The sequence below is a fragment of the Trichocoleus sp. ST-U2 genome (genome assembly GCF_039961875.1).
Classification (GTDB): Bacteria; Cyanobacteriota; Cyanobacteriia; order Cyanobacteriales; family FACHB-T130; genus FACHB-T130.
Window position 1 is genome coordinate 57,672 of the sequence record NZ_JAMPJY010000001.1, and the last position, 57,671, is coordinate 115,342.

45 protein-coding genes are annotated in these 57,671 nt (G+C 47.3%); 30 read left to right on the forward strand and 15 right to left on the reverse strand.

Translation table 11 applies throughout. The features are described 5' to 3' along the window. Positions 1-189: 189 nt before the first annotated feature. Entirely contained in the window at positions 190-588 is a 399-nt protein-coding gene (locus NC996_RS00240; RefSeq protein ID WP_190413779.1) for a response regulator, read from the reverse strand. A 575-nt stretch (positions 589-1,163) separates the two neighbouring features. After that, on the reverse strand, positions 1,164-1,559 hold the full coding sequence (locus NC996_RS00245) for a response regulator (protein ID WP_190413592.1): 396 nt from the start codon (positions 1,557-1,559) through the stop codon (positions 1,164-1,166). A gap of 165 nt (positions 1,560-1,724) precedes the next feature. On the opposite strand from NC996_RS00245, the gene gyrA reads away from it, so the two are divergent. The 3 genes from gyrA to NC996_RS00260 all read left to right on the forward strand — a co-directional run bounded on the left by gyrA (position 1,725) and on the right by NC996_RS00260 (position 6,580). Then, entirely contained in the window at positions 1,725-4,256 is a 2,532-nt protein-coding gene (gene gyrA, locus NC996_RS00250) for a DNA topoisomerase (ATP-hydrolyzing) subunit A (protein ID WP_190683115.1), read from the forward strand. A gap of 162 nt (positions 4,257-4,418) precedes the next feature. Then, positions 4,419-5,762: an ATP-binding cassette domain-containing protein gene (locus NC996_RS00255; protein ID WP_190683131.1), complete on the forward strand. Its 1,344-nt coding sequence runs from the start codon at positions 4,419-4,421 to the stop codon at positions 5,760-5,762. A 176-nt stretch (positions 5,763-5,938) separates the two neighbouring features. Then, positions 5,939-6,580 (forward strand): restriction endonuclease subunit R, encoded by a 642-nt coding sequence (locus NC996_RS00260; protein ID WP_190683134.1) that lies wholly within the window; start codon positions 5,939-5,941, stop codon positions 6,578-6,580. A gap of 72 nt (positions 6,581-6,652) precedes the next feature. Here the strand turns inward: NC996_RS00260 and NC996_RS00265 are convergent, their stop codons facing one another. Continuing rightward, positions 6,653-7,303, reverse strand: coding sequence for an HAD-IA family hydrolase (locus tag NC996_RS00265; protein ID WP_190683138.1), 651 nt, complete (start codon positions 7,301-7,303; stop codon positions 6,653-6,655). A 66-nt stretch (positions 7,304-7,369) separates the two neighbouring features. Further along, entirely contained in the window at positions 7,370-8,362 is a 993-nt protein-coding gene (gene queG, locus NC996_RS00270; protein WP_190683142.1) for a tRNA epoxyqueuosine(34) reductase QueG, read from the reverse strand. Positions 8,363-8,550: 188 nt separating this feature from the next. On the opposite strand from queG, the gene NC996_RS00275 reads away from it, so the two are divergent. Beyond that, the gene (locus NC996_RS00275) at positions 8,551-8,985 is read left to right on the forward strand and encodes a ketosteroid isomerase family protein (protein ID WP_190683145.1); all 435 of its coding nucleotides are present in this window, start codon (positions 8,551-8,553) and stop codon (positions 8,983-8,985) included. A 320-nt stretch (positions 8,986-9,305) separates the two neighbouring features. Here NC996_RS00275 and NC996_RS00280 read toward each other — a convergent pair whose 3' ends face one another. The 3 genes from NC996_RS00280 to NC996_RS00290 all read right to left on the reverse strand — a co-directional run bounded on the left by NC996_RS00280 (position 9,306) and on the right by NC996_RS00290 (position 12,558). After that, the gene (locus NC996_RS00280) at positions 9,306-9,734 is read right to left on the reverse strand and encodes an anti-sigma regulatory factor (RefSeq protein ID WP_190413607.1); all 429 of its coding nucleotides are present in this window, start codon (positions 9,732-9,734) and stop codon (positions 9,306-9,308) included. A 4-nt stretch (positions 9,735-9,738) separates the two neighbouring features. Further along, positions 9,739-11,487 (reverse strand): SpoIIE family protein phosphatase, encoded by a 1,749-nt coding sequence (locus NC996_RS00285; RefSeq protein WP_190427441.1) that lies wholly within the window; start codon positions 11,485-11,487, stop codon positions 9,739-9,741. 348 nt (positions 11,488-11,835) lie between these two features. Further along, positions 11,836-12,558: a response regulator transcription factor gene (locus NC996_RS00290; RefSeq protein WP_190524996.1), complete on the reverse strand. Its 723-nt coding sequence runs from the start codon at positions 12,556-12,558 to the stop codon at positions 11,836-11,838. 747 nt (positions 12,559-13,305) lie between these two features. On the opposite strand from NC996_RS00290, the gene NC996_RS00295 reads away from it, so the two are divergent. The 8 genes from NC996_RS00295 (at position 13,306) to NC996_RS00330 (ending at position 29,428) form a co-directional block, all read left to right on the forward strand. Continuing rightward, positions 13,306-15,489, forward strand: a complete 2,184-nt coding sequence (locus NC996_RS00295) for a PAS domain S-box protein (protein ID WP_190683149.1) — start codon at positions 13,306-13,308, stop codon at positions 15,487-15,489. A gap of 630 nt (positions 15,490-16,119) precedes the next feature. Further along, complete coding sequence (locus NC996_RS00300) at positions 16,120-19,011, forward strand: PAS domain-containing protein (protein WP_190683152.1); 2,892 nt, start codon at positions 16,120-16,122, stop codon at positions 19,009-19,011. Positions 19,012-19,071: 60 nt separating this feature from the next. Continuing rightward, entirely contained in the window at positions 19,072-19,500 is a 429-nt protein-coding gene (locus NC996_RS00305) for a response regulator (protein ID WP_190683155.1), read from the forward strand. A 127-nt stretch (positions 19,501-19,627) separates the two neighbouring features. Further along, on the forward strand, positions 19,628-22,324 hold the full coding sequence (locus NC996_RS00310) for an ATP-binding protein (RefSeq protein WP_190683158.1): 2,697 nt from the start codon (positions 19,628-19,630) through the stop codon (positions 22,322-22,324). 270 nt (positions 22,325-22,594) lie between these two features. Beyond that, positions 22,595-24,259, forward strand: coding sequence for a chemotaxis protein CheB (locus NC996_RS00315; RefSeq protein WP_190683159.1), 1,665 nt, complete (start codon positions 22,595-22,597; stop codon positions 24,257-24,259). A gap of 461 nt (positions 24,260-24,720) precedes the next feature. Beyond that, positions 24,721-26,580, forward strand: coding sequence for a CheR family methyltransferase (locus tag NC996_RS00320; RefSeq protein WP_190667448.1), 1,860 nt, complete (start codon positions 24,721-24,723; stop codon positions 26,578-26,580). After that, the gene (locus NC996_RS00325) at positions 26,577-27,491 is read left to right on the forward strand and encodes a PAS domain S-box protein (RefSeq protein ID WP_190683162.1); all 915 of its coding nucleotides are present in this window, start codon (positions 26,577-26,579) and stop codon (positions 27,489-27,491) included. The genes NC996_RS00320 and NC996_RS00325 overlap by 4 nt, the downstream gene beginning before the upstream one ends. 578 nt (positions 27,492-28,069) lie before the next feature. Then, positions 28,070-29,428 (forward strand): ATP-binding protein, encoded by a 1,359-nt coding sequence (locus NC996_RS00330; protein WP_190439979.1) that lies wholly within the window; start codon positions 28,070-28,072, stop codon positions 29,426-29,428. A 157-nt stretch (positions 29,429-29,585) separates the two neighbouring features. Here the strand turns inward: NC996_RS00330 and NC996_RS00335 are convergent, their stop codons facing one another. After that, complete coding sequence (locus NC996_RS00335) at positions 29,586-30,866, reverse strand: sugar ABC transporter substrate-binding protein (protein ID WP_190683165.1); 1,281 nt, start codon at positions 30,864-30,866, stop codon at positions 29,586-29,588. A 229-nt stretch (positions 30,867-31,095) separates the two neighbouring features. Between NC996_RS00335 and NC996_RS00340 the strand changes: the two genes are divergently transcribed. The 7 genes from NC996_RS00340 (at position 31,096) to NC996_RS00370 (ending at position 39,822) form a co-directional block, all read left to right on the forward strand. Next, a complete protein-coding gene (locus tag NC996_RS00340) occupies positions 31,096-32,199 on the forward strand; it encodes a type IV pilus biogenesis protein PilM (protein WP_190413781.1) in 1,104 nt (367 codons plus the stop codon). A 4-nt stretch (positions 32,200-32,203) separates the two neighbouring features. Continuing rightward, complete coding sequence (locus NC996_RS00345; protein WP_190413631.1) at positions 32,204-33,004, forward strand: PilN domain-containing protein; 801 nt, start codon at positions 32,204-32,206, stop codon at positions 33,002-33,004. Further along, the gene (locus NC996_RS00350) at positions 33,001-33,792 is read left to right on the forward strand and encodes a hypothetical protein (protein WP_190683168.1); all 792 of its coding nucleotides are present in this window, start codon (positions 33,001-33,003) and stop codon (positions 33,790-33,792) included. Before NC996_RS00345 ends, NC996_RS00350 begins: the two co-directional genes overlap by 4 nt. Before the next feature lie 78 nt (positions 33,793-33,870). Continuing rightward, positions 33,871-36,468, forward strand: a complete 2,598-nt coding sequence (locus NC996_RS00355; RefSeq protein ID WP_190683172.1) for an AMIN domain-containing protein — start codon at positions 33,871-33,873, stop codon at positions 36,466-36,468. A 372-nt stretch (positions 36,469-36,840) separates the two neighbouring features. Further along, a complete protein-coding gene (locus NC996_RS00360) occupies positions 36,841-37,122 on the forward strand; it encodes an HU family DNA-binding protein (protein WP_190413637.1) in 282 nt (93 codons plus the stop codon). Between the two features lie 26 nt (positions 37,123-37,148). Beyond that, on the forward strand, positions 37,149-38,225 hold the full coding sequence (gene cobD, locus NC996_RS00365; protein WP_190683175.1) for a threonine-phosphate decarboxylase CobD: 1,077 nt from the start codon (positions 37,149-37,151) through the stop codon (positions 38,223-38,225). A gap of 97 nt (positions 38,226-38,322) precedes the next feature. Then, positions 38,323-39,822, forward strand: coding sequence for an NAD(P)/FAD-dependent oxidoreductase (locus NC996_RS00370; RefSeq protein ID WP_190683178.1), 1,500 nt, complete (start codon positions 38,323-38,325; stop codon positions 39,820-39,822). Between the two features lie 24 nt (positions 39,823-39,846). Here NC996_RS00370 and thyX read toward each other — a convergent pair whose 3' ends face one another. From thyX to NC996_RS00385, 3 genes are read right to left on the reverse strand one after another with little or no spacing between them, the layout of a single operon-like run. Beyond that, the gene (thyX, locus tag NC996_RS00375; RefSeq protein WP_190683181.1) at positions 39,847-40,569 is read right to left on the reverse strand and encodes an FAD-dependent thymidylate synthase; all 723 of its coding nucleotides are present in this window, start codon (positions 40,567-40,569) and stop codon (positions 39,847-39,849) included. A gap of 12 nt (positions 40,570-40,581) precedes the next feature. After that, complete coding sequence (gene dcd / locus NC996_RS00380) at positions 40,582-41,163, reverse strand: dCTP deaminase (protein ID WP_190537077.1); 582 nt, start codon at positions 41,161-41,163, stop codon at positions 40,582-40,584. Between the two features lie 56 nt (positions 41,164-41,219). Then, a complete protein-coding gene (locus tag NC996_RS00385; protein WP_190413785.1) occupies positions 41,220-41,756 on the reverse strand; it encodes a P-loop NTPase family protein in 537 nt (178 codons plus the stop codon). A 303-nt stretch (positions 41,757-42,059) separates the two neighbouring features. On the opposite strand from NC996_RS00385, the gene NC996_RS00390 reads away from it, so the two are divergent. Further along, positions 42,060-42,623: an adenylate kinase gene (locus NC996_RS00390; RefSeq protein WP_190683184.1), complete on the forward strand. Its 564-nt coding sequence runs from the start codon at positions 42,060-42,062 to the stop codon at positions 42,621-42,623. A 68-nt stretch (positions 42,624-42,691) separates the two neighbouring features. On the opposite strand, the gene NC996_RS00395 is transcribed toward NC996_RS00390, so the two are convergent. Further along, positions 42,692-43,966: a Mur ligase family protein gene (locus NC996_RS00395; protein ID WP_190683187.1), complete on the reverse strand. Its 1,275-nt coding sequence runs from the start codon at positions 43,964-43,966 to the stop codon at positions 42,692-42,694. Positions 43,967-44,129: 163 nt separating this feature from the next. Here NC996_RS00395 and NC996_RS00400 point away from each other — a divergent pair, with 163 nt between their 5' ends. The 4 genes from NC996_RS00400 (at position 44,130) to NC996_RS00415 (ending at position 48,980) form a co-directional block, all read left to right on the forward strand. Further along, the gene (locus NC996_RS00400) at positions 44,130-44,828 is read left to right on the forward strand and encodes a hypothetical protein (RefSeq protein WP_190683190.1); all 699 of its coding nucleotides are present in this window, start codon (positions 44,130-44,132) and stop codon (positions 44,826-44,828) included. 41 nt (positions 44,829-44,869) lie between these two features. Next, positions 44,870-46,786: a P-loop NTPase fold protein gene (locus NC996_RS00405; RefSeq protein ID WP_190683192.1), complete on the forward strand. Its 1,917-nt coding sequence runs from the start codon at positions 44,870-44,872 to the stop codon at positions 46,784-46,786. Between the two features lie 95 nt (positions 46,787-46,881). Next, a complete protein-coding gene (locus NC996_RS00410) occupies positions 46,882-47,523 on the forward strand; it encodes a Uma2 family endonuclease (protein ID WP_190683195.1) in 642 nt (213 codons plus the stop codon). Positions 47,524-47,531: 8 nt separating this feature from the next. Beyond that, positions 47,532-48,980, forward strand: coding sequence for a DUF1802 family protein (locus tag NC996_RS00415; RefSeq protein ID WP_190683198.1), 1,449 nt, complete (start codon positions 47,532-47,534; stop codon positions 48,978-48,980). Positions 48,981-48,986: 6 nt separating this feature from the next. Here NC996_RS00415 and NC996_RS00420 read toward each other — a convergent pair whose 3' ends face one another. Then, on the reverse strand, positions 48,987-49,631 hold the full coding sequence (locus NC996_RS00420) for a hypothetical protein (protein ID WP_190537071.1): 645 nt from the start codon (positions 49,629-49,631) through the stop codon (positions 48,987-48,989). A gap of 434 nt (positions 49,632-50,065) precedes the next feature. On the opposite strand from NC996_RS00420, the gene NC996_RS00425 reads away from it, so the two are divergent. The 3 genes from NC996_RS00425 to NC996_RS00435 all read left to right on the forward strand — a co-directional run bounded on the left by NC996_RS00425 (position 50,066) and on the right by NC996_RS00435 (position 54,662). After that, entirely contained in the window at positions 50,066-50,491 is a 426-nt protein-coding gene (locus tag NC996_RS00425) for a DUF4278 domain-containing protein (RefSeq protein ID WP_190683201.1), read from the forward strand. A gap of 448 nt (positions 50,492-50,939) precedes the next feature. After that, entirely contained in the window at positions 50,940-53,549 is a 2,610-nt protein-coding gene (gene acnB, locus NC996_RS00430; RefSeq protein ID WP_190683204.1) for a bifunctional aconitate hydratase 2/2-methylisocitrate dehydratase, read from the forward strand. 264 nt (positions 53,550-53,813) lie between these two features. Continuing rightward, the gene (locus NC996_RS00435; RefSeq protein WP_190439943.1) at positions 53,814-54,662 is read left to right on the forward strand and encodes a pentapeptide repeat-containing protein; all 849 of its coding nucleotides are present in this window, start codon (positions 53,814-53,816) and stop codon (positions 54,660-54,662) included. A 181-nt stretch (positions 54,663-54,843) separates the two neighbouring features. On the opposite strand, the gene NC996_RS00440 is transcribed toward NC996_RS00435, so the two are convergent. Further along, positions 54,844-55,173: a phosphomannose isomerase type II C-terminal cupin domain gene (locus NC996_RS00440; protein WP_190440011.1), complete on the reverse strand. Its 330-nt coding sequence runs from the start codon at positions 55,171-55,173 to the stop codon at positions 54,844-54,846. Between the two features lie 277 nt (positions 55,174-55,450). On the opposite strand from NC996_RS00440, the gene NC996_RS00445 reads away from it, so the two are divergent. Together NC996_RS00445 and NC996_RS00450 are read left to right on the forward strand one after the other, a co-directional pair. Next, positions 55,451-55,882 (forward strand): nuclear transport factor 2 family protein, encoded by a 432-nt coding sequence (locus NC996_RS00445; protein ID WP_190683207.1) that lies wholly within the window; start codon positions 55,451-55,453, stop codon positions 55,880-55,882. A 161-nt stretch (positions 55,883-56,043) separates the two neighbouring features. After that, entirely contained in the window at positions 56,044-56,262 is a 219-nt protein-coding gene (locus NC996_RS00450) for a hypothetical protein (RefSeq protein WP_190430739.1), read from the forward strand. A 451-nt stretch (positions 56,263-56,713) separates the two neighbouring features. Here NC996_RS00450 and NC996_RS00455 read toward each other — a convergent pair whose 3' ends face one another. Continuing rightward, positions 56,714-57,247, reverse strand: coding sequence for a hypothetical protein (locus NC996_RS00455; protein ID WP_190683210.1), 534 nt, complete (start codon positions 57,245-57,247; stop codon positions 56,714-56,716). A 95-nt stretch (positions 57,248-57,342) separates the two neighbouring features. Here NC996_RS00455 and NC996_RS00460 point away from each other — a divergent pair, with 95 nt between their 5' ends. Continuing rightward, positions 57,343-57,576 (forward strand): Nif11-like leader peptide family natural product precursor, encoded by a 234-nt coding sequence (locus tag NC996_RS00460; protein WP_190528204.1) that lies wholly within the window; start codon positions 57,343-57,345, stop codon positions 57,574-57,576. Positions 57,577-57,671: the final 95 nt, after the last annotated feature.

Genomic DNA, 57,671 nt, shown 5'->3' on the forward strand with positions numbered 1-57,671 from the left:
AATTGCTACCCCTCTACTATTTCTGCCTCTACTATTTCTGAAAAAATACAAGTGTACTAAACTAGGTTTTACCTAACTGAATACAAGACCTGCGAGCCGAAGTTTGGGCACAGCCGTCACAAATAGTTTTGAAACAAGAGCTTTGCAACTCGCCTGCATGAAGCTTGCTCCACCTTATCAGCATCAAAACTACTTTTGTGGTATCAGCGCCATGATTTGCTCCACGAACAGTTGATGATCGACAACTGGTTTAGAAATGTATTCGTCGGCACCACTTTGCTGGAGGAAATTTTCGCGATCGCCTTCCATCGCATTAGCTGTCACCAGAATAATCGGTAGAGCGGCAGTTTGCGGGTTAGCTTTTAATAGTTGGGTGATTTTTATGCCATCAACCGATTTACCCTGGTAAAAACTGTTTGTTAAGGAAACATCCATCAAAATAATGTCAACCTCCCTAGCTTGGGCGATTTGGATTACTTCTTCTACATTTTCAGTATGTTTCACTTGCAAACCGGCTCGCTTTGTCAGGATTTTAGAAAAAACCCGAACATTAATCGGATCGTCTTCTACAATCAAAACGGTTTTCATCAAGTTTTTCCCTTCAACAGCGTTTTTTTCTAGGGTCGTAGTCATTGTTTTTTGTTTCAATACGATTATGAAAATTTCTTTGTCACCTTAAAATTTATCGCTTAATTTGCCATCAATCGCAAGATGCAAATTTTTTATTGCTGTCAATAAAGAGTAAATAAAACTTATGATAAAAAAACTGAACCGACCTTCGACCGGACGGTTTGTCCCTACAGGATTACACGCAAAGATGCAACCATCATATTTTGAATACGCCATTAAATATGCCATGAGCGCGGTCGCCGGACGTGCCTTACCCAACGTCCGCAACCGTTTAAATCCCAGTTTGTGGGATTAATGCCACGTCCCTCATGTCACTTTGCCAGAGTTGTCGGGGGCTGCGAGTCACGCGAAGTAAAGAAACCACCCACCAGGATTCCTTAAATAATACAAATGTACTAGACTGGTGGCAACAGAAGAGGGCAAAGGCTGAAAGGTAAAAAGCCACAAGAGCGCCTTCACACTCCAAATGGAAGACATTGAATTTTACAACTCAGGGCGGTCAATGCCCGCCCTACCCCTGGAACATAAAAGTATTATTGTGGCAACAATGCCTTAATTTGATCCACAAACAGTTGATGATCGACAACTGGTTTAGAAATATAGGCATCGGCACCACTCTGTTTGAGGAAATTTTCGCGATCGCCCTCCATCGCATGAGCCGTAACCAGGATAATAGGCAAACTAGCAGTTTGCGGGTCAGCCTTCAACATCTGCGTGATTTTTATGCCATCAACCGACTTACCCTGGTAAACACTATGGGCCAGGGAAACATCCATCAAAATAATGTCAGCCTCACCGGATTGGGCAATTTGCATCACCTCTTCCACATTTTCGGTATGCTTAACTGCCAAACCGCCCCGCTTGCTCAGAATCTTAGAAAAAACCCGAGCATTAATCGGATCGTCTTCTACAATCAAAACGGTTTTCATCGAGTTTTTCCTTTCAATGGCGCTCTTTGGAAGAGTCGTGGTCATAGCTGCGGTTCCATACTACTGTGAAAGGTTCTTTGTCACGTTGCCATTTGTGACGCGATCGGTCATCAACCTCAAGATGCAAAAAAATTTTACGTTTTCAGGAACTAGGGAATAAAACTCATGGCGAAACAACTGAACCTTTTGGCAACCGGACAGATCATCCCCACGCCTTTACACGCGGAGATGCAACGGTCTTACCTTGAATATGCCATGAGTGTGATCGTCGGGCGTGCATTACCCGATGTCCGCGACGGTTTAAAGCCAGTGCATCGGCGGATTTTGTATGCCATGCACGAACTCGGACTGACGCCAGACCGCCCCTACCGCAAGTGTGCGAGGGTGGTTGGGGATGTTTTGGGCAAATATCACCCACATGGCGACCAGGCGGTTTATGACGCCTTAGTGCGTCTGGTGCAAGAATTTTCCAGCCGCTATCCCCTCCTCGGCGGTCATGGTAACTTTGGCTCGGTGGATAATGACCCACCTGCGGCGATGCGTTACACGGAAACGCGACTGGCTGCAATTAGTCATGAAGCGCTTCTGAGTGAAATTGGCGAAGCCACAGTTGACTTCATCGGCAACTTTGACAATTCCCAACAAGAACCAACCGTACTGCCAGCTCAGCTGCCGGTGTTATTACTCAACGGGTGCGCCGGAATTGCCGTCGGCATGGCAACGAATGTGCCGCCGCACAACTTGGGTGAGGTCGTGGATGGTTTAATTGCCCTAATCGATCAACCCGATCTCCCAGACGGGAAGCTATGGAAGCTAGTTCCGGGGCCAGATTTCCCGACGGGGGGCGAAATTGTCGGGACAGAGGGAATTCGGGAAGCTTACAACACGGGTCGCGGTAGCATCACCGTGCGGGGAGTCGCCCAGATTGAGGAAATCGCGGCAACTCGGGGACGGCACAAGCGGGCGGCAATTGTGGTGACGGAATTGCCTTTCCAGGTGAATAAGGCGGGTTGGATTGAGAAGGTAGCGGAACTGGTCAATCAGGGTCGAATCGAAGGCATTGCGGATCTGCGGGATGAAAGCGATCGCGAAGGAATGCGCGTGGTGGTGGAATTGAAACGAGATACCAATCCTCACCATGTCCTCGATCAACTCTATCGACAAACAGCACTCTGTACCAATTTTGGCGCGATCCTGTTGGCATTGGTAGATGGGCAACCGCGTCAGCTCACGTTGCGCCAGTTGTTGGAGGAATTTCTCAAGTTCCGAGAACAGACGCTGACTCGGCAGTATACCTACGAATTGGGTGAGGCAGAAAGACGCCTTCACGTTGTCGAAGGGTTGCTGGCGTCTTTAACCGAGTTGGATGCGGTGATTGAAATTCTCCGGAATGCTGCCGATGGCAGCACCGCCAAGTTAAGGCTACAAGAACGGTTGAATATCAGTGAGGTTCAGGCGGATGCTATTTTGTCAATGCCCTTGCGACGCCTCACTGGCTTGGAACGGCAAAACTTACAAGGTGAGTTTAACGAGTTGTCAGAGAGAATTCATCTGTTGCAACTGTTGCTAAGCGATCGCCGCGAACTCCTGAAAGCCTTGAAAAAAGATTTGCGATCGCTCAAACGCAAATTCACCGATCCGCGCCGTAGCAAGATCCTGACGGAAGCGAAAGAATTAAAGACTCAGCCAACAGAGAAAAAACCCGACTCAAAAGACAAAAGTCACAAGTCAGAAGCCAAATCTACTCAAGCCGCACTCCTGACTCCTGAACACTTAGAAGAAGAGGCAGTTTTGGAGTTTACCCAGCGCGGATATGTCCGGCGCATCCCTAAAAATGGAATTAAATCCGCGTCTGGAAAAGGCGATAGCAGCAGTCGTCCAGATGATTTTATCGTCAAAACTCAGGTGACTAGCACCCAAGCCGAGTTAGTCGTACTCAGCAGCGGCGGCAAAGCTTACCCCGTCAAGGTGGGTGAGATTCCGCCAACCGGGAAGCAATCGCGGGGAACGCCGCTAATCGGCTTGCTGTCCAACTCAGCTCAAACTGCGGCAGAAACGATTGTCTCCAACTTTTTTCTGCCTGAAAATCCGCAAAGTGCCGATCTAATTTTGCTTAGCGAACAGGGGAGAATCAAGCGCCTGCCTCTGGTAGAACTGGCTAACCTTACCAGTCGCGGCATCACGCTCATGAAACTGAAAGAAGACGATCGGTTAAAGTACGTCAATCTGGCTAAAACCGGCGAACAGCTCGTTTTGGCCACTGGGGGCGGACGTTTGCTGCGGCTTCAAGTCAACGACGATCATCTACCCTTGATGGGACGCACGACGATGGGGGTGCAGGCAATGCGGCTGCGGCGTTCCGAGCAACTGGTAGGAGCCTTAACGCTGGGGGATGATGAGAATATTTTAATCGTTTCCCAGTTGGGGTATGCCAAACGCCTGCCGATGAGTACAATCCGACTGGCAAATCTTGGCGACCTTGGCACTCAGGCACTGCATTTTACCAGCAAAACAGATGCTTTGGCAGCGATGGTCGCGGCTCCAGCAAAGTCTCAGATCGTCCTTCTGACAAGCGCCCAGCGAGTGGTGCGAATGCCAGTAAATTCAGTGCAGTTGCGAGGGAAAGATGGAACAGGCGATCGCATCCTCGAATTAAACCCGGACGAAAAAATTATTACTGTCGTCCTTTGTTCGTAGCTCGGCGTTCGGGATTTATTGAGAACGATGAATCCCGAACTCAAAGCCATTAATTCTTTTCCGCCACAAGATTCCCTACTGCTTTGGTTCTCCGATTTTCCTAAGAGTTCTGTGCTGCGAGTAAGTGATTGAAAATAGATTCAGTAGTGGGTATTAATAGCCGTGGCACAAGTTGTTATAGAAAACGTTTACAAAAGCTTTTCCGGTCGTCAAGGGGAAGTCGTCGCAGCGATCGCGCCTGAACCTCTGCTGACGCCAGCAGATGAGGGTTCTCTGGTTGTAGATGACAAACCTTCGCCTCCGTCTGGAACTACAAATGTCTTGCGACGGATTAACCTGACGGTGCAAGATGGCGAGTTTATGGTGTTAGTAGGCCCTTCTGGCTGTGGCAAAAGTACGCTGTTGCGGCTGATTGCGGGACTGGAAGAATTAACGGGGGGCAATATCCGAGTGGGAGACACTCTCGTGAACGATTTGCCGCCAAAGGAACGCGACATCGCAATGGTGTTTCAAAACTATGCCCTCTATCCCCACATGACGGTGTATGACAATATTGCCTTTGGACTGCGGCGCACGGGGCACAAAGGCGCGGGGAAGCAGGAAAATGGGGGCGCAGAGGAGGGGAATGCTTCACTCAGTCCACAGTCCTCTTTGCCCATCTGGGCGGAGAATCTGCTGGTGGAAATGACGCGATCGCTTCCCAAACATCTTCGGTACATACCCGAACGCGAGAAAGCGATTAACGAGCAGGTGCGGACAGTTGCTCAATTGTTGCAAATTGAGCCGCTCTTAAACAGGTTGCCAAAACAACTATCAGGAGGGCAAAAGCAGCGAGTCGCATTGGGACGCGCGATCGCGCGCAATCCTCAAGTATTTTTGATGGATGAACCGCTATCGAACTTAGATGCCAAACTTCGGGCAGAAACTCGCGCCCAAATTGTTAAGTTGCAGCGACAGCTTGGCACAACAACCATTTACGTCACCCACGACCAAACGGAAGCGATGACAATGGGCGATCGCATCGCGGTGATGAATCACGGAAAAATCCAGCAAATCGCTGCACCGTTGGAACTTTACAACCAGCCAGCCAACCGCTTCGTGGCAGAATTCATTGGTTCGCCGCCGATGAACTTTTTGCCGGTGCAAGTGAAAGCACCTCTCCTCATTACCCATTCTCAATTTCGGCTCACTCTCCCCGATGTTTGGGCGTCAGCACTGCAAAAATACGATGGGCAATCCCTGACTTTAGGCATCCGTCCCGAACACTTGATCGTTGGCGTTCCCGCCCCCAAAAATCTCCAAGTGCGAGTAGATTTGGTGGAAGCACTAGGCAACGAAACTTATTTATCTGCCACTCTCCTAGAGTCAGCGATCGCATATCCCTTACAGGTACGCATTCCACCAGACAAAGCGGTGCGAATTGGCGATCGCTTGTGGTTATCGCTGATGCCAGAGAAAATTCATTTCTTCGATCCACAGACTGGCATCGCAATTCTCTCGCGTTAGTTGGATTTTTGCGATTTAGCAAGACTTTTTTCGGCAATAAGCTGTTGGGTACTATTCGCTCATCTACCACTTACCAAAAGAGCATCTTCCCCCGCTATAGGCATAAACTCAGAAAATAATTTTTACCCCTAACAACCGAACTCATTCAATCCAAAATCCAAAATTCACATAACCCCATGACAACTCTCAACGCCCGCAATTTATCTCTAGATGATGTTCATCGTCTTTTAAACTTTCAGGAGCAGTACAATGGTTCTTTCACACCGTTGTTATCTTTAGAACCTCTAACAGAGTTTGAACAGCAAGAACTATTACAAATTTGGGATGACTTTCGCCACTATTTAACAGCAGGAAAAGTGCTGGAAGGACAGGTAAAGCTTCTTACCGTTGCTCTGTTACTGCGATTAGCTGGCTTTTACCGCTACCCTATCCACATTAGCTTGGAAGAGGGTATCGCAGATATCAATATCACAGATGAAGACACCATCATTACAGGACGGTTGGATATTTTAGCCGTCAAGAAAACTCACCAGACAACAGCTAACGTATCTTTTTGGGTTTTGGTCATTGAAGCTAAAAACAGTCAGGTTGAAGCTTTCACGGGTCTTCCTCAACTCCTTACCTATGCCCATAAAAGTTTAGAACATCAAACATCCTTTTGGGGACTAACGACAAACGGGCTGCGATATCAATTAGTGTATATTCAGCGGGGAAATCCCCCAACTTATCTGCTAATGCCAGAGTTGAACTTGATTGATTCTGAGCGTTTAACCCAATTACTACAAGTTCTCAAAGCTATCTGTAAAGTCATAGGCTAGTCAGTAGTTATCTGAGCTATGGCAGCACGATCGCGTATCCCTTCAATTAACTTTAGAAAGCGGCTTCCATCTTTACACTGGCTGTTTTTGTAAGCTTCCTATCACTTCTAATAGTTCGCTAGGTTTGTCAATCAAAAAATCTGGGTGATGTTTGGCTAAAACTTCTTTTGAATTAAAACCCCAACTAACTGAAATTACTTTTATCCGGCTCTTTCTTGCCGCTTCGATATCTCTTGTTTCATCCCCAACATAAACCATCTCACTAATTTGCAGATCTTGTTTTTTAGAAAAACTATTAATTACTTTGTGTTTTCCAAAAATCGTTGGGGCTGAATAAATAAAATCAAATAAGTCTATAAAATCATTCTGCTTCAAAAAAATCGAAACATTTTCCTTGGAATTAGATGTTATAATCCCTAATCGGTACCCCAGATTTTTCAACTCTGTAAAAGTTTCTTTAATACCTGGAAAAGGTTTTAAATCTTGAACCTGATTATGTAATCTTGTTCTAACTTTCCTAAGTAGAAAGGGTAACTTAAAGATAGAAACCCCAGAAAATTTAATAATTTGGCTAGAACTTAAATTTTTAATCTTTTCGATATCTTCTAGACTGACTGGCTGATGCCCGAATTCTACGGCTAAACGATTAGTAATATTCACGACGGCATCAAGGCTATCAGCAATTGTGCCATCGAAATCAAAAATTATGACTTTTACGGTCATTGTTTTGGGTGTATCTCAACTTGGGCTGAATTTTGTCTTGTGTAGTGCCTACTTGCTGGCGCTATGTCATACGTCGAGTGGTGCTTTTGCTTCCAAATTTGCCCTAGCATTGCGCCGCAACATCTCCGGTTTTATCCGCCGCAGCGCTGAGGCGGGAAACCGACGATCCCACTCTTCATCGGAAATTTCCGCTAATTCGCTTAGAAGGGGAGCTACATTGCCAGAATACGGCTGAAAATCGGCAACATCCGTAGGCTGAGCAAAACGCTGATTCCAAGGGCAAACATCCTGGCAGATATCGCAACCAGCAACCCAGCCTTGCAGAGGAGATGCGATCGCTGCCACTCCGTCCTGCTTCGCTAACGGTTTCGCTTCGCTTAGCGCATCTGGTAAGTTTTCAGCCCGATTCTCAATTGTGTGGTAAGCGATGCACCGATTAGCGTCTACAACAAAGGGCTGGGTAATTGCACCCGTGGGACAAGCATCGATACAACGAGTACAAGTGCCACAGTGTTCAGTATGGGGCAAGTCAGGCGTTAAGTCGAGGTTGGTCAATACTTCCCCTAAAAATACCCAAGAACCATACTTGCGCGTAATGACATTTCCATTCTTGGCAATCCAACCAATTCCAGCTTGCTGTGCCCAAACTTTATCTTGCACGGGGCCAGTATCAGCATAGTAACGCGCAGAGATGCCTTCTCCCTGCTCTTGCAGCCAAGTGGTGAGTGCTTTCAGCTTTTTATGCAGGATCTTGTGATAATCCCTTCCCCAGCCATAGCGGGAGATTTTGGCGTATTCCTTACCTTCGGGACGCTGGTGAGGCGTGTAATAGTTGAGGACCACACAAATTAGCGATCGCACTTCTGGCATGACTCGATGGATATCTTGCCGCTTAGGATTCGCCATCCATTCCATGTCCGCCTGATAGCCTTGTGCCAGCCATGCCTGCAACCGCTGTACTTCCACTTCTGCCCCATCTACAGCCGCGATTCCTGCCTTGTGGAATCCCAACTCAAAGGCTTTTTGCTTCACTTCGCGACTACTGATGGGTACTTTCACAAGGTTTGATGGCGATCGCACGTGACTCGAATCATTATAGTTTCTCGGATTTCGGTTTTGCACCTAGCGGTTGAAACCGCCGCAACACAGATGCAAAAGCAGGAAAGTTCTGAACAATCCCTCCAGAAGCGCAGGTGCGAACCTGCTGTTTTGTTTAATACTAATCGGTGTGGTTTGCAGGAAATGCCATGACACCATCTGACGATCTAGTTTTAACTTCCGAATCTGAATCCACCACCGAGCTGACAATTGCCGGAATAACAGAGCCTGTCGTGCTGCGCTATTTTGAAACGATGAATGCAGGCGACTTTGAGGCAACTGCTGCTTTATTTGCAGAGGATGGGGAAATGAATCCCCCATTTGAGTCGCCGATTGTGGGACATGATGCGATCGCATCTTACCTGCAAGCAGAAGCCAAGGCCATGACTCTCTCCCCCCGTGAAGGAATTGCCGAAACTCTAGAAGATGGCAACACGCAGATTCAGGTTAGCGGTAAGGTACAAACTCCCGTTTTTGGAGTCAATGTCTCCTGGATATTTATCCTCAATCCACAGCGTCAAATTATTTTTACCCGGATCAAACTATTAGCATCTCCCCAAGAGTTACTGAACTTACGCCGTTGATTACGCGCTTAGATAAGGATTTTTACCTCGATCCCAGGCTAAACCTGGGATCGAGTCATTTTATAAGTCAACTCTTCTTTGTGAAACTTATAAATTTCCTGTAAAACGATCGCTATTCGCTTTACTTTTTTTAACAAAAAGAGGCGATGCCACTCCATTGACCCGGCTCGCCTAGATCGATGTGCTGGTTCCTATTAAAAAACCTCAGGCTATCCAGCTCATGAGGTTAGAAAATACCCGGTTAAAAGCTCTCTTTGGTTCCTAATTATGTCTATTTTTTGGGCACCCTGATGGCATAAAAAACCATCAATCCCACGATGCTATGCTTTTGTCGCTTCTGGCAAACTCGCTTCTAACTTCAAACAGTTACGACCGTTTACTTGTAAGCGATACTCTACTCGATCCATTAACCTATTCATAATCAGCCACCCATAACCGCTTTCCTGTTTATCATTCGGGGTAGGCGGGAGATAAGTTGATAAGTCAAATCCCTGACCGTGATCCCAAATTTCGAGAGCAATATCCCGATTTTTTAGTTCTAGGCGAATTAGCACGGGCAAATTTGGTTGCTCCTTATGAGCATGACGCACCACATTCGAGTATGCTTCCACCAAAGCCAATCGCAAGCGATTCGATTGACGAGGCCAATCCACCGAGTCGGTCAGTTCGACTTCCAAACATCCCAGTAGCCAGCTTTCAACAATTGTTAAAAACTTCAAATCACTTGGTATGTGCAGCTCCGTTTTCATGTACTTAAAGAACCTCCAGAGAGAGTATAGTTTGGTCGTCTTCCTGAACGTTATTGGTGTGTTCTCGAATCCGCGCGAGTAAGTTATTCAAATCGAAAGGTACTGGCTCAAGGCATACAAGTTTCCAAAGCCCATCTTGTGTCAGCATACTACTCGTACCTTCAAAGCTGCCAGTGGTAACTTCTGCCGTCGGCGCGATCTCCGAAGCAGTATGTCGAAGGCTACTTTCTTGGGTGACAGTCGCCTCGGTAATCCCGTCGCTCGTCAGTAGCAGAATTTCACCTGAATTTAAGGTCAGTTGCCCCTGCTTGGCTTTCCAGATGGGTAAAATTCCCAAAGGGATGCCGCGAGTCTTGAGAAAATTTGGTTCCAGCGCCGAGTCTGAAGTAGGTGCCGCTCTTTGTTGCACGACTTCCCGATTAGACCAGACTAAGGGATAGATGTGACCGGCATTAGCATATACCAACTCTTGAGTTGCTGGGGTATAACGAGCCAGCACCATCGTGATAAAGCAGTTGGTGCTGACGAGATCGTTGGACATAATGCTGTTAAGATTCCGCATGACGACATCTGGCTCCGGAGAAATTTCCTGAGCGAGTTCCCGGCGCAGAATAGAAATTGCACTTGCCATAAATAGAGCCGCTGGGACGCCTTTCCCAGAGACATCTCCCACTGCCAGCCAAACATCGCCTTGAGGATGGACGTACACTTCAAAAAAATCACCCCCCACTTCTCTAGCAGCGACGCAGCAGGCTTGCACCTGCATCCCTTCTACTTCAGGCCAACTTTGGCGGAGGAGGTTATTTTGAATTTGACGAGCGACTTCTAGTTCGGCACGCATTTGCTGAGCTTGCTGCTGCGTGCGCTGGTAGAGTTTAGCCTGAGAAAGCGCCAAAGCGGCTTGTTCGGCGACGCCTTCTATCAGCTGAACTTCGTCGGGTGCCCAGAGGCGATCGCTATTTTCTTGATAGAGGCAGAGAACCGCTAACACCTGCTGCTGGAAGATCAGCGGCACTCCTAACTGAGTGGAACGCCTTCCCTCTTGTTCGCCTTGGGCAAGTTGGATCTTACGACTTTCCAGGGCTGCTTGGAGTAAGGAGTCTGAGTCGTGTTCCGGTACTGGGGGTTCTGTATCCTCGCTCGGCTCATTTGGAGTTGGATAGAAAAAAATTTCGCTGGTCAAGCGATCGCTCTCTACGGGTCGCAGAACGCAATAACTCGCCTCAAAAGCTTGCCCAATGGTATTGGCAACGGTTTGCAGCATACTCTGGTAATCTAGCGACTCCCGAATTGCCGTTGTCACCGCATTCAAGAGTTCTTCTCGGCGCAAGGCGCGGCGCAGTTCGTTCGTCCTTTGTTTCAGCACGCGGTAAGTTTCCGCGGCTTGTTGAACCACTGCTTTTAAGTTCTCCGGGTTCCAGGGTTTGGTGATGTACTTAAACACCTGACCGGAGTTAATCGCATCGACTAAATCTTCGACATCCGTGTAGCCGGTTAGGAGAATCCGGATGGTATCGGGAAAGCGCTCAACTGTTTTACTTAAAAATTCGGTTCCATTCATTTGGGGCATGCGCTGGTCAGAAATAATCACAGCCATTTCCCCTTCCGTGTCCAAAACTTGAATGGCGCTGAAGGCACTGTCGGCTTTGAAGACGCGAAAATCTCGCCGAAATGTCCGATAAAGTAAATCTAGGTTGTCATGCTCGTCATCAACCACCATCAGTTTGAGTTTGCTCCCTTCTGCCTGACTCATCGGCACACTCCGCTTCCCGCTTAATTAGATCATCGACAGCTTGAGGGGATTTTCACTCCTCATCCCTTGCCTGCATATCGCATTCCCGGAGCAAAATCCGGTTCTCGCTTTTATTTCTCGTGATGCTGCTGATTGATGATTCGATAGAATAACAGCTTTGAGGGCATTCTGAGACGCCCATTGACTAAGGTTTGTTACTCGACCAACTGACTACGGGTTAAATACCGCTGCCAGGATATAGAGGCGAGCATAGCTGCCAGGTTGTGGCAGCTACAGAGGGTTCACCGATGTCAAGCCAAGCAGAAGTCAACTCATACCGAGCGCCCGATCCTCCACAAGCAAAGGTATTTATCCGACTAAGCCAGAGCGTAGAGCACGCACCGCCGCTTGGGTGCGGTCATCGGCACACAGCTTGTTCAAAATATTCCGGACGTGGGTTTTGACAGTTCCGACAGTGATGTAGAGCTTTTCCGCGATCGCGGCATTGCTGCACCCTTCAACAATCAGCTGCAAAACTTCTAATTCCCGTTCCGTCAGCGGATAAGCTTCAATTAGCTGGCTGTATTCCGGTTCGGTGGCATTGATAATCACCGTTTTGGATATGGCTGCTTGATCCAATCCTGTCTGACTAGATCGAGTTTGCTGCAAGACAATCCGGGCGATCGCTGGGTCGATCCAGCCGTTGCCTTCGTGCGTCACTTGCAGCGCTTCGAGCAACTTATCAAAACTAATGTTTTTCATGCAGTAGGAATCTGCACCTGCTGCAAATGCCGCCAATACCGCTTCTTCGTCATCTTGTAAAGTCAACACCAGTATCTTGGTATGACCCCCATCCTCCGAAGCCGCCTGCCATTCCCTAAACGTCCTCGTCAATTCAATTCCGTCCATATCGGGCAGGCCAATATCGACAATCGCCACATCTGGCTTGGTCGTTTCCAGTAATTTCAGACCTTCAGTGGCATTGGCGGCTTCACCTACAAATTCAATTTCCCCGCGCTGTTGCAGCGCTGTCCGGATGCCGACCCTAGTCAGGTCGTGGTCTTCAATTAAAGCGACGCGAATTTGACTCATCTTCTCTTCCACACTTTGCAATTCTATGGACTTTCTAAAAATAAAGATTTCCTAAAGAGTTTGCAGTCGTCAATCTACTGCCATTCTTTGCGTGTTCTAGTATTAGTAATTTATACCCTCCTCATCTGTTTGAGGTGATATTTTTACTGGCGGGGACATGGCAAACCTAACCATAAACCAAAGCTTGAGCGCGGCAGTCTTTTAAAGGGGACAGTTTGGCAATTGGTCAATTTTAGTACGAGTGTACAATCGATAACTGCAACAAACCACTAACCATCTGGATTTTACCTTTCTGCTGGAGCGCACAAGGCGGTTTCTCTGGTTGAGTCAGGTGGCTGAACTGGGAAAATGCCTTGCTCAACATCACCAGACGTGGCAGACAGCAGAATCTCAGATTTTTACTTGCCAATGGGAGCACGAGCAGCCCAGAGTTCAACTACCGCTGGTATGAGTATACCGGGTTGGCAGCATGAGAATCATCCGGGCTGGAGAATTCTTTAAAGGAATCTCTTTGCCAAACCATCTAGAGCCGAAGCAGCGAGCATAGATAGCTCGTTCAGTTACACCCCGATCCCAGGACTGTACCTGTTACAGAACCGGATTGTGTCGGCTTTGGACTTGGCAAGTTGGGCGATCGCTTTCTCCATCAGTAGCCACTCACTCGTTATCAGCCACCATCTACACTTTCACTGGGACAGCACCCAAGTTCGTTAAGCTAAAAGCTTAAGCTAAAAGTCAAAGCTTGCAATGGCTCCTTCTGGAACTCAATACCTACACCTTCTTTGGTCCGATCTTCCCGTGCGTCGGCGAGGTGCCCTGATCATCGCCATCCCGATCATGTGTCTTTTAACGTCGGTGGTGGTATTTGCTGGGCTGCAACGCAGTACTGCAACGGCGCAAAATTATGTTGACAAAACGCAGAAGGTGCTATTACAAGCCAATCGCTTGCTCACAGCGATAGTGGATGCCGAAACAGGGGTTCGGGGTTATGCCTTAACTTATCGCCCGGAATATCTAGAACCTTATAACGCAGCGATCGCAAGCATTCCTCAATTCCTCAAAGAACTGGATAATTCCGTCAAAGATAAGCCGCAACAGATGCAACGAGTCCAGCAGCTTCAAACGCTGGTACGGCAAAAAGTCAGCATAATGAACCAGAATGTGGCTCGGATAAAAGTCGTCAAGCAGGGAAATGCTGGCAGTTTCCGATTGGAGCCTCAAGCCAAAACCACGATGGATGCCATTCGTCGGCAAATTGCCCTGTTCTCCGCCGAGGAAGCTCGTTTGCTTGACCAGCGCAGCCGAGACTTAAAGCATCAGCAGCGAATTACCATTGGCGTACTCAGCGCCACAGCAACACTCGGTCTTCTGGGATCGCTAGCAGCGGTGTATCTGTTCGATCAGCTCGACCGGGAACTGGCAGGACAACAAACGGGTTTGCGTGAAAGTAACATTCGCATCCGCGCCATTTTAGACAATGTGGTAGATGGGATTATCACTATCAACGATCAAGGTCATATTGAGTCTTTTAATCAAGCTGCTACCTTGATGTTTGGGTACGAACCCGCCGAAGCGATTGGCAAAAACCTGAAACTCTTGGTGGCGCAGCCCTTCAGCGGTGATAGCATCCAGGCGCTCAACCACTTTGTGGGCAACAACCCAGTCAAAATGCGGCAACTGCAAGAAACGGTAGGACGCCGCAAGAATGGCACCACGTTCCCAATGGAGTTAGCGTTTAGCGAGATACATTCTTACAATCAGCGCTTGCTGATTGGGATTATGCGGGACATTACGGATCGCCAGCAAGCTGAGGAAATGCTGCGAAAACAAGCGACATTGCTGGATCTGGCAAATGACGCGATTTTGGTGCGCGATCGCGACGATCGGATTACTTATTGGAATCTGGGGGCAGAACGGCTGTACGGTTGGACAAAGAAAGAAGCCCTCGGTCAATACGCCCACGAACTCTTGAGAACCGAATTTCCCCCTAATATCGAAGAAATCGACGAAATGTTTCTTCACGACGGTTACTGGAAAGGTGAACTGCTCGACACCAAGCGCGATGGTACGCAGATTCGGGTTTCTAGCCGATGGACATTGCAGACAGACAATGAGGGCGAACCCTTAGCGACCCTGGAAATCAACAGCGACATCACCGAACGCAAACAAGCAGAAGAAGATTTGCGATCGCGTGCAGGGGAATTAGCCCGCTTAAGCGCCATCCTTGCCCAAACCAATATTGCTCTAGAGAAACGCAACCAAGAACTCGATCAGTTTGCCTATATTGTCTCCCACGACCTCAAAGCACCGCTCAGAGCGATCGCTAATCTCTCCACTTGGATTGAAGAAGACATCTCCGACCAACTGACTGAAGAAACTAGGCACAATCTAGACTTAATGCGATCGCGCGTCCATCGTATGGAAGCGCTGATCAATGGTGTCCTTCAATATTCCCGCGTTGGGCGCATAAAGGCGTCTGTGGAATGGGTGGATGTGGAAAAACTTCTCGCAGAGGTCATTGACACCCTGGCACCGCCACCGGCTTTTACCATTGTCGTAAGCCCTGCAATGCCTACCCTACGCACCGAACGCTTGCCCCTACAACAGGTGTTTGCCAATCTGATTAGCAACGCGATTAAACACAACCCCCAAACAGAGGGACAAGTGACAATATCTGTTCAAGACCAAAGTAACTTTTATGAGTTTGCCGTGGCAGATAACGGGCCAGGAATTGCCCCCGAATATCACGAGAAGGTTTTTGCCATCTTTGAGACTTTACAAGCTCGCGATATCGTCGAAAACACGGGCATCGGTCTAACCCTGGTCAAAAAAATCGTTGAAACCCAAGGAGGAACCATCTGGGTAGAATCTCAAGCAGGCAAAGGAGCAACCTTTCGCTTTACCTGGTCGAAATCGGTTCTGAGTACCTAAACTCATCTCAGGCACCCGTCTTAAGCTGGCGGTTGAAAGCGCGTCTAAACATCCCAGAGGCGTTCAATCTTCTCCCCTCTCCGTGAAGGTCGAGGGGCTGGGGGTGAGGTTCCTTCTTGCACTCAAGAGAGAACTGCGATAAACAAAACCATCCTTGCTTAGGCGTACAAAAGTACCAATCCAAAAACTTTTGGTCTGCATCTAATGCGAGTTTTAAATCTTCGATTGGTACTAAAACTTACTTTTTTACTTTCGTTAAAACTTAAACTTTTTTTTTAAATTCAAGCCTTTAGTAAGGATTCCTTAATTTAGATTCGATAGAGTAACGGTGCAAATTGTAGATGCCGAATCTCTATAATCGTCCCTATGGCTGATGCTACGTCAGGGTTGATTCTACTAAAAAGCAACTACAAAAACTCTGGCGCGAATTGACAAGCCAGCGCTAGGCTAATGCCTCGCTCCGAAGACACGCGATCGCCACTCCAACTCAATTGCGCGGACTTTCTGGAGCGAGTTCTATAATACTGGATGCAATCCGACTGAACACAGCGGAAAACCCTAGGCAATCGATCACCTTCCTAGTGGTTGATGCCTGAGAAAGTGGTTTTATGGCAATTTGTGTTTAGAAGGATGAAACTTTTGCCAGGGGTAGGCTTCCAGGTAATGCGTTACGGTATCGCTCTATTAGCGGTGACACTAGCACTGCTAATTAAACTGATTCTAAACATTCTAACTGGTGGAAAAGAAACTCCTTTTCTAATACTTTTTGCTGCCATATTGGTGGGCATCTGGTATGGTGGCACGAAACTCGGTCTGTGGAGCGCTGTTTTAGCGGCTTTCGCCAATGTAAAAAAGTACCCAGAGGCGGGAAGCCCAAGCGAAAATTCCGTTTTGGAAACGAAGCTGAGTAGTGCTGTTAGCAATTATCCTCAGATGTCTCTAAAAACGCCAGACCGAAGCCGCGATCGCTCCTGGGAGGAAATGCTCAGCGATCGCGGCTTCTTACAGCCAACTCCAACGGCATCGGGAGATGAACTGCAAAAACTCAACTTCCATCTAGAAAACTCACCCTTAGCACTCATCGAGTGGGACAGCAACTTTCGAGTGGCGAGGTGGTCGCGGGAAGCTGAAGCGCTCTTCGGATGGGGAAGCGCCGAAGTAACGGGTAAACATCCTCAGGAATGGCAATTTATCTACCCTGAAGATGTAGCAGCAGTCAATGATGAGATCGGACGGTTGCTCAAAGGCAGCGAAGGGCGCAGCGTGTCCCAAAACCGTAACTATACAAAAGATGGCTCGATTGTCTACTGCGAGTGGTACAACTCTGCTTTGCTAGATGAATCGGGTCGCTTGATGTCAGTGTTATCTTTGGTTCTGGATGTTACCAGTCGGCAGCAAACGCAAGCAGCGCTACATACGAGCGAGGAGCGACTGCGATTGTCCCTGGAGGCAGGACGGATGGGGATCTGGGACTGGAATATCCTCACCGGGGAGCTGACGTGGTCAGAGACTCTAGAACGCATGCACGGTTTACTTCCCGGAACTTTTGCCGGTACGTTTGCCGCCTTCCTAGAAGTCGTGCATCCAGAGGATCGGGATTCCTTGAAAAAGGCGATCGCTCAGTCAGTCGAGCAGAAGACTGATTTTGAGCTTGAATTTCGCATCGTTTGGCCTGACAGTAGCATCCACTGGATCTCTGGAAAAGGTCAGGTTTTGTGCGACGAAACCGGCAAGGCAGTACGCACGATTGGGGTGGGTACGGACATCAGCGAAAGCCATCGGCACGCTACGCTACGCCAGCGAATTGGCGAACAACAGCGCTTTTTGGGTGAAGCGACGACCCTCCTGACTAGCTCCCTTGACTATCAAACCACCTTAGAAACCCTGGCTCATCTAGCAGTTCCCCAGCTAGCTGACTGGTGTTCTATCGATATGCTCGACGAAAATCAAACAATTCGCCGACTGGCGGTTGTCCATCAAGATCCATCGAAGGTCGATTGGGCTTACCAATTGCAGGAGCGCTACCCGCCCGATCCCGATGAATCTTATGGTCTCCCCAACGTTTTACGCACGGGTCAGGCGGAGTTATACGCGGAGGTTCCCGACTCCCTCCTGGTAGAGGCGGCTCGCGATCCCGAACACCTAGAAATCTTGAGACAGATAGGCTTTACATCGGCAATGGTGGTGCCCCTGGTAGCTCGCGGACGCACCTTGGGGGCAATTACCTTTACCTCAGCCGAGTCGGGTCGTCGCTACGGTCAGGCTGACCTGACCTTTGCCTGCGAACTTGCCCGTCGCGCCGCTTTAGCTGTTGACAACGCGGGTCTGTTTAAAACGCTGCAACAAGAACTCGCAGAGCGTCAGCGAACGGAGGCGGCATTGCGGGAGAGCGAAGAACGCTTCCGCACGATGGCAGATAGTGCCCCCGTCTTGTTATGGGTGGCAGATCGGGATGGGCGGTGTCATTTCTTCAATCAGCGTTGGCTGAGCTTCCGAGGGCGAACCTTGGAGGAAGAACTCGACAAAGGTTGGGCAGAAGGCGTGCATCCAGAGGATTTGCCGCGCTGTTTGGATACTTATCGGGCGGCTTCTCATGTCCAAAAAAATTTCCAAATGGAGTACCGTCTGTTGCGGGCAGATGGGCAGTATCGCTGGGTCTTAGATACCGGAACGCCGCGATTTTTGGCGGATGGGAGTTTTGCGGGTTATATTGGCTCGTGTATTGACATTACTGAGCGAAAATTTGCCGAAGAAGCTTTGCGCGATCGCGCGGCGGAATTAGCCCGTCTGAGTAACATCCTCACTAAAACCAACGCCGCTTTAGAAAAACGCAACGCCGAACTCGACCACTTCGCTTATATTGTTTCCCACGATCTCAAGGCACCTCTAAGAGCGATCGCTAACCTCTCCACTTGGATTGAAGAAGACCTACTCGACTTTCTAAATCCGGAAACCCAGCAGAATATGAATTTACTGCGGGGGCGCGTTCATCGGATGGAAGCTCTAATCAACGGTCTTTTGCAGTATTCTCGTGTGGGGCGGGTTAAGACCTTTGTGGATCTTGTGGACGTTGACACCTTACTGGCAGAAGTTATCAACACGCTTGCACCTCCACCCACGTTCGCTATCACCATCCAGCCCGGAATGCCTACCTTCCACACCGAGCGCTTGCCCTTAGAACAAGTGTTTGCAAATCTGCTCAGCAATTGCTTCAAACACCACCCTCGGTTGGATGGAAGCGCGACTATATCAGTACAAGATAAAGAAACATTCTATGAATTTGCCGTGGCAGATGATGGGTGTGGGATCGCTCCGCAATATCATGAAAAAATTTTTGTCATGTTTCAAACTCTAGAGGCACGAGATAAGGTAGAAAACACCGGCGTGGGACTCGCCATCGTTAAGAAAATCATCGAAAACAAAGGAGGAACCATTCGCCTGGAATCTCAAGTCAATCAAGGGTCAACTTTCTACTTTACCTGGCCCAAACAACCCAGTAGTAACAATTCGCTTTTTGTCTAGATATGGATATCACTAATAAAAAAATGAATAAAAAAATAATAATCAATCGTTTTTTAAATCATGGTAGATAAGATGACAAACCTTTTGCTAGTTGATGACGACGAAGTTGATGTGATGACCGTAAAACGGGCATTCAAAAAAAATAATATTCAAAATCCCTTCTATGTCGCCAATAACGGGCTAGAAGCACTAGCTATGTTGCGGGGGACTGACGATTCAACAAAGGTTCCGCGAGAGCGGCGGCTGGTCTTACTCGACTTGAATATGCCCAAAATGGGTGGAATTGAATTTTTACGGGAATTGCGGGCAGACCCAGAACTTCGAGCAATTCCAGTGATTGTACTAACGACTTCCAATGAAGATAAAGACAAGGTGGAAGCCTACAATCTCAATGTAGCGGGTTATATTGTCAAACCCGTAACATTTGCTAAATTCGTGGAGGTAGTGGCAACGCTCAATCAATATTGGATGCTTAGTGAAATGCCCTAATTTTGGAGAATGGGTAATGGATTGTAAGAGTGATGAGTGATGAGTGATGAATTACAAGAAAATTCTTTAATTCAAAACTTAAAATTTAAAACTCAAAGCTTTTTACGAATTCCGTCCTTGAATGGTTATGGAAGAAAAGTTAAAAATCCTGGTAGTCGATGATGATGAAGTAGACCGGATGGCGGTTCGCCGGTCGCTCAAAACGGCTGGCGTGCAAATGGAATTAGTAGAAACCAGCGACTGCCAAGGAGCGATCGCTACTTTACACAGCGACCATTTTGACTGTGTCTTCCTCGACTATCGCTTGCCTGACGGGGATGGACTCACCCTCGTTCAAAATATCCGCTCGTCTGGTTTTAAAATCCCCTTGGTCGTCTTGACGGGTCAGGGAGACGAACAAACTGCCGTCGAACTGATGAAAGCCGGAGCATCCGACTATATTTCTAAAGGCAAAGTTTCTCCAGAAAGTCTCTCTCGCAGCCTGCACAATGCGCTTCGCCTCTATCGAGCGGAAAGACAGGCATCAGAAGCAAACCAATTACTCAAAGAAAGCGAAGAACGCTATCGATTTGTTCTAGAGGGATCGAACGACGGAATTTGGGACTGGGATATCACCACCAACACCGTTTATTGGAATGACCGCTGTTTTGAAATCAGCGGCTTGTCCCGTGAAGAATTTGTCGGCAATTACCAGGCATTGTGCCAACTTTTGCATCCAGAAGATCGATACCGCATCGTCCAGAGCATCCGCGATCACCTGGAGCATCAAGTTGAATGTAATGTGGAATTTAAGCTGTTGCACGCTTCTGGGCATTATCGTTACTGCATTGCCAGAGGCAAAGCGCAGCGAGATGGGAACGGCAAGCCTTTCCGGATGTCTGGAATTATTAGCGATATTACAGAGCGCAAGCGGGCATTAGAAAACCAGCGATTTCTGGCAGAAGCGAGTGCTGTCCTTTCAGCTTCTCTAGATTACAAAACAACCCTCGAGAATCTGGCTCAATTGGCAGTGCCCCACTTAGCCGACGTGTGCATAGTAGATATTCTGGCAGCGGACGGCTCAATTCATCGGATGGGGACGGCTTATCCAAACCCCTCTCCAGAGAAGTTGGTGCAAGAGGTGCTGCATCTGTTCCCCCCCGACCCGGATGGAGAACACCCCGCAAGCGAAGTATTACGCACGGGCAAACCAAAATTTGCCGTTGAAATTGACGACGAAATGCTCGTAGCTGCGACCCGCAATGCCGAACATCTGCAAATCGTTCGGGAGCTGGGCTTTCAGTCTTACATGGTGGTGCCCCTGTTGGTGCGCGATCGCACGTTGGGGGCAATTTCCTTAGTGTCCACTCAAGAGAAACGCCGCTACGATGCGATGGACTTGGCTCTGGCAGAGGAACTTGCCCGTCGTGCTGCCTTATCGGTCGAAAATGGAAAATTATACCGGGAAGCGCAAGCGGCGACTGAGAACTTACGCAAGGCGATCATTATTCTGGGCGAACAACAGCAACAACTCCGGACACTCCAGCAGCTGACGAATTTACTAAACCAGCGCCTGAGTGACTTACCCGGTTTGTTACGGGTGATGGTTCAAGCGGTTTGCGATGCGATCGCGGGTGCCCAGTTTTGCTTTATCATGCTGCAAAACCCCCAGTGCAATCGCCTGGTCTTAACGGTGACGGCGGGAATCGGTACGGAAAAATTGCGCCTGGAAGATGGTTTTAGTTCGGGGGAAGGATTGCTTTCTCAGGTGTTTTTGACTGGGATTTCTCAGCTTATCGAAGGGGAACAAGCCGCTTTCCTCCACTCGACATCCGACACCGTAAAGCCCTCAGAGTTGCCAGCTTCACTTTATGTGGTGGCGATTGAGTCCGCGCAAGCGGGACGGTTGGGCGTGCTGGCAATCGGTAATTGGGAAAATTCTCATGCGTTTGACGAAGAAGACCGATATCTGCTGGCGGCGGTGGGAGAACAAGCCGCGATCGCGATTAATAATGCCCGTCTGATCAATGCTTTAGAAGAACGAGAGGAACGCTTAGCTTTACAAAACGAAATCCTGGCTCAGCAAAACAAGGAACTCGAAAATCTTTCCACGCAAATTCAACTTCAGAATCTGCAATTGATGGAAGCAGCGCGGTTGAAATCGCAGTTTCTCGCCACCATGTCCCACGAACTGCGGACGCCGATGAATGCCGTGATCGGCTTTTCTCAACTGCTGTTGCGCCAGCGGCAAAATCAGCTTAGCCCGCAACAATTGGACATGGTGGATCGCATTCTCAGCAATGGGAAACACCTGCTAACGCTGATTAATGACATCCTTGACCTCTCAAAAATTGAAGCCGGAAGATTGGAACTCAAACTGGAAGAATTTAATCTGCCAGTGCTAGTGAGAACAACCGCAGAAGAATTGCGATCGCTTGCTTCAGAAAAGCATTTGGATCTGCAAGTCGAGGCAAATTTACAAAACCCTCAGATATTGAATGATAGCGCTCGGTTGCGGCAGATTTTGGTGAATCTTCTCTCCAATGCGATTAAATTCACCGACACCGGAAGTGTGTGCATCAAAGTACAAGAAATTTCCCCGGATCAAGTGTTACTTAGCGTTCAAGATACCGGAATTGGAATTGCTGAGGAAAACTTAAAGCATATTTTTGAAGAATTTCGGCAAGTCGATCAGTCCCTCGCCAAAAAATATCCGGGTACGGGTTTAGGGCTTGCCATCACTCACTCATTAGTGCAATTAATGCATGGAAAAATATCAGTGGAAAGTCATTTAGGTCACGGATCTACCTTCAATGTAGAATTTCCCCGCCGAGTCAGTATTTAGCTTGTTTTCATCGAATCAGTTGTGTCGAGGCAGTTCTCAATCAAGGGTGCCCTACACCCTCACAATTCAAATAGAATTGCTCTACACTCAGTAAGCGCTTTCATGCCGAGGATTGATGACGAGTGACAGATGTTAGCCTAAAGTAACCAATACAGGATCTCGAAGCGTCTGCGGCGATGATTCAGCTACTTGTTCGATTGAAAAGAGTTTTGAGAATTCGGTCTTCGCTTGATTGGGTAATTTAATTCATCCGCTGCATTGAGAAAATAAATGTCTGGTCACGATATTATCGTCCTCGGTGCCTCTGCCGGCGGGGTAGAAGCGCTGACTCAACTGGTCAAGGCTTTGCCGCCGGATTTGCCAGCTGCAATCTTTGTCGTCATACACTTCCCTGCCCACAGCACCAGCGCCATGCCAAGTATCCTGAATCGCTGCGGCTCTTTGAAAGCATCTCATCCCAAGGACGGCGAGGCGATTCAATATGGGCGGATTTATGTGGCACCCCCCAATTACCATTTATTAGTTAAACGCGGATACATCCACCTGGCTCGTGGTCCTAAGGAGAACGGTCACAGACCCGCCATCGATCCCCTATTTCGCACGGCAGCCCAGTTCTATGGACGGCGAGTGGTGGGTGTGGTGCTTTCAGGCAATCTTGACGACGGGACGGCGGGACTCGCAGCGGTGAAGCAGCGAGGCGGTGTCGCAGTGGTTCAAGATCCCAACGACGCCTTGTTTCCCGGAATGCCCCGTAGCGCTATCGAGAACGTAGAAGTCGATTATATTTTGCCTTTGTCAGCGATCGCTCCTACCCTGGTAAGCTTGGCTCAAGAGTCAGTGACAGCCGAGGAAAAAGAGCCTGTAACTGATGAGATGGAAATGGAATCCGAGAGCGCAGAATTAAATATGGCTTCCATACACAAAGATGACAGACCCGGAACGCCCTCCGGCTTCGGCTGTCCAGATTGCGGGGGTGCCCTGTGGGAACTGCACGACGGTCAGTTGCTTCGGTTCCGCTGCCGCACGGGTCACGCCTATTCCGGCGAGACTCTGCTGGCAGAGCAATCTGAGGCACTAGAGACGGCACTGTGGAATGCGTTTAGGGCACTAGAAGAACGTGCCGCTTTGTCCCGTCGGATGCATCAAGGGGCACGCGATCGCAACCAAACTCGGTCAGCCAAACGCTTTGAAGAACAGGCGCACGAAGCTCAGCACAACGCTACCATCATCCGGCAACTGCTTTTAAATGGCAATGGGGACAAAGAGAAAGATACCCAGACAGACCCGGAAAATGGGAAGCAGGTAGAAAAGGAGAATCGGAGAAAAGCAGGATCGAACCCAGAAACCGAAGAAAATTCTTACCCTTTGATTACCTTTCCCATCGTGGCAGTGGCAGCGTCTGCCGGTGGGATAAAAGCCATCACCGAATTGATTTCTGGCTTGCCAAAAGACTTTCCGGCAGCGATCGCCATCGTCCAGCACCTAGACCCCAAACACCCCAGCCTACTCGCAGAAATCCTGAATCGTCGCACGTCTCTACCCGTCAAGCAGGCAGAACCAAGAGAGCAAATGCGTCCGGGGACAATCTATATCGCGCCGCCGAATCATCACCTGCTGATCGACCCAGACGCTACTCTCTCCCTCACCCAGACGAAACTGGTGCATTTTGTCCGTCCCTCCGCTGACCTACTCTTTGAATCAATCGCGGCGAGTTTTAAAGAACGAGCGATCGCGGTTGTCCTCACCGGGACGGGTAAGGATGGTGCAACCGGCATCAGAGCGATTAAACAAATGGGCGGAATCGCGATCGCGCAAGATCGGGAATCTTCGCAGTATTTTGGGATGCCGGGAGCCGCAATTGAAACTGGAGCAGTCGATTGGATACTCCCCTTAAATGAAATTGCTGCTACTTTGGTGAATCTGGTAAATAGCTAATTGCAAATGGCAAATTGTTGTCACCAACTTTAATCATTTATAGATAGAGTTTGCTAATAAAAATAGGGCAAAAAGCTAGTGATTTACCACGAATCGCTAATCAAACTGTGAGCAATCAATGTAACTTTGTTGAAGACTGGGAATCGGAAATCCTCAGTAGTCATTAAGTCCTCAGCTTGCTGCGATTGACAACTAACCTTTCTACCACTCCCAAAGCGTGATATCTAATTACGCTAATATACTAAATTGATGTTGTGTAAAAAAATATTCGATTAAGCGAGTAGCTATTATAGTCATTTTCGATCGGGTAAGATATACAGAGAAAACCTAAGCGCTAACCCTCTTCCCAACGCGGTTGTGGGCGGTCAATTCAAAGCCTCTCTCAGATTCTTCTAGAGCAATGGAAGCGAGGTCAAAACCGTATTGCACTTATGGAAAACTGGTATAACTAACAACTACTTATGGATCGCTCAATCCTCAACCCTGAATTTGAAGCGCTGCTAGAGTATCTTAAAGGCAGCCGTGGCTTTGATTTTACTGGCTACAAACGTTCCTCTCTGATGCGTCGCGTCCTGAAAAGGATGCAGATAGTAGGACTGGAAAGCTACAACGATTATATGGATTACCTAGAAGTATATCCAGAAGAATTTATTCACCTGTTTAACACGTTGTTGATTAATGTAACTGCCTTCTTCCGCGATCGCTCAGCCTGGGATTACATTATTGAAGAAATCGTTCCCACCATTGCCGCCCGCAAACAAATCAACGAACCGATCCGCATCTGGAGTGCTGGCTGTGCCTCTGGAGAAGAAGCTTATACTATCGCGATGGCGTTCGCTGAAGCGCTGGGAGTGGAACAGTTCAAAGAACGGGTGAAAATTTATGCCACCGAGTTAGACGAGGAAGCCCTCAATCTAGCCCGCCAAGCGACCTATTCAGCGAAGGATGTCGCGGATCTGGCTCCGGAAATGGTAGAGAAGTACTTCGAGGAATGCGCTCGCGGCTATAACTTTCGCAAGGCTCTGCGTCGCTCGGTGATTTTTGGGCGTCACAACTTGACGATTGATGCTCCCATCTCCCGCATTGACTTACTGGTGTGTCGCAACACTTTGATGTATTTCAATGCCGAAACTCAATCTAAAATCCTCTCCCGCTTTCACTTTGCCCTGAATGACAGTGGCTTTATCTTTTTAGGGAAGGCGGAGATGTTGCTCAGCCACAGCCACACTTTCACACCTGTGGATTTGAAGCGGCGTATCTTTACCAAAGCCCATAAAATAGGAATACGCGAACGGTTGTTGCTTATGGCTCAGTCTGGCAGCGAGGAGGCAGCGAACAATCTAGCCACTCATGTCCGCATTCGGGAAGTCGCCTTCGACAGCAGCCCGACATCCCAGATAGTGATAGATGTCAATGGCTTTTTAGTGCTGGTGAACGAACGTGCTAGGGCAATGTTTCCCTTGAGTCCGAAGGATCTGGGTCGCCCCTTGCAAGATTTAGAAATTTCTTATCGTCCCCTGGAATTACGCTCTTGTATCGATCAAGCCTATGCGGAGCGCCGACAGATTACTGTCAGGGATGTGCCGTGGCAAACCCCGAAAGGCGAAACGATTACTCTAGACGTGCTGGTGGTACCGCTCGTAGAGGTATCCAACAATCTTTTAGGCGTCAGTATTTCCTTCATTGATGTCAGCCGCTACAAACAGCTACAGGACGATTTGCAACAATCCAACCAAGAACTGGAAATGGCTTATGAGGAACTCCAGTCTACGAATGAAGAGTTGGAAACGACGAACGAGGAACTCCAATCCTCTAACGAAGAGTTAGAGACGACAAATGAGGAACTCCAATCCTCTAACGAAGAGCTAGAAACCATGAACGAAGAGCTACAATCCACGAATGAGGAATTGCAGGCTCTTAACGATGAAATGCACCGCCGCAGCGAAGCACTCAACGACGCAAACGCCTTTTTAGAGTCGATTTTAGGCACTCTTCGGGGCGGCATCGTCGTAGTCGGGCGAGATATGCATATCCAGCGTTGGGATCGCAAAGCTGAGGAGTTGTGGGGACTGGGAAGCGATGAAATCCAAGGACAACACTTTCTAAATTTAGATATTGGCTTGCCAGTAGAGCAACTCAAACAGCCGATTCGCAACTGTCTAGCTGGGGAGAACGATTTACAAGAAATTATCCTCAATGCCACTAACCGACGCGGCAAGGCAATTGAGTGTAAAGTCTCTTGTAAACCTTTGTTAGGGAAGGAGGGAGAGATTCGAGAAGTGCTTTTATTCATGGAGGAGCAAGAAGGAGTTCCTGAATGAATGAGGACAAGTTTTCCCAGCAGATAATCCTTCTACAACAACACTTGGCAATCCTGCACAAATATTTATTAGCCATTGATTCATCGCCCCTACAGGCATTAATCTTGCAGCAAATCGTGTTGGCGACGGCAGCGTTTGAGGACTTTTGCTTCGTCTTGGAAGACTTGCTGGTGGCGCACGAGGAGCTATCTCAATCCAACGAGCGTTTGGCAGCGATGGAGAGCGATCGCCAAGACATGAACCAATCTCGACAGTTCCAGGTGCAATACTCTAAACAGAGGCTACAACTTCTCAATGAGCAACTGCGAGCGACTGTCGAAGCATTAGCCAAGAGCGATCGCGCCTTAGAAAATAAAAACCACGACTGGCTTGTCGTCAACGAACACCTGCAAAGCGCGATCGCCCAAATTAAGACCACTGCTGATAGCTTAGAGGCGCGTAACGAAGATTTACAAATAAAATCAGAACAATTAGATACAAGTAACGAAGAGCTACGCCTAACAACAGAAAAACTGCGGCTGTCCAGCAACCAGGTTAACCAAGCCAACGCCTTTCTCAAATCTATTTTTACCAGCCTACCGGGCGGCATTGTCGTATTAAACCAAGAACTGAACATCCAAATCTGGAATCCTCAAGCTGAAGATTTGTGGGGACTGCGTAGCGATGAAGTCCAGGGACAGCCCTTTCTAAATTTAAAGATTGGCTTGCCGGTAGAGCAGCTTAGACAGCCGATTCAAAGCTGTTTAACCGGGGACTTGGAATACCACGAAGAAATACTAGATGCTATCAACCGGCGTGGGAGGACAATTCAGTGTAAAGTCACCTGTATGCCTCTATTTATTTTAAAAAAAGATATTCAGGGAGTGATTGTATTAATGCAAGAATTGCACAGCGCTATGCCAATACTATAAAAATCTCAAAGCTACAGTCTGTTTTGGAATATTTTTTCTAAGTATGTGTAAAAACTCAACCTTACTGGTATAAAACTAACCGCTTTCCAAACCTCGATCCGACAAGATAAAAAAAGTTAAAGTTAGCCGCTTTCTCCCTAAAAAAAGCTAAAATATTTTATCTTTTTCTTCTTCTAACCAGGCAACGCTTACCGTGAAGTGGGCAGAAGGCTGGGGGATCGGGTTTGTTTGGTTTCGAGAAGGAACGGAAAGGTATGTGGATAAAGCTCTGGTTACGGCTTATGGATTTCACCTAACTTATCAGCCTTAAAGAGGATTTACACATAAATTTCTTACAGTTAACTCAAAGTATGTACATAGTGTCTTTACTAAGATTTTGCACACCTTGTGTGTTACGGGAATTTATTCATTAAAGTTAAGTTCAACGGCACTTGCTGCCAAAAGCTAAAAACTTTGTGTGATTTGTCTAGTTGCTTAGGGCGCTTACAGCTAATCTGATTTCCAAATTGCTCAAAAAGCAAAATGGGTGATTCAAGAGCTTAACAAAAGTTTAAAAAAAGATAGTAATCAAGAATTTCATGACTTTTCACCTAAAAGGAGAGCGGTTTACCGAGAAAATAGAGACGGCACGCCAACGCGCAGCGGCGTTACAGCAGCGTGTCACCGAATCGCCTCAGCAACAGCCAGAGCTGCTAGCGGGATCGCTGGAAGAATTAAAAACCGCTTTGGAAGAATTACACGTAGCCGAAGAAGAACTGCGCCAGCAGAATGAGGAGTTGTTAGGGGCGAGGGGAGCATTGGAATCGGAACGCCAGCGCTACCTAGACCTATTCGAGTTTGCTCCAGATGGCTACCTGGTAACAGATGCGGCTGGAACGATTCGGGAAGCCAACCGCGCCGCTGCTGAGCTTCTCGGTATCTTGCCCACTTACCTAGTGGGCAAACCGCTAATCATATTTGTGCCTGAAGAAGCTCGTCGAGCCTTTCGTTCCCAACTGACTCAGGTGCCAAAGTTAGGCTTAGTTCAGGAGTGGGAGGTGCGACTAAAATCGCGTCAAGGCAAACTCTTTAATGCTGCGCTGACTGTCGCCAGCGTCCCAGATAAGCAAGGTAAGGGGTCTTCCCTGCGCTGGATGCTACGTGATATCACCGCCCGCAAGCAAGCGGAGGAGAAAATTCGCTATTATCATTTACAAAATTTGCGCCTTCAAGAAGAAGTCCGGCTGAAGTCGCAGTTTTTGGCGCTGATGTCCCACGAACTGCGGACTCCGATGAATGCGATTCTAGGCTTTTCGCAATTGCTGATGCGCCAAGCTCAGCATCAGCTGGGCCAAAGCCAAATACATATGCTGGAGCGCATTTTTAATAGTGGCAAACACCTACTCAAACTGATTGAGGATATTCTGGACTTCTCTAAGCTAGAGGCGGGAAAGCTGGAATTAAATTTGGAAGAATTTGACTTAGTCGAGCTAGTCACGCAAACGGTGGAAGAACTCCAGAGCTTGGCTCAGCAGAAGCACCTGGAAGTGCATATTCACGTTAGTCTTGATAATCCTTGTGTTGTGAATGACAGTAATCGCGTGCGGCAGGTGTTGGTTAATCTTCTTTCCAATGCGATTAAGTTTACCGATTCGGGTAGCATTACTGTGGATGCTTGCGAACCGACACCCGGCCAAATTGCGATCGCTGTCAAAGATACGGGCATTGGGATCGAGGAGTCGGAAGTCCAGGAAATTTTTCAAGAATTTCGACAACTCAGTCAAAGCCTGACGCGCACTCATGGGGGTACGGGTTTAGGGCTTGCCATTACTGACCGATTGGTTCGCATGATGGATGGGAAAATACAGGTGGAAAGTCAGCCGGGAGAGGGTTCAACTTTCCGCCTAGAGTTGCCCCGTGAAGTCACATCAAGCTCTAATACTGCTGTAATCGTGTGATAACTCCCCATCTAGAGAAAAAAGTGCCTCTCCAAACGTCTCCCCAAACCCCTCTCCGTTTCGGAGAGGGGTTTTGAATATTTCTCTTGAATATTGCTCCCCTTCCCGATTCCAGGAAGGGGTTGGGGGTTAGGTCTGGCAGCTTTAGCGTGAATCCCTAGCGTTGATTCCACGCTAAAGCTGCATCTCCAACTGCTTTGTCTACCGTTTTTTCCCCTAACATTGCTGCTTGCAAATTCTCATAAATTGCCTTCTGCAACTTGTTGAGATCCTTCATCGCCGGGACTAAAACCTCTGCCGATGTCAATTGGCTGGCACTAATGACGCGAGCTTGTTCTACTGGCGACACCTTCGGATTACTGGCTATCTGGCTTTGGTACTCTTGCACTGCCTGAACTGTAGACGGCAACACGTTCGCCGCCTTAGCAAAAGCCAGCTGATTTTGATCGTTGGTGACAAATAAAGCAAATTTGAGGGCGTCATCCGGATTTGGAGTGTCGCGGGGAATCACCAGATTCATCACCGCTACATTCTTTTTACCCGTTTCGCCGGTAATCTGGGGTGCCGCAGCGGAGACTTGCGCGATCGCTGGCGCATTCTTCTCTATCGTCGCCATAAATTCTGCGCCCGTCGCTAGCACCGCCGTCTCACCTGCTTGGTACAGTTCAACTGCACGTCGATGCCCTTGTGTCAATACCTCCTGGGGCAACAGCTTCTTCTGGTAAAGGTCTACCCAATACTGAAACGCCGCTTTCCCTGCGGGTGTATTAAAAGCCGCCTCTCCATTGGCATCCACCAATTGAACCCCCATCTGCACCATCGATTCCAGCACCTCAGCCGAATCTTCTGGAACTAGGGTTGCAAAAAACGCATACTTGCCGGTTTTTTCCTTAATTTGTTGAGCAACTTGTGCCAGTTCGGTATAAGTCGCCGGAGGTTTGCTTACCCCAGCAGCTTTAAACAAATCCTGGTTGTAAATCGTCACCCGCGTCGTTAAATACCAGGGAAGTCCAAAACTTTGGTCGCTGAGCGTGCTAGCCTTCCATATATTAGGTAGATATTGCTGACGCACCGCCTGGGGAACTTTAGTATCTAAATTCAACCAAGCATTGCGCGACGCCAACTGAGAGGCAAAGTCCGGATTGAGGTTCGCGACATCGGGTGCTGTTTTTGCCGAAACCGCCGTCAGGATTTTGCTTTCCATCGCACTCCAGGGTACATCTACCCAGCGGACTTTGACGCCGGTATTTTCCGCTTCAAAGTTGGCAATCAGTTTGTTGAAATACTCAGTAAACTGCGGTTGCAGCTGCATCGTCCAGAACTCAATTTCCCCTTTTCCGGATGGGGCAGATCCAGGGCTACAGCTGATAACCCAGCTGAAAATGAACCCCAATAGGGTACAGATGCCCAATCGTCTCCAGGTTTTCCTACGGATCATGTAAATTGCAATTCCACTTTCAGCGCTAGCAGTAACCCAGCTAGCAGTAACTCATCCTACCTGATGAGGTATATCTAATGGTACGGAATCTATCAGGGTGTATTTTTGTCTCTACCGATGTGTTTGTCAGCTAGATTGGGTACCATGAATCTGTCTCTATTTCCCTATACGCAATCTCTCTTACCTAACTAAAGTTTCTATGGCTGCTCCCCTCAGCAAACCTAAAGATATGTTCACCCGATTTAAAGGATTATTATCGAAACGTACCAAAGGAATTGGTATAGAAATTGCCCCTGAACGAATTAATATTGCTCAACTACGCAAGCAGGGACAAGGATTCAAATTAACAATGCTGTCCTCGAAAGAAGTTCCGGAAGGGGTTTTTCAAGAAGGCAAGATTATCGATGCCCCAGCTTTAGCAGAACTGATTAAGGAAGCGATCGCTGAAAGTAAGATAAAAGTCCAGAACGTCGCCACTGCCGTATCGGGTCGCGAAGCCGTGGTGCGCGTTATCCCAGTGCCTGCGGAACTTGATGACAAAGAGTTGCGGGAAATGGTGTTGGATCACGAAGCCGGTCTCTACTTGCCTTTTCCACGGGAGGAAGCAGATGTAGACTACCAGAAGCTGGGATTTTTCACCGATGAGGATGGAATTGAGAAGGTGCAGGTGCTGCTAGTTGCCACCCGCAAGGATGTGACAGACACCTATATCGAAACCTTCCGCGAAGCTGGATTAAAAATCGATGTGTTAGAGATTAGCAGTTTTTCTCTGATTCGGACGATTCGAGAGCAGTTGCGGCAATTTGGCCCTCAAGAAGCTGCCGTTTTGGTAGATATTGAGTTCGACAGCACCGAGATTGCCATCATCGTAGATGGGGTGCCACAATTCTCGCGCACCGTGCCGATTGGGACATATCAACTACAGAGTGCCCTCAATCGGGCGATGAATTTACCGACATCGAGAAACACTGAAATCCTGCAAGGGATGACAATTCCCAACACCCCCGTCGATAATGTCCGCACAGGCGCAACAGGGATCAATCCCGGTATGGCAGCTTTGGTTAGAGTATTGGGAGAGCTTGCCGACGAACTGCGTCGTTCTATCGATTTTTATCTAAATCAGAGCGAAAATTTAGAAGTGGCGCAGCTGCTACTCGCTGGGCCAGGAGGAGGAATTGGACAACTGGATGAATTCTTCACGCAACGGTTGAGCTTGCCAACGACACAAGTAGACCCAGTTGCGGCCCTTTCCTTGGAGGTGATAGAGGAAATTTCACCAGTGCAAAGACCGGGATTGGGAGTGGTATTGGGATTAGGACTACGAGAGGTTTAAAGCGATGTATAGCCTAGATATTAATTTTCTTAAGGATCGCCCGGACATCATCCGCCGCGATGTCCCTGGTGCCAAAGCTCCCTCTGGGAATAAAAACATGACGCCGCTGTTGGCGGGATTGGCAGTCGGTCTGCTGTTGCCAGCAGGAGTTGGGGCGTTGTGGTTGTTGCTGCAAAACCAAACCGAACAATTGACCGCCAAAAAAGCTCAATTGGAACAGCGGCTCAATGAAGGCAAAGCCAAAGAGCAGCAAATTCAAGCAATCAACAACGAAACTCAGGCAGTGAAAGGAGAAACGCAGGCACTCGCCAGCGTGTTCAATCAATTAGCTCCGTGGTCAGCGATTTTGCAGGATATACGCGATCGCGTGCCACCCGGTCTACAAATCACCAGCATTGAGCAAACCGCTCCAGATCCAGCCACCGCCGCAGCAGCCCCTAGCCCCACTGCTGCCGCTGCTCCTCCGAGTTCTAACGTGTCAATCAAAGGGTACGCTCGCTCCTTTGATGAAGTGAACGACTTTTTGCTAACGCTACAGCGATCTAAGTTATTCGATAGCGAAGATACCCAAATTGTGGCGGCTGAGTTGAAAGACAATCAAACTCAGGTGCAACAGCCCCAGGATCAAGGAAATTCCAACGCTAGAGTAGAAATTAAATTGCCAAAAGTGGTGGAATACACCATTAAAACGAGCCTGAGCGATGCCCCAGCTTCCCAGTTACTTAGAGAGTGGGAGCGCAAAGGTGCAGTGGGATTAGCGACTCGGCTTAGAAACCTTCAGAACACAGGAGCGCTGCAAAAATGACGGTAAGTCAAGACTTTATACCATCCGATGAAGGCCAAGATGAGGCTGCCTATCCCAGTGCCTTTGGTATTACGTTCACGCCAACAGTCAGCGGTGCCTTGCTGGCAGTGTTGGGTTTAGCAGGAGCAGCTTATTTGGTCGCTAACCTGTTGTTGCCTGCGTGGACTTCTTATCAACAACTGCAAACTGATGTAGAAAACACCGAGCAGCAAATTCAACAACAGGCACAACTCCAGCAAAAAATTGATGCGGCGAAAGTAAACCTAAACAAGGCAAAACAGCAAAGAGCTGCTGTCCTTTCCATGTTTGGTAGCTCCAGAACCCTGGATACCTTAATGCTAGATATCAATCGTTTTGTTAAGGCAAGACAGGGTAAATTGACCAAGTATGAGCCAAGAAGAAACGATGCCGCTGATGCTAGCAGTAGTGACATTATTACTGATGGGTCTTTGGGGCCGGAAGTCAATGGTAAGCTCAAACGTAAGGTATACAATGTAAGCTTTGAAGGCGACTACGGACAAACCCAATCGATTCTGAGAAGTCTAGAGCGACTCCAGCAACTGCTAGTAGTAAAAGACTTGAAATCAGATTTAAAGGACGCGGCGACCAGTCAGAAAATTACGGTAAACCGGCAGGGTCAAATTGTCCCCACTGGCAAACCAAAAGAGCGAACCTTGATTAACACCTCTTTTAAGTTAGAGGTGCTGCTGCCATTATCGGAGCAGGAAGCGAAAGAGGCGGCGGCAGCAGCAGCGGCAGCAGCAGCGGCAGCTCAACCACCCCAGTAGGAGACAGCAAGTAGGTGTCGAGAATTCGACCTGAAAGCTGTTCAGGTGCAAAAATTGCTTTTGTGTGAGGAGGAAACGGTGAAACAGCTATCAATATTGGGTGGAATCTTGCTCGGTTCAGCACTGGTTCTACCCGGAACACAACGGGTCTTAGCAGCTGCCACGCAAGTAACCGCTGTGCAACTCAATCCCACGGATAATGGTGTTGAAGTGATGCTAAAGACATCTGAGGGCGATCGCTCCGGCAAGGACACTGTCCTACGCCCTCAGATGTTCACACTCAGCCGTGGCAATGAGTTAACGGCAGATGTGCTGAATGCCCGACTGAGCTTACCTGAGGGAGACAGCTTCCGTCAGGAAAATCCGGCTCCTGGCATTCAGTCAATCGTCGTGAGCCAGCGGGAGGACAATAGTGTCCGAGTAACAGTCAGCGCAGCTAACAGCAAACCGACCGGGCAGATTAGCCAGAACAAGGAAGGGGGAATCACCTTAAACGTTAACTCTGTTGCACCGCCGACGCTCTCCTCCCAAGCACCTGTTAATTCTTCTCCTACTGCACCTGCACCAACGGCACAGACACCACCGACTCCAACCCGACTCGCTCAAACGCCAGTTCCGGGCGGTGTATTCCCCCAAACGCCACCCGGTCAAATCCCTCAGGTTCCAGCACCCAGTGGCATAACTCCTGCGCCCGGTCTACCAGAGGTTCAGCCTCAACCAGTCATCAACCCGCCAAACCCAGATGTTCTGGTGCCAAACCCGCGCATTACCATTGACGGAGTTCCGGCTCCAGCGGCGGGGACAGTGCAACCCGTCAGTCCAGCACCGCCTTTCTTGCCGAGAGCGATCGCGCCCCCAGTCGGCGATATTACTACCTCCAACACCAATGCTGCCCCCGCTGTCATCGATCTCGGTACGGCTGAGCGCGTACCCCGCTTAGTGTTGCGGGATGCCCCCGTCCGAGAAGTTTTAGGGCTGCTTGCCCGTTCTGCGGGTCTTAACCTTGCCTTTACGGGAGGCGCGGCAGCAGGTGGGACTCCGGGGCAACCAGCAGCCGCTCCAGGCCCAGGTGGTGCTACCGAGGGGGGACCTACGATTTCCCTGGATATCGAAAATGAGCCAGTTCAAGATGTCTTCAACTACGTCCTTCAGCTGAGCGGCTTAGAAGCCAACCGAGTTGGACGAACAATTTTTGTGGGTGCCAGACTGCCTGACGATGCTCGAAATATCATCACGCGCAGCCTGCGACTCAATCAAGTCCCTGTGACGGCAGCAGCGAACTTCTTGACGACCCAAGGGGCAGAGACGCAAATCCCTACAGAGCAAATTCAAATTCAGACCATTGGAGAGGGAGCCGCCGCTCGAACCGTAGAAATCAGAACGCCAAGCATTTTAGCACTGAGAGCTACTGAGGGAAATGCCCCCTTACTACTCAAAGGGTTAGCAGTATCAGCCGACGAGCGACTCAATGCCATCACCCTGGTTGGTTCTCCTCGCAAAGTTGAAATTGCGACAAACCTCTTGACCCAGTTAGATGCCCGCCGTCGCCAAGTGGCAGTGAATGTCAAGGTCGTTGATGTCAACCTATTGAACACCAAGGACTTTAACACTAGCTTCTCCTTCGGGATCGGGGATAGCTTCTTCAGTGTTGACCAGGGAGCAGCAGCCTTTAATTACGGCGGTGTCAGACCCCCGACAAACCAGCAGGTGACTACGAGTCAAGTTAGCCCACCTATTATCCAGAATCCCTTTAGCGGAGCCAATGTTTTCCTCGATCCAAACAATCCCGTAAGCATTCCGGGAACTTCACCCGGTACCATCATAGTGGGTCCAAATGGTGTTCAAAGGGTGCAAAATGCAGGCGCTGGGCTTTTTCCTAGACCTTTTGTGAACTTAAATAATCCGCTACAGGGTGGTTTCATCACCGTTACTCCAGCTACAGACAATATCATTACTCAAACCGTTGACCCCGCTACTGGAAGGGTAACATCAACTGCAACAGCAGGAACCGTTGGGACGGTTACGGCAGCTCTCCCTTCCCTATTGCAGTTCCCCAGCCGGTTCTTATCCTCATTGCGGGCGCAGATTCAAAGCGGCAATGCCAAGATTTTGACTGACCCGACTCTAGTTGTTCAGGAAGGACAGTCGGCTACCGTCAACTTGACTCAAGAGGTTGTGGGTAATATTCGGCGGGAAACGGAAACAACTGAAAATACGACGAATACAACCGTCACCGCAGAAATTAAACAGGCAGGTTTAATCCTCAATATCAGAGTCGAGCGGATTGACGATAATGGTTTCGTCACTTTAGCGGTAAATCCCACCGTAACTGCGATTGGCGGTCAGCAAAATATAGTCGTTGGTGATGATGTTAACCAAATCGCTTTGCTGACGGTGCGTAACCTGAACTCTGGACAACTTCGCCTGCGAGATGGTCAGACGCTGATTCTGTCGGGGATTATTCAAGATTCAGAGCGAACGACCGTATCCAAAGTGCCAATTTTGGGCGATATTCCGCTTCTAGGTGCCTTGTTTAGAAGTACCAACAAGGTGAATCAACGGCAAGAGGTAATCGTGTTGCTGACGCCTCAGATTATCGATGACTCGTCGCGTTCCGCTTTTGGCTACAGCTACACCCCAGGACAAAATGCGCGTCAGATATTGGAGCAGAAGTAAAGCGCGTAAGTAACTGGTAGGGCTTGAGCCTTCAGGAGACAAAACACAACTTCCCCCTGTTCGACTTCCGACAGGGGGCTTATTTGTGCCCTAGACGGAGTTTTTGCCTAGGAAACTAGGCTGTGCAACTCTTAAAAAGTGCCCGTTGCCGAAAAATTAATCAAAAAACTCTTCAAATCTACATAACTTAAAGCTTTCGACGATCCATATCCAGCACGCAGACTTTAGAATAATGCAGTGAAACTTCGAGACAGCGAGAGTTTCAGCTTTTTTGAGGCTAAATTGCCCTCAAAGGCTCGTGTCTAAAGCCCCGATTGGGACTTTAGAGCTAGTCATAATCACGCCCGTACAAACCATTTGGAGTGACTAAACATGAATAAAGGTGAATTGGTTGATGCAGTGGCAGACAAGGCTTCTGTCACTAAGAAGCAAGCAGATGCTGTTTTGACGGCTGCCTTGGAAGCTATCATGGAAGCTGTTTCTTCTGGCGATAAAGTGACTTTGGTGGGCTTCGGCTCTTTTGAATCGCGGGAACGCAAAGCCCGCGAGGGTCGCAACCCTAAAACTGGGGACAAAATGGAAATCCCCGCAACGAAGGTTCCTGCATTTTCTGCGGGTAAGTTGTTTAAAGAAAAAGTTGCGCCCGAAGATTAACCACTCATCCAAAGCGGCAATCATCCTTGACTCGGCCTGTTCACGGGGGTAACTTAGCCTGGGCAGCTGCACTGGCAGGCTGTTCCCCCGACCTCATTGTTGATTTTTCTGCCAGTATTAACCCGTTGGGGCCTCCCCAATCGGCACTCGCGGCGATTGGGGCACATTTGGAGCGCTTACGTGCCTATCCTGACCCAGATTATGCCGAGTTGCGGGTGTCTCTGGGTCAGATGCACCAACTCCCGCCAGACTGGATTCTGCCTGGGAACGGCTCGGCAGAGTTACTAACCTGGGCAAGTTGGGATTTATCAGAACTGACAAGAACGTGTCTGGTGACACCAGCATTTGGCGATTACTGGCGGGCACTCCGGACGTTTAGCGCCAACGTACTTGAGTGCCCGCTTTCCGATTTTCGATCTTCGATTTTGGATTTACGATTCCCAATCCAAAATCCAAAATCCAAAATCCAAAATCCCCTTGGTCTACTGGTGAATAATCCGCACAATCCCACGGGTCAGATGTTTTTGCGGGAGACTCTAATACCTTATCTGGAGAAATTTGCGCTGGTGGTGATGGATGAAGCCTTTATGGATTTTCTGCCGCCTTCCCAGCAGCAAAGCCTCATTCCAGTGGTGCAAGACTACCCAAATTTGGTGATTCTGCGATCGCTCACCAAGTTCTACAGTCTGCCAGGGCTGCGCTTAGGTTATGCGATCGCTCACCCAGACCGCTTGCGGCGCTGGCAACAATGGCGCGATCCTTGGCCTGTCAACACCTTAGCCGCAGCCGCTGGTGTCGCTGTGGTACAGGATACACAATTTCAACAGCAAACTTGGGATTGGTTGGAACCGGCAAAATCCCGCCTGTTTCAAGGTTTGGCGCAAATACCGGGATTGCAACCGCTACCGGGTGCTGCTAACTTTTTGCTGGTTGAGTCAGAACAACCTAGTTCGCAAGTACAGGAAAAACTTCTCAAGCAGAGTAAAATTCTGATCCGTGACTGCTTGAGCTTTCCAGAATTAGGCGATCGCTATTTCCGAGTCGCCGTGCGTTCCGAAGTTGATAACCAGCGCCTAATCGACGGTCTAGCAGCAATTTTGTAATGGCTAATCGTTAATGGCTAATTGTTCATTTTTTCCGATTAGCCATTAACGATTAGCCATTAGCAATCAGCAATTAACAACTGACAAAGAACAAATCATGGCAGTTGAGTACGACTTAGTCGTAATAGGCGGCACGGAGGCAGGGCGTCATGCCGCAATTGCTGCTGCCAACCTGCAAGCCCGCGTCGCCTTAGTCGAACCCCAGCCACCTTCTGAGGGGCGCTGGCAATCGTCCTTACAGTTAGGGTCTCTCTATACCAAAGCTTTGACTCAGGTTAGGCGAGTGATTCACCCGCAAAGTGACTTCAATCGATTTGGTGCCCCCTGGAATCTGGCTAATTCTACAGAACAGCAACCCGTTCCAGGGGGGCGATTGACTGAGGCAATCCAGTGGGCGGATGGCGTCGTCTCCACTTTAGAAGAACAACATTCCCCAGCGATTTTGGCTTCTTTGGGTGTTGATGTCATTGTTGGGGAAGGTGAATTTTGTCGTAAACCTTACCTCGCTTTTGTCGTCAATGGACGGAGATTGCGATCGCGTGCCTACCTGATTGCCACGGGTTCTCGTCCGGGGATTGCAGCAATTGACGGACTCGAAGCTACTGGCTATCGGACGCCGATAGATATTTGGCAGCAATCCCCCGAACAGATAGCTGTAGACGCATCTCCTCGCCCCTGCTGGTTGGTTATTGGCGGTGGCGCATCTGGCACCGAACTGGCGCAGACTTTATCTCGGTTGGGCGCTGATGTCACGCTGGTAGTACGCAGTTCCCACATTCTGCCGAAAGAAGACCCAGAGGCGGCGAGAGTGGTGCAAGCACAGCTAGAAATTGAGGGTGTCCGCGTCCTGACTCAAACAGAGGTGACGCAAGTTAAACAAATTGACGGCAAAAAGTGGGTTCTAGCTGGCAACAAAGCGATTGAAGCCGATGAAATTTTGCTATGTACTCGACCGCAACCGAATGTCACAGCTTTAAACTTGGAAGGCGTTGGCGTCAAGATGAACCGGCGTGGGATGGAGTTGAACGAGAAGCTGCAAACAACAAACCCCCGGATCTACGCTTGTGGTGACGTTGCTGGGGGTTATCAAGCTGCCCATATTGCCAAGTACGAAGCCAGCATCGCCCTAAAAAATGCTTTGTTTGCACCCATTTTCAAAGTAGACTATCGTGGCATTCCTACAGGCGTTTTTTCTGAACCAATGCTGGCGCGGGTTGGCTTAACCGAGGCGCAAGCGAGACGCCAGTACGGTAAAGATGTCTTAGTGTTGCGGCAATATTTCAAGGCAGTAGCAGCAGCCCAGATATTAGGGGAAATCACGGGATTGTGTAAAATTCTGGTGCGTCGCAATGGAGAAATTCTGGGCGCAACGCTGGTGGGGATGGAAGCGGCTGAGTTAATGGGGGCGATCGCGCTGGCTATGCGACAGAACATAAAAGTAGATGCTCTCAGTCAGCTGCCTGCAATTTCCCCCACCTTATCAGAAATTATTCAACAAACTGCTAACGAGTGGCACCGACAACGACTTGAGAAAAATACCCGCCTGGAAGACCTCTTAGAAGGCTTTTTTAACTTCAGGCGGTCATGGTCTTCATAACCATATAAAGTTTATTTTGGCAAGCTATGGAGCTAATTTTGCCTTTTTTGCTCGGTTTTCCAAATACCATTGAGCGATCGCAGGTGTCCATTGTTCAAAATGAACCCAGAGCAATTCGCAAAACTTTTGTGCTTCAAGTTGAGCATCTTTTTTCCATCTCAGGTCTAAAAGATGCATGAGCGATCGCACATTACAACTCAGCACAAAATGCTGTCTGGCATCAAAAGGAATAATTCCTCTAGCGTGTTCTTCTGAAAGTCCTTCATCTATGCGTTTTTTATAATGTTTGCAGGCGTCTTTGCACCATTCCAAATCATCCTGACGCTGTTCCTCCGAATACAAATAGCGTTTTCCTTGACGGTTCGTATAGTTACCAACCGGACGTAAATAGAAAGCTTCTTCTATATCTAATTTGCCCTCTACAACATCAACAATTCTCTGTCCGGTATAACGGAAGGATTGTACATCAAAGCTCACGCCCACGCGATGAGTGCGGAGTTGCTGCATCATTGAATGCGGGAAATAACCCACATTAACAGTAATTTGAGGATGTTCTAGAGGGCCGTAATGTCCGCGATCGCCTGATAATAAATGTTTAATAATCAGTTCGCCGCTTCGCTCCTCATCAGGCCAGCGATCGCAACTATTCCAAACCAACTCTTCGGAGTAATCTTGATGCATTGCTGCCCAGATAACTTGTTGGGGATTCGGCGTGGCAGCAACTACCTCAACACGAAAGTATTTCACCTGAGTATTTCCTTATATCCGTGCTATAACAATTTTTTCCGGCTGATCTTGATATTTACCCTGACGAGATTCATAGCTCACCTCGCAAGGTTTACCCTCAAAAAATAGCAGTTGCACAATGCCTTCATTGGGATAAATACGGCAATCTGCATTTGATGAATTAGAAACCTCTAGGGTTAAATGTCCTCTCCAACCAGCCTCAGCAGGCGTTAGATTGCAAATAATCCCGCATCGTGCGTATGTACTTTTTCCAATGCACAATACAGTAATATTTTCGGGCACTTCTAGTCTTTCTAATGCCACTCCTAATCCATAGGTATGAGCTGGCAGAATGAAATAGCTACCATTCGCATCGGTATGGAGTTTTGTCGGCTCCAAATTTTCAGGATTAAAGTTTTTGGGATCGACGACTGTGCCAGGAATATGCCTAAAAATGTGGAATTCCACAGGCGAGAGCCTGATATCGTAACCAAAGCTGCTCAGACCAAACGAGATAACAGGTAAATCGTCCACGCGACGAACTAATTTAGGCTCAAAGGGCGAAATCATACCCTTTTGAGCCATTTCAGTAATCCAGATATCGTTCTTAATCACAGGTTCACAAGTAATCCCAACCGGAATACTAGGATAGCGTGAAGTGAGTGCATTCCCTACGGTCGGTGACTACGACGTATTTCAGTAATTTGATCGGCGACATCCAGAAGCGCTTGGGGCATTTCTGGGCCAGTCAAAATGATATCTACATGAGCAGGGCGTTTTTCAAGCAGCGCCAGTACCTCGGATTCGGGAATTAAGCCAAAGTTAATCGCTAAGCTCAATTCATCCAGAACGACGAGGGAATATTTGCCTTCGGATATTACTTTCTGGGTATGCTGCCAAAGCTGGAGTAAAGAGTGAGTTTCCGCTTCGTCGAGGTGCGGGGTATCAATGCAACGAGGTAAGTCGCAGCGAACCCAATCTAGATTTTGCCCTAAGCGCATGGGATGTTCGTGTCCCTGATTAATTCCGCCTTTGAGGAACTGAATTACTAAAACTGAGGTTCCTTGACCGGCAATTCGCAGCGCTTGCGCCATCACGCCAGTAAAAAAGCTGCGGTGAGCGCCGGTAAAAACTTGCACCAGTCCTTCAATAGTGGGGAGCAGGCGACGATCTGAATGAAGCGCTGGGGTTTCTAGCTGGGCAACCATAAGGCGAAGTTTAATCGTGAGGAATCTTGAAGAGCGAATCGCTTGCCCCAGAAAAGTTTGGTTAGCAAACGATATGTAGTGTATTTTTTTATTTTGCCTCATAATCAAACACTAGATATATCTATCCGTCAAGCCCGTTAAGTGTTGACTATCCTGTATTCGTTCTTGTATTAGTTCTTGGCTTCGTCAGTCTCGCTAAGCGCCCGAACAATGGCAAAATAGCCAGCATAGGCTTGGTTGAAAGCTGGATCAAAGTTCAGCTTCCGGCGATGCTTGATTCAATCACAGCAGGAGCAAGGTGCCGTGAGACTGATAATTCTAGGAGGGCCTGGGGCAGGTAAGGGAACGCAGACTGCATTGCTATGCAGTCACCTGGGGATTCCTGGAATTTGCACGGGCGACATTTTGCGGCAAGCGATCGCATCCCAATCTCCCCTTGGTATCCAAGCACAATCCTATGTAGAAAAGGGTGAGTTAGTGCCCGATCGCCTAATGATCGAATTTATGCGCCAGCGTCTCCAACAGCCGGATATTAAGGGTGGATGGCTGTTAGATGGCTATCCGCGTACTGCTTTTCAAGCAGAAGAATTAGATTTTTTGTTGGAAGATTTGGGGCAACATCTAGATTGGGCAATTTGGCTAGAAGTGCCAGAATCAGTGTTGATGAGCCGTTCTTTAGAGCGATCGCGTCCAGACGATCAACCAGAAATCGTAAAACGCCGCCTCGAATTATTCCAAGAACGCACGATTCCTATCCTGGAATACTACGAACATCGCCAAAGGTTATTGACTGTCAACGGAAACCAAACCCCAGAGCAAGTGCAGCACGATATTTTGTGCAAAAACTTGGCGGCGAGTCCTGAGTAATCCAGGGATTCTTCCTCTGCGTTACTTTGCGTTTACCTTAGCGTTCCTCTGCCTTGAAAATACAAGGATTATTTGGATGCAGCAGAGCGGTTTTGTTCCAGAAAATGACCTAGTAAATAAAGTGAACCACACAAAACTAATAAACTTTCTGGAGAAATCGCAGCTTCTAATCCAGCCGCAAGATCCGGGTAGGTGCGACAATCGGCTAATTCTGGGCAGATATTTTGAGCCAAGGTAGCTAAATATTCTGGCTCGGCGGAACTATGATCCGGGACGGGGACTAAATACAAGCGATCGCCCTTTCTGAGTAATGCACTAAAAATATCGGCATGATCTTTCGTAGAAAGCATCCCCATCACCCAATGGATCGGCGATTTATCCAGAGTATCGACATATTGACGCAACGCGATCGCGGCGGCTGGATTATGGGCACCATCGATCAATAACCGATGATTTTGCCAACTTGTCCACTGAAGACGCCCAACCCATTGAGTTTTTGCCATACCAGAAGCGATCGCTGCTTCTGAAATTTCCCAACCTTGTGAGGAGAGAATTTGGAGAGATGCGATCGCTAACGCCGAATTATTCAGCTGAAAATCTCCCAATAACGGCAAAGGATACTTTATCCTCTGATACTCCACCCTTCTTTCTTCCCCTGGCGTCTGCGTCTTCGCGGTTCCTAACTCCACCGCCGGTTCAGCCCAAACAACCGGACAATCCAGTTCAATGATCCGCTGCTGTACCACCGCCCTTGCCTCCTCTGGCAACTGTCCCACCACAGCAGGACATCCCGCCTTGAGGATACCGGCTTTTTCTCTGGCAATATCCGCTAAAGTAGGGCCAAGGTTCTGCCAGTGTTCTCGACTGAGAGAAGTAATAATTGTGACGAGGGGATTCGGGCATACATTCGTCGCATCCAGACGCCCTCCTAAACCCACTTCCACCACCGCTACATCTACCTGAGCTTGAGCAAAATACAACCAAGCGGCGGCGGTGATGACTTCAAACTGCGTCGGTGACTCTTCATCCGGTTGGATAGCTGCTTGGACTTGTAGCAGCAAATTTTCTAGCGTTTCCAGCGATATCGGCTGTTCGTTTAGACAGATGCGCTCGTTCCAATCGACTAAATGAGGGGAAGTATATCGCCCCACGCGATAACCTGCCTCGGTCAGCACTGCGGAAAGGTAAGCACAAACTGAGCCTTTACCATTCGTTCCAGCGACATGAATCACTGGTACTTTGTGGTGCGGGTTGCCCAAGTCTGCCAATAATTTTTGAATGCGCTCTAAACCGAGATGAACACCAAAGCGCTGAAACGGTTGAAGAATTGAGTCGATATCCACAAGCCACCAGATACTAACTTTTTTTAACCAAACTTAATGTTTTAGTAAATTGGCTTTTTTTCCGTGTCTCATCGCAATTTGCTTGAGAGTGACGGGAACTATAACTTTGGTTAGATTGAATGGGAATACTAATTGTAGATCGCAATTATCTGGAATTACTGAGATGACAACAAAAGAAAAATCAAAAGATACCACTAAAGGGTTAAGAGGTACGGAAGCTCACGCTAAAACTCGCGTGCTTCTTGCTTTGTGGGATTTGGGAGGAACTGATGAGGAAGTTAAAAAAGGTGATTTAACCGAAAGAGTTAAACGGACGAATGAGAAGGCAGGGGACTATCAAGGCGTTTTTGAACAGTTGCAAACATCTGGAGCGATCGCTATCTCCAGAAACAAAATATCCCTGTCTGGCAAAGGCGTTGAGATGCTTGGTGAGGGATTGAAAAATGTTGATTTCCAGTTTGACAGCCAAATTGGGGCAAAAACTGGTAATGCTTTGTTGAAGTGGCTCAGAGAGACGGGAACGCCAGTAAATGGGGCGACTGCTACATCGAATCAGGCAACCGAGAAAGCGATCGCATCCTACGACGAGTTTAAGCCTGTGGCGTTGGATGTCTACGAGCGGCTGAACCGGGATTATAACCTGGACAACTTGGTGCCGATTTACCGGATTCGGCGTGAGATTGGGGAGCGGGTAACGCGATCGCAGTTCAACGAGTGGCTGCTGGAAATGCAAGCCAACGATCTTGTCCAACTTATAGGTGGCGAGATGACAGACATCACACCTGATAAAGCTGAAGACTCGATCAAAACTGAACTTGGCGCAGTACGCTATTATGTCAAGCGCCTAAGTTCTAAAAATTGATCTAAATTCTTTTGTAAATTCGTTACCTCACACAATAAGCCATGACTAATTCTTCTGTTTCCTCCACTGAAGCCCTTAACGCTGCTCTTTTGAGTCAAAACCCGTTTGCTAAGCCTCCTTATCTTAATGCTACTGATGTTTGGGGTAAGAGTTTCACCGATATTGAAACTCTTAATGCCCATGCTTCTAATGCAGTTTTTCAGGCACTTGAGCAAATTAGTGCTGGTCAATATTCAACAACTTCAATAGTCATCTCTGCTCAGGACGGAACGGGTAAAACTCACATTATTAGCCGCATTCGCCATCGTCTACAAGATCAAGGTGGTGGGTTATTTGTCTACGCTGGCAAATATGGTGAGCTTTCCCAAATTAAGCAAGGATTTCAACGAATTTTAGCCGAAAGCCTGGGGAAAATTGGCTTTCAAGAGGTGACACAATGGCAGGAACTAGCAACAGAAATGACCAATCATGCTTTAAAAGCTGTCAAACCAAACCCTAAACTTTTTTCTTCTAAAGAATTAGTTGAACGTTTTAAGAGTAGCAAGCCACCTCAAGTCAAGAAATTGGTAAAAGATTTAACAAAAGCCTTTCCGAAAGCTAAAGATATTAACGATCCTGATATTGTCAAAGCGATTTTCTGGACACTTTCAGATGAAGAATCACTTTATGCAACCAAATGGTTAGAGGGTCAAGAACTAGCTCACCACAAATCTATTGAATTAGAATTACCTACCCAACGTCAATCTTTTGATGCAGTTCTGCAAATCCTAGATTTAATTAGTGAATACAAGGAACTCGTTATTTGTTTTGATGAGTTAGATACGCCTGATGCCTACGATGCTATTAGTGGTTTGCACATAAGCCAAATTGTTGCTGGTTTAATCAAAGATATGTTGCAAAACCTCAGTCGTGGTGTGATTCTAAGCGTAATGATGCCTGCTCAATGGAGTAATAAAGTAAAGCAGCTACCTGGCGGGGTTTATAATAAGGTCTCTGCTCAGGGAAATCCTATTGAATTAAAGTACATGGACGGAGAATCTATTGTTGAATTAGTTACTTTGTGGTTGAAAAAATATTACGAAGTACGAAACTTAGTTGCTTCCGATCCACTTTATCCATTCACAGAAAGCCAACTCCGCAACCTTGGTAAAGAAAAACCAACCATTAGAGAGGTTTTAGATTGGTGCAAAAAGAACTGTAATCCTCCAATTATAGGCCAGGTTGTAAAAGAAGAAGATCCAGTTGAAACTGCTTTTACAAAAGAGTTTGAGCAAGACCCAGAAAATTATTTAGATGATAATTCCCAACTTGCTGATGCTCTTTTATTTGGCTTTCAGACATTCATCGGACAGACAGTAGAAAGAGTAACCATTGAAGAGGTTACAGATAAAGTTTGTAAAAATAAAACAGACAAGCACCTCAATTTCAAGATAATTGGCAAAGAAAACGGACAACCTGTAAAAATTGGCGTTGCAGTTCTTCAGTATGCTGGTGGTGTCTCATTATCAACAGGTTTGGGCAAGCTGAATGACTATAAAAAATTTGATTTAACTAGAGGTTGTTTAGTTCGTTCCAGGTCTAAGAAAATGACTAAACCTATGGAATCCAAGTATCTTGAACCTCTAATTAGAGAACAAGGTGGAGAATTTGTGGAACTCAAAGAAAATGAGATAAAACCTCTAATAGCTATTCGTGCTGTCTATCAAAAGCGAGAAGTGGACTATAAGCTAAGTGAGGCTGAAATTATTAAGTTTATCACTGAGAAAGGAGCTGAGAAAATGCTGGGAAGCACTAACCCTTTGCTTAAAGAGATTCTCAGCGATCCATCTTATGAAGTACCTACGGATATGATTGAAGAAGAACCCATAGTTTCAGAGGAACCTATGACGTCTGATGTAGCTGAATCAGACAACATGGAAGAGGGAATCAACACCTTACTCAGCAAAATTAATGTTTGACTTCCGCATCAATTGATAATAAATATATCTTGAAAAGATCAATAGAGTATCCATCTGACCTTTTCAAGATATGTCTAATCAAAACTGAGAAATTTATGAGTACCATGCGGACAAAACTACCGACTGATACTTGGATTGTAGCTACATGGGATGAATTTATCCAAACCATTGAAGATCCAGCTTATCAAAAAGCTAAAGGCTACTACTCCAATAGACGAATGAGGATTGAAACTATGTCAGTAGGTCCCGATCATGCAAAAGATAATGGGATTATTGCTATTGCTGTCACCTTATTCGCCGCTCTCAAAAACATCCCACTGAATTGCTTGGATAACTGTAGCTACCGGAAAACAGGTGTTCGAGAGTGCCAACCTGATGTATCTTATTACATCGGAGAAAAAGCGCAAATGGTACCAATAGGAACGGCGATTGCTAATCTTGACATTACTCCACCGCCAGATATAGCTATTGAGATTTCTGACACTACCTTAGCTGACGACAAAGGCGAAAAACGATTGCTATATGAAGATATTAAAGTATCTGAATATTGGATAGTTGATGTGCAACAAGCTCAAATAATTGCTTTTGAAATCATCTCTAGCGGTAGTAGAAGAATTACTCAATCTCAAGTATTACCAGGTTTAAAAATGGCAGTATTAGAAGAGACTTTGCGCCGCAGTCGTCAAATGGCACACTCGCAAGTTGTGGCTTGGTTATTAACTCAATTTCAACAATAAAATGAAGTATGCCGTCAATTAATTCTGTAAATATTGATACTGCTTTAAAACTACCAGCGCCAGACGTTAAAGCTTTAAGTGAAGGGAGAGCGATCGCAGCCATGCCTCGGACATTCATTGATCCGGGGCGAAAATTTGCTCTTTATCCTGCTGATACTTCGATTAACTTGCTGCCAACAGAGCAACAATATCGCCCGAATTTTTTGTCTATCGCTCAAACTGAATTTACCCAGCTAAATTCTGAAATAGTCACAATTAAAGCTTGGGCTAGGTGCGAATTTTGCCAAATTATAGATAATTCTAAAGCGTTAGAAGCTTTGTCGCGGTTGACAATTTGGACAGAAGAAGCATTGCAGCAAATCCTGTCTCAACGTCCTTATATTTTTCTGGCTTATTTGCGAGTTTATCCGCTCCTTCATCCGCTAGAAGTTCCGGTAAATACTAAGGGTAATTTTGTTTCTTTACCGCATCTTCTGACTGTTACTGAATCTTCGCCTGTAGTGAGCGATCGCCTCTTCTCCCAACGCCGATACCAGCTAGAAAATCGACTACCGCCATCGCATCCAGAATTGGAAGAGTTGCAGAATGCGATCGCTCAGATGTCTATCACTGCTCCAGCATCTGAGAAATTAAATCACTATATCAAAACATTTTTAGGTTGGGCAAACGAACAACCTATCCAACAGCTTGATCCAGACCTTTCTTGGATTAGTACAATCAATGCTTTGGGCACTGCTACGACTGGCGGTAATTACGAAAAAGGCACAGCTTTTGAACAAATCGTCCATAAAAGCCTAGCCTTTTTAGGCTTTGGTGTTGACTCCAATGCTAAAGGCGGTGCAGGTGGTATGGACTTGTACTGTATAAAGCCTTATCCGTTAGTAGGAGAATGCAAAGCAGGTAAGAGTATCCCTGATGGTACAGTTGAAGAATTAATCAGAATTGGGACAAGACATCTGGGTGCAGATGGTTTTCAAGTAGCTGTTAAGTTAATTATTGGTCCTGGTCAACCGACACCTAATCTTCAAAAATCAGCCGAAAAGTTTGCTTTTGGAATCAGCATCATTAATCCTATGACTTTACAAAAGCTAGTTCAATTACAAGCTAAATTTCCTGGTTCAGTCAACCCAATTGAGCTAAAACCGTATTTAGTGCCTGGACAAATTGACTATAGGATCGATGAATATATTCAAAAAGTTGAAAGTAGTATTCGTCTGCGATCGCATCTAGTCCAGCTTGTAAAAAATTACCTGCAAAACACAGGTTTAGATAATGCTGGAGTTGAAGCTTTACATGGCGCATATTTTGGCTCCCATCCTCCTCAGCCATTAAAAACTGAGGAAATGCACGATATTCTGATTGAGCTTTCCTCACCTTTAACGGGATACTTGGGGCGAAAAAAAGGGGGTGATGGGAGCGATCGCTTCTATTTCCTCCGTGACTTGCCAGCCGCATAAGCTTTATTAGTCAGGACAATGGCAGGTATTCGTTGTATAGCATCTTTGGCGACTTCCTCTCTTCTTTCCGTCTCTGTCGTAACAGTCTCCATCGTCCCGACATTCTAATTTTTCCTCACAGATGGTATCGCGGGGAAAAACTCCAACATCTTTGACAGAAACTTCCGCTGTAAAAGTGCCTTGTTCAATTATTCTTTCTCCTTCTTTAATTTCATACTCAAACTTATTTTCGCCTTCTAAAACTGCAAAAGTACGAGTTTGATGGCTATTTCCCAAACTCAAATCAACCCCTTGAGAATATTGCCCTTCACTGTAACCTCTGCTCGTGTAGGGATAAGGATTACTCTTCATGCCCTGAGTCACGTTCCGGATTGTCACTTTCCTTTTCGGTGCGGGTGGAGTTGATTTAGAAACAAACTGAGCTTTCCTTGTGCCGGGATTCATTACAGTTCCCGGACATTGTCCGACATATTCAACTCGCTTAAATTGAATTTCATTGACATCGAAATTATTGCCGTTACTTACCAGGAACTCCGCCCCGTTTGCATTTGCCCGATTCACAAAAACCACAACCAGCACGAAAGCCGCAATGATTAGAATGGCGGTTCTTTTGATTAAAATTTGTAACGCAGAAAAGCTTTTGGGTTTCATAATTTTTCTTGGCACCACTAAAATCGAGTTGTTTATCCTTCTGAGGAGGTAGACGAAGTTTAATACTTCCGATAGAGGGTTCTTGACTAATTTTAGTGTCGTTGATGAACCATTGATTGTTTCCCGATTTGTACAGCTACTTTTCGCTTCTCCCGGCAACTAAATCAAGTAAAGCAATAGGCATCAGCAGCCAGTAGAGTCTAGTTGGACGATTTCCCAGCGATCGCTCAAAAGATTTTCTTAAAATCTCTTAAAAATTGACACTTTAAAAGGAAAAATGTAAAAATAGATACAGAAATAAATTAGCTAGTTCACCACTGACTGAGTATTCATAGCCGTCAGTGGCTCTGGGGAATAAAAGTAGAGCGCGATCGCGAAGCAGCGTGCCTTGCTTAGTCACAAATACTCAGGAAACTCAATCGGAGGCGAAACTTATGAAACTCTCTTATCGCGGCGTCAGCTACGAAAAAACTTCACCCACGCTGGAAGTAACCGAAAGCGAGATTGTGGGGAAGTATCGGGGACAGACTTACAACGTTGCATATCCCAGACATATTGCAGTTCCCGATGCGATTGTTAACTTGAACTATCGGGGAGTCCCCTACTTCATCGGCAAAACCGGCACGACTAGGGATGCTCTAGAGAGGCAAATCTCATGTGAAGGGATGGCATCTCTAGGCGATCGGAAATTGCCAACCGATACAAATCGGCGAAAAGTGTTGGATAACGCCGCTAAAAGTCACTTAGCGAATATCCACCGCAGCTTGGAACATCGGATACAAGTCGCTAAAGCCAAAGGTGACGAAAATCTAATTCGCCTTCTAGAAGCAGAGTCGAAGCAACTGACATTGTGCCTCTAGGAGTTTCCAGAATATCTGGCTGTGCTTGCGGTTGAGTCAGCAGTAATTGCTGACTCAACCGTAAAGAGTGAAGGAGCGCACTCCTCCCCCTTTAGGTGTAAAATCTTATCTAAGCACGAAATCTTCAAAGCTGAAGACGACGGATTCCTGGTTTATAAAGCTACGTGGGCGATAGAGAGCGATCGCCCTTTTTTTATGGGAATGTATCCTGCCAGATCAACCGTTACGGGTAAGGGTAGTTGCAGCGAATCCTACAAATTTTATTCCATTTTTTCACAATAATTAATAAAGTTGATCTGCGACTTAAGTAGTAGCGCCATACCTTGTGTTGACTTCTAACTATCGAGGGCAAAAGCGTGTGAATCGCATCCTTCCGATTGAGAACACAAAAGCGATGCGATAAAAGCGCTACCGCCCCCAAATTTTGCTGAGATTAGGAGACTTGAAAATGCTTGAATCTTATCGTCAACACGTCGCTGAGAGGTCGGCACTCGGAATTCCACCACTGCCGTTGGATGCCCAGCAGACTTCTCAATTGTGCGACTTGTTGAAAAATCCTCCAGCGGGTGAAGAAGAGACGTTGTTGGAATTGCTGCGCGATCGCATTCCTCCAGGCGTCGATCCAGCTGCTTACGTGAAAGCTGGCTTTCTCACCGCTGTCGCCAAAGGCGAAACCATTAGCCCTTTAGTTACCCCTATCTATGCAGTAGAACTGCTGGGAACAATGGTAGGCGGCTACAACGTGCAATCGTTGATAGATTTACTCAAATCTGATGATGAATTGGCATCAGCCGCCGCAACAGCTTTAAGCAAAATCATGCTGGTGTATGACGCCTTCCACGATGTCTTGGAATTGTCCGAGACGAATTCCTATGCCAAGCAAGTCATTGACGCTTGGGCGGCGGCGGAGTGGTTTACCAGTCGCCCCACCTTGCCAGAAGCGATTACCGTCACCGTCTTCAAGGTGCCCGGAGAGACGAACACCGACGATTTATCTCCCGCCACCCATGCCACAACCCGCCCGGATATTCCATTGCACGCCTTGGCAATGCTGGAATCTCGGCAACCGGGAAGTTTGGAAACGATTGTCGAGTTGAAGAAAAAAGGGCATCCCGTAGCGTATGTAGGGGATGTCGTAGGAACGGGTTCCTCCCGGAAATCTGCAATTAACTCCGTTTTGTGGCACATCGGGCACGATATACCCTTCGTACCTAATAAACGGGCAGGGGGATATATATTAGGGAATGCGATCGCGCCGATTTTCTTCAACACCGCCGAAGATGCAGGTGCATTGCCCATCCAGTGCGATGTCACCCACATGGAAACCGGCATGGTAATCACCATTTATCCTTACAAAGGTGAAATTACCAACGAATCAGGCGAAGTAATCTCCACCTTCAGCCTCAAACCCGACACCATCACTGACGAAGTACGCGCAGGCGGACGTATTCCCCTCCTGATTGGGCGTACCCTCACCGATAAAACCAGAATTGCCCTCGGATTAGTAGAACCCAGTCCAATCTTTATCCGCCCTCGCCCTCCCATCGATACCGGCAAGGGATTTACTCTAGCGCAGAAAATGGTCGGGAAAGCCTGCGGACTCAATGGTGTGCGTCCCGGCACTTCCTGCGAACCGCTGATGACAACAGTTGGTTCTCAGGATACAACAGGACCCATGACCCGCGACGAGTTGAAAGAACTCGCCTGTCTCGGTTTCAGCGCAGATTTGGTGATGCAGAGTTTCTGCCACACCGCCGCTTATCCGAAGCCCGTTGACATCAAAACCCATCACGAACTGCCCGATTTCTTTGCTTCTCGTAGCGGCGTGGCCTTACGACCGGGCGATGGCATTATCCATTCTTGGCTGAATCGGATGCTGCTACCCGATACCGTAGGAACGGGCGGCGACTCCCACACCCGTTTCCCCTTGGGAATTTCCTTCCCCGCCGGTTCCGGCTTAGTTGCTTTTGCAGCTGCTTTGGGCGTGATGCCTTTAGATATGCCAGAATCCGTCTTAGTGCGGTTCAAAGGCGAGTTGCAACCCGGTGTGACGCTGCGGGATATCGTGAACGCGATTCCCTACGTGGCAATTCAAAAAGGTTTGCTAACAGCAGAGAAGCAGAACAAGAAAAACATCTTCTCCGGGCGAATCATGGAAATTGAAGGCTTGCCAAATTTAAAAGTTGAGCAAGCTTTTGAACTTACCGATGCGAGTGCTGAACGTTCTTGTGCAGGCTGCACAATTAAGTTAAGTATCGAGACAGTTTCTGAATATCTGCGTTCCAACGTAGCGCTGATGAAAAATATGGTAGCGCGGGGTTATCAAGATGCCCGTACCATCATGCGCCGCGTTGCAAAAATGGAAGAATGGTTGGCAAATCCCGTATTAATGGAAGCCGATTCAGATGCAGAATATGCGGAAATTATCGAGATTGACTTGAACGAAATCAAGGAACCAATCGTCGCCGCACCCAATGACCCAGATAATGTTAAGTTGCTGTCCGAGGTTCAGAATGACCCCGTACAAGAAGTATTCGTCGGTTCTTGTATGACGAATATTGGTCATTATCGCGCCACTGCGAAAGTGTTGGAAGGCGAAGCAGCAGTTAAAACTCGCCTCTGGATTTGTCCCCCAACCCGAATGGATGAACACCAACTCAAGGAAGAAGGTGTTTATAGCGTATTTGATGCCGCAGGTGCGCGTACAGAAATGCCGGGATGTAGTCTCTGCATGGGAAATCAGGCGCGTGTGGATGACGGTACAACCGTATTTTCAACTTCCACTCGCAACTTCAATAATCGCATGGGCAAAGATGCGCGAGTTTATCTTGGTTCTGCTGAATTAGCAGCGGTTTGTGCGATGTTAGGTCGCATTCCCACAGTGCAAGAATACATGGACATTGTGGCGAAGAAGATTCATCCTTTTGAGGGTGATTTGTATCGCTATCTCAACTTCGACCAAATCGCTAATTTTGAGGATGAAGGTCGCGTAATTTCCTTGGAAGATATGCCCAAAATTGAGGATATTTTGGGTATTCCCTCTGGCGCGTTGCGCTAGTCCACAGTTAGATAAGCATAACCTGTAACAGCCCCCCTCTGCAATGGCAGAGGGGTTATTTATGGGCTGAAAACTCCTAATCGTTTAGCTTGGTGGTAGATAAGTTTCCCGCCTGCTCAATATTTCTGTATACCAGTGGGAACACTAAGTTCAAGCATGATTTGGCTCTTATATCACTTGTCAACTCATTTGAACACGGATAGAGGTAAAAAAGGGATGAGATTTAGGATTTTGGCTATCGTAATACTGGTGATAGGCATTTTTATGATCTGCATTACAGAACCAGCTTTTGCTGAAAATATCAAAGATGTCAATAAACTATTGGGGAATAACTCCTGTCTCTGGTGTGACCTTAGTGGGGCGAACGTGAAGGGAGCTAACCTCAAAGAGGCTTCCACAGGTTTTGCTGACATGAGTCGTGCCAATTTTAGTAAAGTTAATTTTAACCATGCTGACCTGAGTTCTAACGAGCTAAGTCTTTCCAACCTAAGTGGTGCTGACCTTAGCCGCGCTAATTTGAGTAGTTCCAATCTAACTGGTGCTGACCTAAGCAATGCCAGCCTGTTTGAAGCCAACCTGAGTGGCGCTGACTTAGCTTATGCAAATCTAAGCGGCGCTAACCTGCGTCGTGCTAAACTCAGTGGTTTTGTAGGTGCTGCCAACTTAAGCGTTGCTAATCTCAAGGGGGCTAATCTTAAAGGTGCTAATTTGAAGGATGTTAGTTTGGTTGAAGCTGATCTGAGTGGCGCTGATTTGAGTGATGGAGTTGATTTAGGTAATGCAAAACTCAATGGTGCAAACTTGAGTGAAGCAATTTTGATAGGCGCAAATATGGAAAAAGCCCATCTCAGTTATACAAACCTGAGCGCTTCCGACTTGAGTTATGTCAATCTGAGCAGTGCTAATCTACATGGTGCCAAGCTAAGTGGTACGAACCTAAAGGGGGCTAATCTGAAGGGTGCTATTCTGAATGACGCAGCTTTAGAAAATGCAAATCTGAGTGGTGCTGATCTGAGTGGTACAGACCTGAAAGGGGCTAATCTGAGCGGAGCTGATTTGAAAGCCACTATTCTAACAGGGGCAATTATGCCAGATGGCATAACTCACGAGTAAGACATTAAAAAATATCAGCCTCATAGCGATACCCTTTTGAAACTCAACAAATGCGATCGCATCCTCCGCCTATCGCCAAAAAACTAACCCCCTAGCCCATTCCCTACAAGGGAAGAAGCTAGAGGGTTCGATCTTGTATTTGATTCAAGTGAGAACCACGATATCCTTTGATTATGAGATGTTAGGTTTCCGCGTCGTCAAAACGGATGATGTCATCCTCTCCAAGGTATTCCCCATTTTGGACTTCAATCATCACGAGAGGAATACACCCTGGATTTTCAACCCGGTGAGGTGTAGACATCGGCACGTAGGTTGACTGTTTTTGAATTAAGGTTGTCTCTTTACCATCACAAATCACTTTGGCGGTGCCAGATACAACGATCCAGTGTTCGCTGCGGTGATAGTGCATTTGGGTACTAATGTGATGACCTGGGTTGAGTTCAATGCGATTAATCCGGTAGCGTTGCCCTTCTTCTAAAACGGTGACTGTGCCCCAAGGTCGTATCCGCATTGTGTCACTATCTTCAGGTAAGGGCAGAATCGAAGCCTGCCCCTCATTTTGGTTGCTATTCATCCCTGCTTGTCTCCGAAGATTCGCATCTCAATTTTGCCGCATTTTTGAAAGTTCCTCTGCACTAATTATCGGTGGGACAATATATCGAGGGTGCTAGTAGCTGGTAGCGGCATCCGAAGCGTGCAAGCAGGCATCCTGCGGTTCCGATGAGATTTCTACGGCTTCTCTCCGCTTGTTTTTGCCACAATTGATTTAGTTGCAGCAGCTTACAAACATGGCACAAACACAACAAAGCACGATGGAAACTGCCCAGCGTGCATTTGGGCACTTCACTCAGGGGATGGGAACCGGCAAGTGGGAACCGTTTTTGGAAATGCTTGCGGATGACTTTAGCTTCTGGTTTCCAGTGGGGCAATATCAGGGGGAAAATGTCGGTAAAGTACGGGCAGCTGCTTTCTTTGAGTATGCGTCTGAAGCTTTCAACAATGAGCTGGTGGTGACGCTAGATGGCGTTACCAGTAACGAGACGACCGTTGTGTTTGAGATTCGCTCTCAGGGGCATCTGCGGGGGAAGCCTTATCAGAACCGAGGGGCGATCGCTTTCGATGTTCGTGGCGACAAGATTTGTCGTTACCGCGAGTATCTTTCGGTTGTGGTTCAGCCCAAAGTAGAATCGCACCCAGAGCAGTCTCCGTCGCAGGGCTAGTTGTGTGATTTATATCACTCAGCAATTAGCTGCTCATCACCTTTACTTAGACCGGCGATCGCATGATTATCTAGGGTATCGTCACATTTTTTACAGTGGTTAATCACTTAGTAAACCAGACAAAAGCGTGATATTAGAAGTATCGAGTTAATGTCCGTAAGATGCCTGTTCAAATCTGCCCTCTCGACTCTGCGATCGCTGAACTATTTGCTCAAGCTACCTACACTGGTAGCATTACCCTGGCTGACCGATATGGGCTGATGGCTGCACTGTTGCAAGATGCAATCAGCGAAGAAGACAAACGAGCAATTGATCGGCTACTTTACGCTGTCCGCAAGAACCGGCTGAAAGTTGTAGATGAAATTTCTGCCCTAATATAAATAGTGCCGGTGATTAAGATTTACTATTACTTTATTGTTAATTTTTTTAGTATTTTGCTGCGCTTTGATTCTACAAATATACAACATTGAATATTTAGAGCAACCATTAAATTTTACCAGAATTTTTTATGACCTAAAGATAAATATTATAAAAATAATAATTTGATATTTATCCTATAAATCTCCTGCTAATTAAATCCATAGTAATCCTATTGGATTTGCGAGATGCCACCCTTCAGCTCCCCAGCTTCTCTAAGAAGTTGAGGTCTCATAATTCACGAATTATTTAGGACGGCTATAGCCGTTATCGTACTCTAGTTTGTGCTTTTCATCTACCAATCAAAATAATTACTAAGTATTATTAATATAAATTCATGGCTTTAAGATGTGAATACGCTGCCATAATTCATCTACTCACATACTTTTACCTTTCAAGAACTGCCGCTAAATTTTAATCACTTTGAGGTTTTAATTCCCAATTAAGAAGCCGGGGAATCTGCGACAAGTGTACGCCGTAATTAAAAATCCAAAGGACAATTTCCAGCACTAATAATCTCTGTATCCAGATTGTCCCACTCTCACAATTCAGAAGCGTCAATCCACTATATAATTGCCAAACGCGATAAGGAAGGTATAAGCAAGGAACCATCACGAACGTACAGGATTGAAACCATCTCGTTGTCACGCTTTCGGATAAAATTTGTAACCCCAAAATGACAAAGTACGGCACCAGTACCTGAAATACGCTGGGATGATTCCACCATATGCCCCACAGAACCATTGCTACTAGGGGAAGCGCCACTCCCACTAGCAGTACAACAAATAACCACGCTCTAAACCAAGGCGGAAGTGGTTGAGGAATCGTGAAGGGAGGTGAATGTCTCCAAAGCCAACCCGCAAAGATAAGAAAAGACGTAACAATTACTAGGAAAAGGAGGTTTTCTAAAAGAATATTCAGGTTGGTAGATGCGGCTGTCTGTAACATAGGATTAAAAAAGAATTTCAGCAGTATAGCGCACGATTAAAATGGCTATAGTGCATGAACTAAAAAAGACACAGTAGAGTAGGGGGATTGTCAAAATGTCTAAAGAAAGTGCCTGTCAATTTCTGGAAGCTGCTACCTACGATCCAGGTTTACGCGAAAAATTCCAAGAAGTAGCTAGTCCAGAGGAATTCGTAAAAGTTGCTCGTGAATTAGGCTACGCCTTGACCACTGAAGAATTGAAGGATGTCGTCAAAGAACATAGTGAAGGTGTCATCTTGAGAAGGCAGACAGGCGTTTGGCCTTGGCTGCGGAGGGTTAACTGGATTTAGTGTATTGTCGCAGAGATGCTCCTAAGCGCGATCGCACTGTGGAAGTAAAACAGCGAAGCAATCGGGCATTCACAGTAAACAGCAAGCTGTTGAGC

Coding starts and splice junctions, on each gene's coding strand:
- NC996_RS00240 (WP_190413779.1), bottom strand. CDS start 588: ATGAAAACCGTTTTGATTGTAGAAGACGATCCGATTAATGTTCGGGTT.
- NC996_RS00245 (WP_190413592.1), bottom strand. CDS start 1,559: ATGAAAACCGTTTTGATTGTAGAAGACGATCCGATTAATGCTCGGGTT.
- gyrA (WP_190683115.1), top strand. CDS start 1,725: ATGGCGAAACAACTGAACCTTTTGGCAACCGGACAGATCATCCCCACG.
- NC996_RS00260 (WP_190683134.1), top strand. CDS start 5,939: ATGACAACTCTCAACGCCCGCAATTTATCTCTAGATGATGTTCATCGT.
- NC996_RS00265 (WP_190683138.1), bottom strand. CDS start 7,303: ATGACCGTAAAAGTCATAATTTTTGATTTCGATGGCACAATTGCTGAT.
- NC996_RS00275 (WP_190683145.1), top strand. CDS start 8,551: ATGACACCATCTGACGATCTAGTTTTAACTTCCGAATCTGAATCCACC.
- NC996_RS00280 (WP_190413607.1), bottom strand. CDS start 9,734: ATGAAAACGGAGCTGCACATACCAAGTGATTTGAAGTTTTTAACAATT.
- NC996_RS00285 (WP_190427441.1), bottom strand. CDS start 11,487: ATGAGTCAGGCAGAAGGGAGCAAACTCAAACTGATGGTGGTTGATGAC.
- NC996_RS00290 (WP_190524996.1), bottom strand. CDS start 12,558: ATGAGTCAAATTCGCGTCGCTTTAATTGAAGACCACGACCTGACTAGG.
- NC996_RS00295 (WP_190683149.1), top strand. CDS start 13,306: ATGGCTCCTTCTGGAACTCAATACCTACACCTTCTTTGGTCCGATCTT.
- NC996_RS00300 (WP_190683152.1), top strand. CDS start 16,120: ATGAAACTTTTGCCAGGGGTAGGCTTCCAGGTAATGCGTTACGGTATC.
- NC996_RS00305 (WP_190683155.1), top strand. CDS start 19,072: ATGGTAGATAAGATGACAAACCTTTTGCTAGTTGATGACGACGAAGTT.
- NC996_RS00310 (WP_190683158.1), top strand. CDS start 19,628: ATGGAAGAAAAGTTAAAAATCCTGGTAGTCGATGATGATGAAGTAGAC.
- NC996_RS00315 (WP_190683159.1), top strand. CDS start 22,595: ATGTCTGGTCACGATATTATCGTCCTCGGTGCCTCTGCCGGCGGGGTA.
- NC996_RS00320 (WP_190667448.1), top strand. CDS start 24,721: ATGGATCGCTCAATCCTCAACCCTGAATTTGAAGCGCTGCTAGAGTAT.
- NC996_RS00325 (WP_190683162.1), top strand. CDS start 26,577: ATGAATGAGGACAAGTTTTCCCAGCAGATAATCCTTCTACAACAACAC.
- NC996_RS00330 (WP_190439979.1), top strand. CDS start 28,070: ATGACTTTTCACCTAAAAGGAGAGCGGTTTACCGAGAAAATAGAGACG.
- NC996_RS00335 (WP_190683165.1), bottom strand. CDS start 30,866: ATGATCCGTAGGAAAACCTGGAGACGATTGGGCATCTGTACCCTATTG.
- NC996_RS00340 (WP_190413781.1), top strand. CDS start 31,096: ATGTTCACCCGATTTAAAGGATTATTATCGAAACGTACCAAAGGAATT.
- NC996_RS00345 (WP_190413631.1), top strand. CDS start 32,204: ATGTATAGCCTAGATATTAATTTTCTTAAGGATCGCCCGGACATCATC.
- NC996_RS00350 (WP_190683168.1), top strand. CDS start 33,001: ATGACGGTAAGTCAAGACTTTATACCATCCGATGAAGGCCAAGATGAG.
- NC996_RS00360 (WP_190413637.1), top strand. CDS start 36,841: ATGAATAAAGGTGAATTGGTTGATGCAGTGGCAGACAAGGCTTCTGTC.
- NC996_RS00370 (WP_190683178.1), top strand. CDS start 38,323: ATGGCAGTTGAGTACGACTTAGTCGTAATAGGCGGCACGGAGGCAGGG.
- NC996_RS00385 (WP_190413785.1), bottom strand. CDS start 41,756: ATGGTTGCCCAGCTAGAAACCCCAGCGCTTCATTCAGATCGTCGCCTG.
- NC996_RS00400 (WP_190683190.1), top strand. CDS start 44,130: ATGACAACAAAAGAAAAATCAAAAGATACCACTAAAGGGTTAAGAGGT.
- NC996_RS00405 (WP_190683192.1), top strand. CDS start 44,870: ATGACTAATTCTTCTGTTTCCTCCACTGAAGCCCTTAACGCTGCTCTT.
- NC996_RS00410 (WP_190683195.1), top strand. CDS start 46,882: ATGAGTACCATGCGGACAAAACTACCGACTGATACTTGGATTGTAGCT.
- NC996_RS00415 (WP_190683198.1), top strand. CDS start 47,532: ATGCCGTCAATTAATTCTGTAAATATTGATACTGCTTTAAAACTACCA.
- NC996_RS00420 (WP_190537071.1), bottom strand. CDS start 49,631: ATGAAACCCAAAAGCTTTTCTGCGTTACAAATTTTAATCAAAAGAACC.
- NC996_RS00425 (WP_190683201.1), top strand. CDS start 50,066: ATGAAACTCTCTTATCGCGGCGTCAGCTACGAAAAAACTTCACCCACG.
- acnB (WP_190683204.1), top strand. CDS start 50,940: ATGCTTGAATCTTATCGTCAACACGTCGCTGAGAGGTCGGCACTCGGA.
- NC996_RS00435 (WP_190439943.1), top strand. CDS start 53,814: ATGATCTGCATTACAGAACCAGCTTTTGCTGAAAATATCAAAGATGTC.
- NC996_RS00440 (WP_190440011.1), bottom strand. CDS start 55,173: ATGCGGATACGACCTTGGGGCACAGTCACCGTTTTAGAAGAAGGGCAA.
- NC996_RS00445 (WP_190683207.1), top strand. CDS start 55,451: ATGGCACAAACACAACAAAGCACGATGGAAACTGCCCAGCGTGCATTT.
- NC996_RS00450 (WP_190430739.1), top strand. CDS start 56,044: ATGCCTGTTCAAATCTGCCCTCTCGACTCTGCGATCGCTGAACTATTT.
- NC996_RS00455 (WP_190683210.1), bottom strand. CDS start 57,247: ATGTTACAGACAGCCGCATCTACCAACCTGAATATTCTTTTAGAAAAC.
- NC996_RS00460 (WP_190528204.1), top strand. CDS start 57,343: ATGTCTAAAGAAAGTGCCTGTCAATTTCTGGAAGCTGCTACCTACGAT.